48 protein-coding genes and 1 pseudogene (2 of these 49 running past the window's edge) are annotated in these 57,671 nt (G+C 57.8%); 11 read left to right on the top strand and 38 right to left on the bottom strand.

Annotated elements, in window-relative coordinates:
- The 25 genes and pseudogenes from ACA056_RS28330 to tssA form a co-directional block, all read right to left on the bottom strand.
- Positions 1 to 96, bottom strand: partial view of a hypothetical protein gene (locus ACA056_RS28330; RefSeq protein WP_497269391.1) — the 5' end (the start) only. It extends 498 nt beyond the left edge of the window; only the first 96 of its 594 coding nucleotides appear in the window; it begins with the start codon at positions 94 to 96; the stop codon falls past the left edge of the window.
- A 105-nt stretch (positions 97 to 201) separates the two neighbouring features.
- Positions 202 to 1,080 carry a hypothetical protein gene (locus tag ACA056_RS28335; protein WP_497269393.1) on the bottom strand — a complete coding sequence of 293 codons (879 nt, stop codon included), beginning with the start codon at positions 1,078 to 1,080 and terminating at the stop codon, positions 202 to 204.
- Positions 1,081 to 1,182: 102 nt separating this feature from the next.
- Complete coding sequence (locus ACA056_RS28340; protein ID WP_497269395.1) at positions 1,183 to 1,977, bottom strand: PoNe immunity protein domain-containing protein; 795 nt, start codon at positions 1,975 to 1,977, stop codon at positions 1,183 to 1,185.
- Between the two features lie 274 nt (positions 1,978 to 2,251).
- On the bottom strand, positions 2,252 to 3,202 hold the full coding sequence (locus ACA056_RS28345) for a PoNe immunity protein domain-containing protein (protein WP_497269397.1): 951 nt from the start codon (positions 3,200 to 3,202) through the stop codon (positions 2,252 to 2,254).
- 327 nt (positions 3,203 to 3,529) lie between these two features.
- Positions 3,530 to 4,120, bottom strand: coding sequence for a lysozyme inhibitor LprI family protein (locus ACA056_RS28350; RefSeq protein WP_497269399.1), 591 nt, complete (start codon positions 4,118 to 4,120; stop codon positions 3,530 to 3,532).
- The gene (locus ACA056_RS28355; protein ID WP_497269401.1) at positions 4,102 to 6,756 is read right to left on the bottom strand and encodes a pesticin C-terminus-like muramidase; all 2,655 of its coding nucleotides are present in this window, start codon (positions 6,754 to 6,756) and stop codon (positions 4,102 to 4,104) included. The genes ACA056_RS28350 and ACA056_RS28355 overlap by 19 nt, the downstream gene beginning before the upstream one ends.
- A 53-nt stretch (positions 6,757 to 6,809) precedes the next feature.
- Positions 6,810 to 8,852, bottom strand: a complete 2,043-nt coding sequence (locus ACA056_RS28360; protein WP_497269403.1) for a type VI secretion system Vgr family protein — start codon at positions 8,850 to 8,852, stop codon at positions 6,810 to 6,812.
- A gap of 28 nt (positions 8,853 to 8,880) precedes the next feature.
- A complete protein-coding gene (locus ACA056_RS28365; RefSeq protein ID WP_497269405.1) occupies positions 8,881 to 9,897 on the bottom strand; it encodes a serine/threonine-protein kinase in 1,017 nt (338 codons plus the stop codon).
- A complete protein-coding gene (locus ACA056_RS28370; RefSeq protein ID WP_497269407.1) occupies positions 9,894 to 10,622 on the bottom strand; it encodes a PP2C family protein-serine/threonine phosphatase in 729 nt (242 codons plus the stop codon). The genes ACA056_RS28365 and ACA056_RS28370 overlap by 4 nt, the downstream gene beginning before the upstream one ends.
- A complete protein-coding gene (gene tssM, locus ACA056_RS28375; protein WP_497269409.1) occupies positions 10,622 to 14,161 on the bottom strand; it encodes a type VI secretion system membrane subunit TssM in 3,540 nt (1,179 codons plus the stop codon). The genes ACA056_RS28370 and tssM overlap by 1 nt, the downstream gene beginning before the upstream one ends.
- A 13-nt stretch (positions 14,162 to 14,174) precedes the next feature.
- Complete coding sequence (gene icmH / locus ACA056_RS28380) at positions 14,175 to 15,050, bottom strand: type IVB secretion system protein IcmH/DotU (RefSeq protein WP_149631550.1); 876 nt, start codon at positions 15,048 to 15,050, stop codon at positions 14,175 to 14,177.
- Positions 15,051 to 15,055: 5 nt separating this feature from the next.
- Positions 15,056 to 16,387, bottom strand: a complete 1,332-nt coding sequence (tssK, locus tag ACA056_RS28385) for a type VI secretion system baseplate subunit TssK (RefSeq protein WP_046045022.1) — start codon at positions 16,385 to 16,387, stop codon at positions 15,056 to 15,058.
- A 2-nt stretch (positions 16,388 to 16,389) separates the two neighbouring features.
- Entirely contained in the window at positions 16,390 to 16,890 is a 501-nt protein-coding gene (tssJ, locus tag ACA056_RS28390) for a type VI secretion system lipoprotein TssJ (protein ID WP_140893251.1), read from the bottom strand.
- A gap of 5 nt (positions 16,891 to 16,895) precedes the next feature.
- A complete protein-coding gene (gene tagH / locus ACA056_RS28395) occupies positions 16,896 to 18,092 on the bottom strand; it encodes a type VI secretion system-associated FHA domain protein TagH (RefSeq protein ID WP_497269412.1) in 1,197 nt (398 codons plus the stop codon).
- A gap of 17 nt (positions 18,093 to 18,109) precedes the next feature.
- Positions 18,110 to 18,250, bottom strand: coding sequence for a hypothetical protein (locus tag ACA056_RS28400; protein WP_008150087.1), 141 nt, complete (start codon positions 18,248 to 18,250; stop codon positions 18,110 to 18,112).
- 93 nt (positions 18,251 to 18,343) lie between these two features.
- Entirely contained in the window at positions 18,344 to 19,864 is a 1,521-nt protein-coding gene (locus ACA056_RS28405; RefSeq protein WP_497269414.1) for a sigma-54 interaction domain-containing protein, read from the bottom strand.
- 10 nt (positions 19,865 to 19,874) lie between these two features.
- Complete coding sequence (gene tssH, locus ACA056_RS28410) at positions 19,875 to 22,529, bottom strand: type VI secretion system ATPase TssH (protein ID WP_497269416.1); 2,655 nt, start codon at positions 22,527 to 22,529, stop codon at positions 19,875 to 19,877.
- A 13-nt stretch (positions 22,530 to 22,542) separates the two neighbouring features.
- The gene (gene tssG, locus ACA056_RS28415; protein ID WP_033059313.1) at positions 22,543 to 23,550 is read right to left on the bottom strand and encodes a type VI secretion system baseplate subunit TssG; all 1,008 of its coding nucleotides are present in this window, start codon (positions 23,548 to 23,550) and stop codon (positions 22,543 to 22,545) included.
- Positions 23,514 to 25,301, bottom strand: a complete 1,788-nt coding sequence (gene tssF, locus ACA056_RS28420; protein ID WP_497269418.1) for a type VI secretion system baseplate subunit TssF — start codon at positions 25,299 to 25,301, stop codon at positions 23,514 to 23,516. Before tssF ends, tssG begins: the two co-directional genes overlap by 37 nt.
- A 24-nt stretch (positions 25,302 to 25,325) precedes the next feature.
- Complete coding sequence (locus ACA056_RS28425) at positions 25,326 to 25,724, bottom strand: hypothetical protein (protein ID WP_497269420.1); 399 nt, start codon at positions 25,722 to 25,724, stop codon at positions 25,326 to 25,328.
- 165 nt (positions 25,725 to 25,889) lie between these two features.
- A pseudogene (locus ACA056_RS28430) lies at positions 25,890 to 26,159 on the bottom strand (PAAR domain-containing protein); the annotation flags it as partial.
- A gap of 10 nt (positions 26,160 to 26,169) precedes the next feature.
- Positions 26,170 to 26,577, bottom strand: a complete 408-nt coding sequence (gene tssE, locus ACA056_RS28435) for a type VI secretion system baseplate subunit TssE (RefSeq protein WP_008150080.1) — start codon at positions 26,575 to 26,577, stop codon at positions 26,170 to 26,172.
- A 13-nt stretch (positions 26,578 to 26,590) separates the two neighbouring features.
- A complete protein-coding gene (gene tssC, locus ACA056_RS28440) occupies positions 26,591 to 28,066 on the bottom strand; it encodes a type VI secretion system contractile sheath large subunit (protein WP_497269422.1) in 1,476 nt (491 codons plus the stop codon).
- A gap of 28 nt (positions 28,067 to 28,094) precedes the next feature.
- A complete protein-coding gene (tssB, locus tag ACA056_RS28445) occupies positions 28,095 to 28,598 on the bottom strand; it encodes a type VI secretion system contractile sheath small subunit (RefSeq protein WP_008150078.1) in 504 nt (167 codons plus the stop codon).
- A gap of 32 nt (positions 28,599 to 28,630) precedes the next feature.
- Positions 28,631 to 30,187, bottom strand: coding sequence for a type VI secretion system protein TssA (tssA, locus tag ACA056_RS28450; RefSeq protein ID WP_497269424.1), 1,557 nt, complete (start codon positions 30,185 to 30,187; stop codon positions 28,631 to 28,633).
- Positions 30,188 to 30,863: 676 nt separating this feature from the next.
- Between tssA and tssI the strand changes: the two genes are divergently transcribed.
- The 4 genes from tssI (at position 30,864) to ACA056_RS28470 (ending at position 36,899) form a co-directional block, all read left to right on the top strand.
- Positions 30,864 to 34,301, top strand: coding sequence for a type VI secretion system tip protein TssI/VgrG (tssI, locus tag ACA056_RS28455; protein WP_497269426.1), 3,438 nt, complete (start codon positions 30,864 to 30,866; stop codon positions 34,299 to 34,301).
- Entirely contained in the window at positions 34,294 to 34,965 is a 672-nt protein-coding gene (locus ACA056_RS28460) for a DUF2931 family protein (RefSeq protein ID WP_497269428.1), read from the top strand. Before tssI ends, ACA056_RS28460 begins: the two co-directional genes overlap by 8 nt.
- Before the next feature lie 13 nt (positions 34,966 to 34,978).
- Entirely contained in the window at positions 34,979 to 36,088 is a 1,110-nt protein-coding gene (locus ACA056_RS28465) for a hypothetical protein (RefSeq protein ID WP_497269430.1), read from the top strand.
- A 415-nt stretch (positions 36,089 to 36,503) separates the two neighbouring features.
- A complete protein-coding gene (locus ACA056_RS28470; RefSeq protein WP_497269432.1) occupies positions 36,504 to 36,899 on the top strand; it encodes a DUF6124 family protein in 396 nt (131 codons plus the stop codon).
- A gap of 89 nt (positions 36,900 to 36,988) precedes the next feature.
- On the opposite strand, the gene ACA056_RS28475 is transcribed toward ACA056_RS28470, so the two are convergent.
- The 3 genes from ACA056_RS28475 to ACA056_RS28485 all read right to left on the bottom strand — a co-directional run bounded on the left by ACA056_RS28475 (position 36,989) and on the right by ACA056_RS28485 (position 38,793).
- On the bottom strand, positions 36,989 to 37,264 hold the full coding sequence (locus ACA056_RS28475) for an HU family DNA-binding protein (RefSeq protein ID WP_003213368.1): 276 nt from the start codon (positions 37,262 to 37,264) through the stop codon (positions 36,989 to 36,991).
- A 192-nt stretch (positions 37,265 to 37,456) separates the two neighbouring features.
- Positions 37,457 to 38,605 carry an NAD(P)/FAD-dependent oxidoreductase gene (locus ACA056_RS28480; RefSeq protein WP_497269434.1) on the bottom strand — a complete coding sequence of 383 codons (1,149 nt, stop codon included), beginning with the start codon at positions 38,603 to 38,605 and terminating at the stop codon, positions 37,457 to 37,459.
- Between the two features lie 20 nt (positions 38,606 to 38,625).
- Entirely contained in the window at positions 38,626 to 38,793 is a 168-nt protein-coding gene (locus ACA056_RS28485) for a rubredoxin (protein ID WP_007954349.1), read from the bottom strand.
- A gap of 200 nt (positions 38,794 to 38,993) precedes the next feature.
- Between ACA056_RS28485 and ACA056_RS28490 the strand changes: the two genes are divergently transcribed.
- Positions 38,994 to 39,557 carry a chorismate--pyruvate lyase family protein gene (locus tag ACA056_RS28490; protein ID WP_497269436.1) on the top strand — a complete coding sequence of 188 codons (564 nt, stop codon included), beginning with the start codon at positions 38,994 to 38,996 and terminating at the stop codon, positions 39,555 to 39,557.
- The gene (gene ubiA / locus ACA056_RS28495; protein ID WP_497269438.1) at positions 39,557 to 40,447 is read left to right on the top strand and encodes a 4-hydroxybenzoate octaprenyltransferase; all 891 of its coding nucleotides are present in this window, start codon (positions 39,557 to 39,559) and stop codon (positions 40,445 to 40,447) included. Before ACA056_RS28490 ends, ubiA begins: the two co-directional genes overlap by 1 nt.
- An 83-nt stretch (positions 40,448 to 40,530) precedes the next feature.
- Here ubiA and ACA056_RS28500 read toward each other — a convergent pair whose 3' ends face one another.
- Complete coding sequence (locus ACA056_RS28500; RefSeq protein WP_415758590.1) at positions 40,531 to 40,917, bottom strand: COG4315 family predicted lipoprotein; 387 nt, start codon at positions 40,915 to 40,917, stop codon at positions 40,531 to 40,533.
- A gap of 152 nt (positions 40,918 to 41,069) precedes the next feature.
- On the opposite strand from ACA056_RS28500, the gene phoB reads away from it, so the two are divergent.
- The 3 genes from phoB (at position 41,070) to ACA056_RS28515 (ending at position 44,591) form a co-directional block, all read left to right on the top strand.
- Positions 41,070 to 41,759, top strand: coding sequence for a phosphate regulon transcriptional regulator PhoB (gene phoB / locus ACA056_RS28505; RefSeq protein ID WP_046045002.1), 690 nt, complete (start codon positions 41,070 to 41,072; stop codon positions 41,757 to 41,759).
- Between the two features lie 81 nt (positions 41,760 to 41,840).
- Entirely contained in the window at positions 41,841 to 43,127 is a 1,287-nt protein-coding gene (phoR, locus tag ACA056_RS28510) for a phosphate regulon sensor histidine kinase PhoR (RefSeq protein ID WP_497273608.1), read from the top strand.
- A 123-nt stretch (positions 43,128 to 43,250) separates the two neighbouring features.
- Positions 43,251 to 44,591, top strand: a complete 1,341-nt coding sequence (locus ACA056_RS28515) for a hemolysin family protein (RefSeq protein WP_461977928.1) — start codon at positions 43,251 to 43,253, stop codon at positions 44,589 to 44,591.
- 116 nt (positions 44,592 to 44,707) lie between these two features.
- Here the strand turns inward: ACA056_RS28515 and ACA056_RS28520 are convergent, their stop codons facing one another.
- From ACA056_RS28520 to ACA056_RS28555, 8 genes are all read right to left on the bottom strand, one after another.
- The gene (locus tag ACA056_RS28520) at positions 44,708 to 45,604 is read right to left on the bottom strand and encodes a peptidoglycan DD-metalloendopeptidase family protein (protein ID WP_497269441.1); all 897 of its coding nucleotides are present in this window, start codon (positions 45,602 to 45,604) and stop codon (positions 44,708 to 44,710) included.
- Between the two features lie 222 nt (positions 45,605 to 45,826).
- Positions 45,827 to 46,777: a response regulator gene (locus ACA056_RS28525; protein WP_497269443.1), complete on the bottom strand. Its 951-nt coding sequence runs from the start codon at positions 46,775 to 46,777 to the stop codon at positions 45,827 to 45,829.
- Positions 46,778 to 46,944: 167 nt separating this feature from the next.
- Positions 46,945 to 47,706: a phosphate signaling complex protein PhoU gene (gene phoU, locus ACA056_RS28530; protein ID WP_008150055.1), complete on the bottom strand. Its 762-nt coding sequence runs from the start codon at positions 47,704 to 47,706 to the stop codon at positions 46,945 to 46,947.
- A 71-nt stretch (positions 47,707 to 47,777) separates the two neighbouring features.
- Positions 47,778 to 48,611: a phosphate ABC transporter ATP-binding protein PstB gene (gene pstB / locus ACA056_RS28535; RefSeq protein ID WP_461956351.1), complete on the bottom strand. Its 834-nt coding sequence runs from the start codon at positions 48,609 to 48,611 to the stop codon at positions 47,778 to 47,780.
- Positions 48,612 to 48,741: 130 nt separating this feature from the next.
- Positions 48,742 to 50,412 (bottom strand): phosphate ABC transporter permease PstA, encoded by a 1,671-nt coding sequence (gene pstA / locus ACA056_RS28540; protein ID WP_497269446.1) that lies wholly within the window; start codon positions 50,410 to 50,412, stop codon positions 48,742 to 48,744.
- 15 nt (positions 50,413 to 50,427) lie between these two features.
- Complete coding sequence (locus ACA056_RS28545; protein ID WP_497269448.1) at positions 50,428 to 52,710, bottom strand: ABC transporter permease subunit; 2,283 nt, start codon at positions 52,708 to 52,710, stop codon at positions 50,428 to 50,430.
- Positions 52,711 to 52,870: 160 nt separating this feature from the next.
- Positions 52,871 to 53,869 (bottom strand): phosphate ABC transporter substrate-binding protein PstS family protein, encoded by a 999-nt coding sequence (locus ACA056_RS28550; RefSeq protein ID WP_497269450.1) that lies wholly within the window; start codon positions 53,867 to 53,869, stop codon positions 52,871 to 52,873.
- A gap of 243 nt (positions 53,870 to 54,112) precedes the next feature.
- Positions 54,113 to 55,411: an MFS transporter gene (locus ACA056_RS28555; protein ID WP_497269452.1), complete on the bottom strand. Its 1,299-nt coding sequence runs from the start codon at positions 55,409 to 55,411 to the stop codon at positions 54,113 to 54,115.
- 363 nt (positions 55,412 to 55,774) lie between these two features.
- On the opposite strand from ACA056_RS28555, the gene ACA056_RS28560 reads away from it, so the two are divergent.
- Both ACA056_RS28560 and ACA056_RS28565 read left to right on the top strand, forming a co-directional pair.
- Entirely contained in the window at positions 55,775 to 56,179 is a 405-nt protein-coding gene (locus ACA056_RS28560; protein WP_003177184.1) for an acyl-CoA thioesterase, read from the top strand.
- A gap of 57 nt (positions 56,180 to 56,236) precedes the next feature.
- Entirely contained in the window at positions 56,237 to 57,136 is a 900-nt protein-coding gene (locus ACA056_RS28565) for a D-hexose-6-phosphate mutarotase (RefSeq protein ID WP_497269454.1), read from the top strand.
- A 136-nt stretch (positions 57,137 to 57,272) separates the two neighbouring features.
- On the opposite strand, the gene ACA056_RS28570 is transcribed toward ACA056_RS28565, so the two are convergent.
- Positions 57,273 to 57,671: the 3' portion of a DUF3299 domain-containing protein gene (locus ACA056_RS28570; RefSeq protein ID WP_497269456.1), read on the bottom strand. It continues 138 nt past the right edge of the window; 399 of the gene's 537 nt are visible here — the last part of the coding sequence; the start codon falls outside the window, past its right edge; it ends in the stop codon at positions 57,273 to 57,275.

Below are 57,671 nucleotides of genomic sequence, written 5' to 3' on the forward strand. Positions count from 1 at the left end.
GACTGCCGCGACAACGCTTGTGCCGTTGTTATCGCTACCCGTGTCCCCGCAGGCGCCGAGTAGAAGGAAAGTGAAGAACCAAAAAAAATACTTCATAGTGAGTGCTACTTATCCTTAACTTTTATATAGAAAGCCTGTAAGGCCGACTCGATATCAATGCCGCCGGCGATACAGGTAAGTCCGCACTCCACTCGCAAGACTTTAATTGAGTGCTTTTATCGAAGGTTCTTTATAACTTGAATCAACGTCGATTCCTGCATCCCTTGCTTTTGCCTCAAGCTCATCCCGCTGTTTTTTATATTTTAAAAGCAGATCAGGTAACAACTCTGTCCAGCGTGCCTTATCAGACTCCTTACTAAACTCAGACACCCAATACTCACGCTCGGTCATGAATTTCAAAGATATCAAATAAGTGCCTCGCTCCGTCGGATCCGAATCAGAGTTACGACGCCACGCCTTCAGGGTCAAATAATTGCCATCACTATAAAAATTCCAATCATAAAAGTCGTCGACCTTTAACCATTGGTCCATATTCATCTTGAAGTCTGGATCAAGCCATGGATGGCTTTTTACATAAACGCCAAATACATTTCCAGGATTCACTATTTTTTCCGCTTGCGAGCCTGAGATGCGCGGATCGTATGGTGCAAAGTAATGCTTCCAACCCGATGCTTTAATTTCTTTTATCAGGCTATATAAAAGCGCCTGATTTTCTTCATGCCGACTGTTGTCTGGAAGACCTCGAATCATCAATTCAAGATTTTCTATATCACCCCCAACATCTCCATCAATCGACATTTTCACATCTGTGACGTGTTCAATTTTTAACGACTTATTAACAAGCACAGCAGGAAGGTCCGCATCTGCAGCCGACTTACTAATTTTATACCAGCACATATTGACTTGCGACAGGCACTTTTTGCGAAATTCCACAGGGCTCTCGGACAATACTTTTGTCATCGCTTCTGACAATTGAATTCCTATTACAGCAGTCGTGCCGGCCATATTATTACTCCTGGTATCTTTTGCATCGCCGCATGCGCTAAGCAGAAAAAAGAACAAAACAACAATCATCTTCATTTTTGATCTTTCCAGCTGGCGATTGTTTCAATCTCGCCTTTCATATAAGTTAGTTTTCCAGAAAAGGGGACAGATTTATTTATCGATAGATAACGAACAAATCTATCGATAAATAAATCCGTCCCCTTTCGCTGTAGTAACAAAGTTTCGTGCATAGCCAACCAAGTCCTTAGGGTAGACCATATGCCCGATTGCTCTGTCTTCAATGCCATACAGATATGCTATAGCGCCTGCCTCAAGGGCCCAATAGCCTACATAACTCCCTTTGTCTCCCATCAAATGAGTATCGTGCCACGGTGCCTGTTCAAAGAAGGGGTACCAGTTGTTGCAATACTCTTCGAGCAGTGCCGAAGCCTCTTCTCCATCTTCTTCATAAATAGCATGAACCAGAGGAGTATAGGTCTCGTGGTTCCATTCATCCACGTCGTGACGATTCGGAAGGACTTTACTCAGCAAATCCTCATAAAGTGTATCGTCACCGGCATAACCTGCGTTATCAAACATCGCAACGAAGGGAGCCAGTAAATCTGTTCTATGAAGCAATATGCATAGGCTGATGACCTGCACACATTCTTCATATTCGTAAAGCAGGCCTAGATCCAGCGGTGGGATATTGGGTGAATTTTCATAGGTAGCGAGGGCTTTTTGGCTATCTTGATATTGCTCGACAAGCTTTTCCAATAGAGGAGCCAGACTGTCAATCGCGTCCCCAGCTGTGTAACGAACCAATATTTCATCCAGGGCGAGCTCTTGAAAATAACGAGCTCTGAGAGATTTTTCCTGCTCAGGCGAATCAGCTTCAAACAGATTCTCTTTTGCGAACTCAAGGTCAGACTCTTTGACGTTAAAAAAATTTGAAAGCCTTTCATCACTCAAAAATTGTTGCCGTTTACTCATGGTTACTACACTTCATTAACTAGGCTTTCAAAGCGCCGTGCTTAGCATCTCAAAGATGCTTTACGCTTATTAACAGCCGCTTTACTTCAAGAAAAAATGGCAGCAAAAAAGGCGCGGATTTATTTACTGATGAGAGCCCCACAAAACGGCGAAGTCCATTAAATAAATCCGTCCCCTTTTCCCTTTTGAGTGCTTTCCAGGTTGGATACAACGGGGACGGGGTTATTTATGCCTGCCCCGCAAAAAACAAAACCGTCCCCTAGCGCTACAAGTTCTACTCTCCTGACCAGTACCAAATCGTATCGCCCCATCGCGAATCATCTACATTCGGCATAATTTCACCCTGCTTGAAGTATCGCCGAGAGTTCGCCTGTGCAGGAGTAAACCAATAGCCTTGTTTACTACATGGCTGCCCCGAGTCAACGCGACCAACTTGTGAGATGCTCGAACCGGTATAATTTCTAGCATATTCAACCAAGTCCTTCGGATAAACCATATGATCTATTTTGCTATCATCAATCCCATAAAGAAATGCAATAGCACCTGCTTCAAAGGCCCAATACCCAAAATAGCTACCATCATCACAATCAATACTTAAATGCGAGTCATGCCAGCTCGCCTGGAGCTCACCAAAAGATTCATACCACTGACCGCAATATTCATTCAAAAGCTTAGATGCCTCGGCCTTGCTAGAGGCATAAACCGATCTGATCAGCTTCGTATATACTGGATGAAACCATTCATCTATATCAGTCCTTCCTGCTAAGTTTTTACGTAGCAAATCTTCGTACAGCGTATCCTCACTATTAAAACCCGCCGCATCTGTCAAATGTACAAATCTGGCCAAAAGATCATTTCGATGCAACAGGATGCACAGGCTGGCCACCTGAACAAACTCCTCAAAATCGGCTGGAGAGTCTTCAAGATCTAGTGGCGATATATTCGGCACACCCTCATACTCAGCCAAGGCCTTTTGATACACCTCGAAATTTCGCACGACTCTTTCAAGCGGTTCATACAGCTCTGAAATAGATTCACCAGCTGTATATTTGATTATCAAAGCGCCGAGAGAATCCTGTTTAACCTCAAAGGCTTTCAAAGAAGCCTCCTGACCCGGAAAATCCTCTTCCAGATTGTGCGTACTCCAATACGATTCCGAAGAATCATAAAACCCGACAAGGTTTTTATAATAAGCCTCAGTGATAAACGGCTGTCTTCTCTTCATTTTTATTTAAGCCTCAAGCCGCAAAGAGTCTAGTGCACCATGTTTTTTCGCCAGAGCTCTTTTTCGATTATTCACAGCTTTCTTTACCTCATCCTCACCATAGTGAAATGCGGCATGCTTTGCATGGCTCACAGCGAAGGGGACGGATTCATTTGCTAGTAGCGACATCTAAAACAAAGAATATACCACCCCTTTTTTCTCAACTTACTCTCCTGACCAGTACCACCTAGTGTCACCCCAGCGCGAAAGAAAAGGAGACGGATTTATTTATCGAAGTCCAACCCATCTCAGAAATAAATATGTCCCGTTTTTGCTCTTAAATACAACTCAAAAAATTGGCATCTGAAACCGCATCCTTGCCAAGCATCTCTCAGCAGTTTCTCCATATAGTTTCTGAGTCATGGCGCAATTTTTTTCAGCATACTCCTTCCAAGACGGACCAAAGTCTGCATCTCCGCCCACGAACTCAATAGCCTTAGGATAATTCATAGCGGTAGCTTTCTCATTAACCACTGAGACCGCCTTATAAAAACCATCTCCAATAACGCCGGTGCGGAGATACACGAGTTCACTCAAGCGAAAACTCGTAAACTGTTTGATACAAGAAAGCCTATCTATAGGAGATTCTGCAGCACCATCACCGTCCTCCTTGCAATAACCTTCTTTCAACTTAATCCAGCTTTTCTGCGCCGCTAGCAATTCAGGCCTTAGCGATGGATCCAGTTCGGATGATAACGCCTTATATTGTTCATTAAGTACTTTATCAACTTTGGCAAACGCCACCTGCGAGCAAATAATAATGTCTGGATTCGTTAAATTCGCAGAATTACACTTAGTATCCGCCAATGCCAAACCCATTGAGATGGATAAAATGGAGACAGCGAGAAACGTTTTATTAATTACTTCCAGCAATTGCATTTTAATGCCTCCTCAAAGTAGACCGCTTCTTTTTCACGCCTTGTCGCCACCCCAACTGTTTGAGGATCATTTTCCCAAAGCCTTTTCATACTGCGAAGTCGTGAAGGTATCAACTCAGGTTTGTCGCTATCAAAATCTTCTTTTATCTGCTTCATCTCCAGACGCGACAGAGCTTTTGCTGGAGTGCTCCCACTTAACGCATTGCCTCTATTGACTACGAGAGAGAGCAATACGCCCTGACAATCCGGATGCAGAGTTATCGCTTTAGGGTACACATTAACAACCTGTTGAGCATACCGTCTCTTCATGATTACAGCTAACTTCAGCGCATTATCTTTACTTATCGATATGGAACTTACGTTGTGAACAAAGTCTCTGGCATCTTGGCCTTTTTTACCCAATGCACCCTTCAAGCTTTCTATTTCACTTTCTGTGTAGAGATCTTTAAGTTCAACATCTACCATGGCAGAAGTTTGCTGCCCAAGATCATAGCCATAACCGATAGTCACACCACTATTATTATCGGTCAGAGCATACGGATGTTCCCTATACGCCTCAGTCGCCAAAAGAAATTCAAATAGCTTCTTGGAGACCACATAGGATCCGACCGTCGTTTCCAAAGTGTACACCTCCGACTTGCACTTTTCAGGACATCCAGATTGGAAATTCCCCAACAATCCAATGGGATTAATATGGTGGACATTCGCGACGCTGGTGATTCCGCTTACTCCTACTAGTTTATCCCACCAACTCAAACGTTCAATCCGTGCCTTTTCCTCAACCCACCCCTTATGCGGGTCTGAGTCGCTGTGCCCCATCAGTTCATCGAGGGCATCCCACTTATCTTTTTTGAACTGCCACTCGCTCTCATAACGCGTAACCATCTGAGAGATGGGTTGAGAAAACCAAGGCTTACCTAATGCTTCTTTTATTTCCGAAGGATGAAGTTTTTTATCGCCATTGTTATCGAGTATTTTATACAGACGCTGTTTCGCAGGTCCGTCGTTAGCGGTCCCGACATTCGGCAGGTAAGTCGCGCGCTCTTCTTCACTTAAACTTTCTTGTGCATGCAGGAAGGCAGCCAGGTGATCTTCATTACTGACGTTTTCCTCGATAAAACAGAAACCTTCCCACTCAAAAGGCGAGTGACGTGTCAACGTGATATCCGGCTCCGCAAACCAGCCGTTGATTTCGTTGCCCTCAGCATCTCCGAGTAGTCCATCCAGACGCCACCAAAGCGTGTAGGTCGTGGTCCCCCCCATGACAATAGGTACTTTGATTTTCTTCTCGACAGGCAACGCTTCAAGAACTCCGACAGGAACCAAATAGTCAGAGCCGACCTTTTTGTGCGCATCGGTTACTTTTGGTGGGTTAGTCGCGCTCATGCCTTGTACGTGAGTGATCAGCGGACTGTCCTTCGGAATCTTGAGCAGTGTCTTCTCCTTTACCGGCAAGCTAGCAGCCTTGGACTTGCTCAGTTCTGTAAAAGCCTTGACGTCCTCGCAGCTAAAGACCTCCAGGTGCAAAAGATTCTTGGGTGCCGGATCAGAGTGGTTCTGATATTTCCCAACATGACCAATCAGGCTTCCAGCTTTTATGGAAAATGGGCGTTCCAAGACATGGACAGCGTTTTTTGCTGCCGGCTCAGTCTTGGCCTCAAGCAATCCTTCCCAGACATAACCGAGCACGCCGTTGGTTGTGGCAAGAACAGGACGGGGATTTCCACTGACGATTTCCAGTAGCTTCTGATATTTGCCGCTTGCTCCGTCATTGCCGATCTTCACTTGAGTTCCAATCGGCAGAATGGATGTTGTATCACTCGATTGGTTGGCCGCCGCATGCACGGCGAGGCCTTTTTGAGGCGGAGTCATCGCGTCTTTCGCAGCACTACCGATGACGTAGCTATTGGGTGTAGTACCCGCCGTCATTTCTTTTTTGAAGACCCAACCGGTTCCCGACGGAAGGCTTGCATCAGCGGGAGTAACACTCACCACCTTGAGCCACCCATGATCCTCTTCGCCCGTTTCAACAATGGTGCCTCGGGGCAATACGGCCAATACAGTGCCATAGCCAGGTTTACCCTTTTGCTCCTGACGAACCCTCAAGCCAAGGATTTCATCTTTCGCAGTTGATTTAACCTGCCATGTACCACCGCTCCAGAAGGACGGTCGGTCCAAGGCGGGGGTTTCGTTGTATGTATGCCAATCTAGCAAATGCATGTAAAGACTGAAAAAGGTCAGGCTGGGCTGCGGGGCCGCTGCCGCTGGTTGCGTGCCAGGAGCAGGTGCTGGCGCAGGAAGAGCGGGAACCTCGAGACGATGCTTAACCAACACAAAGCCAGTTGAAAATACCGAGTGCGACGAGCCGAAATCAGATTTTGGATAAGTCTCATCAATCCGATAAGCCACAACCTCACCATCAGCGATGCATCTGACTTCAGTCAGATCCCTCACCAATCCCGTGTCCTCATCAAAGTGAACACCACCGTGCCAAAGGCCGTTGGCACCTAACGGGTAGTAACCATCCTTGGCCTTGGCCAACGCCTTATAAAACTGCTGAGGATCTGTCGCTTCTGCCGTTCCTACTTTCAGCGGATACGCCCATTTCTCTACTTTGCTCGTTGTTGTCTCAGTCATTACCAATTACCTGAATTCTGATCCCTGGTGGCTTGGATTACCGTCGGTGTTTATTAGCCGGAAAAATTAAGCATTCGTTTTGGTTTGCGTTTGATCTGTTCCTCGAGCGCATTCCCCAACGCCTGATCCATCAAACTCCCCGCCTTATCCTTATCTGCCGCCCCCGGCAGCACCGGCGGCTTAATCCCAATCCCCGTCCCACTCCCAGCAGACCCACCGGCATTAATCTTCACCACCGGCCCAACCACGGTAATCCCGCCGGCATCGAGTTTGATAAAGCTCCCACCCGCCTTAACGGTGAGCTCCATCCCGGCTTCGATGACAATCTTGTCCCCAGCCTTCAGATGAATCTCTTTCCCAACGCTAGTCAGCTGCGCAGTCCCCAGCTTCACATGCTGGTTCTGCCCAATCGTCAGGTGATCGTCCATCCGCGCTTCAGTTTTGCGATCAGCAATCGTGGTCCGATGTTCTTCAGTTTTGAGCTCGGTGTAGGTGTTCTTCTCGACGGTGTCGTGTCGCTCATTCCCCACCCGAATTTTCTGATCATGCTCAACGTTTTCATCCCAATCCCGCTGGGCATGAATGTAGATCTGCTCCGCACCCTTCTTGTCTTCAATCCGCAGTTCGTTGTACCCGCCGCCCCCCGGTGAACTGAGGGTTTTGAACACGCTGCGAGTCTTGTTCGCCGGCAGGTCGTAAGGAACGAGGTTTTCCTTGTGATACAGGCACCCAGTCACCAACGGCTGATCGGGATCCCCTTCAAGGAAGGTCACCAACACTTCCATACCAATGCGCGGGATGGCGATGGCGCCATACCGATCCCCTGCCCAGCTCGAAGAAACACGCATCCAGCAGCTGGTTTTGTCATCAGCCAACCCTTCGCGGTCCCAGTGGAATTGCACTTTGATGCGGCCGTACTGGTCGCAGTGAATCTCTTCCCCTTTGGGCCCGGTGACCATTGCGGTCTGGCTGCCGAGCACGCGTGGCTTTGGATGTTCCAGCGCCGGACGGTAGAACACGTCCCACGGCGTGGCGAGGAAGCGGTTGCGGTAGCCCTGGTGGAAGTCGTCTTTGTCGTCGGTGGTGTCGCTGGTCACCGACTCTTCGAGGACTTGCGGCTGTTTGCCTTCGTGGACGATTTCGGTGAGCAGCCAGAGGTCGTTCCACTCGGTGCGCGGGTGGTCGGACATTTCCAGGAAGTGGCCGCTGACCAGGGTGGTCTGATCGCTTTTGCCTTCGGCCTGGCGGTAGTCGGCGCGGTGGCGTTCGAGGGCGCGTTGGCTGAGGAATTTGCCGCGTGCGCGGTCGAGGAAGCGGCCTGGGTAGTCGTAGTCTTCGAGGTCCGGCGCGTCGCTTTGCGTCTCGGGTTTATAGGCGGATTCGAGTTGCAGGCGTGGTTTTTCGAAGTCGTAGTCGCGGCGGGTGACGCGGCCGGTGCGGGTTTCCAGGCGCAGTTTGAAGCCTTTGATCACCGGTTCGTCGGCGACCATGCCGCTGCCCTGCACGTATGCGGTTGGTTGCCCGAGCTTCGGGAACACTGTCTGGTCATCGCCGAATACCAAAAGATGACCTTTGGAACTGTGCTGGAAGTGGTAGTGAATGCCTTCTTCTTCGCACAGGCGCTGCACGAAGTGCAGGTCGGTTTCGTCGTACTGCACGCAGTAGTCGCGGTCCGGACACGGCTGGCTGAGCTGGAAGTTGTAGGCGTTGCCCTTGATGCCGTGTTCATCGAGGATCAGCGCGATGATTTTCGGCGCCGACATCTGCTGGTAGATGCGCTGATTGGTGCGGTGATGCAGGTATTGCAGTTGCGGCACCAGGGAGATTTTGTAGCGGGTCAGGCGTTTGCCGGCATCGCCTTGGGCGACGCGGTAGATCTGGCCGTGGATGCCGGAACCCTGCGGATCGAACGCCAAAAAAGCCTGCTTGTGCAGGAGCTTTTCCAGGTCGAGGTCGGGGTTTTCGCTGACCAGTTCCAGGTCGAAGCGATACGGCTGGCTGATGCCTTCGGTGCCGGTGAACGACAGCACTTGCAGGTCGCCGACGTAGTCTTCGACGGTCAGGCTGAAATGCGTTTCGTTGGAAGGGTTAAACATTGTTTGCTCCCTGTTCGGTAGTCATCCGTTACGCCCGAAGTCGCAGACGTTGCAGCCAAGTCGATGTGGCGCCCATAGCGTCACGCAGTTGGGCGGCAGTGATCGTTCGATCTGCCGCATCGAAAGCCAGCGCCGCTCGCAGGGCTGGCCAGCAGTGTTTCGGTAGATTCCTGGGTGCGTGCAACTCGCGTTCGAGGTGGCCGTCGCGGGCCTCGGTCGAGGGCAATCGGCGGAACGGGTGTTTGCCGCCCGCCAATTCGTACAACACACAGGCCACGCCATAGACGTCCGCACTGGCCGACAGCGGCAGGCCTTCGAGCAGTTCGGGGGCGGCGTAGCCGGGGGTCCAGGCGTTGAAGCGGTTGCGGCTCAGGTGTGGCAGGCCGGGCAAGATGCCCTCCTCAGCCTGGCCCAGACCGAAATCGAACAGGCGCACGCCTTCTTCGCTGAGCATCACGTTGCTCGGCTTCATGTCACCGTGCAGCACGCCGCGAGCGTGGGCGAAGGCCAGCGCGTCGAGCAGCGGCAGCGCGATGTCGCGCAGTTCTTTCCACGGCAGGCCCAGCGGCCGCTCGCAGAGTAATTTGTCCAGGGTCAGCCCACGCATGAGTTCCATGGTGATGAAGGCGCGCTGGCAGTCGGTGTCCACTTCAAAGCTGTGCAAACGCAGCACGTTGTCGTGGCGCAGTCGGCGGGTCAGGGCGAACTCGCTGTAGAGCAAGGCACTGGCGTCCGGCGATTCGGCAAATTCTTCGCTGAGGATTTTCAGCGCAATGTAAGGGTCGGGATCGCCGAACTGCTCGCTCAGCAGATCCCGCGCGCGGTAAACCGCGCCCATGCCGCCAGCACCGAGCAGGCGCTCGATGCGGTAACGGCCTGCGAGTACGTCGGGCATTTCGCCGACGCTGGCCTTTGTCGGCGCCAGCGCTGGCTCTGCTTTATGCGGCTTTCCGTTTAGAGGCTTGGCAAACGCAAAGTAAGTCAGGTTATTGGCCTCCTCGTCGGTCACCGGCAGGTCGTCGAGCGGCGGCATGAGTTGAGTCATTTTCGGATCACCACAGCAGTCAAGTTGTCCCGGGCCGAGCCACGCAGAGCGCCGTCGAACAGACGCTCCAGCGCAACGTGCGGCGCGGTCAGGCTCAGGGCGTTGCCCAAGGCATCGCTGCTGAGCCCCTGGTACAAACCATCGCTGCACAACAGAAACGTATCGCCGGGGTAAACCTCGAGTTCGAGCACGTCCAGTGTCAGCACATCGGCTGCCCCGACCGCACGGGTCAGGGCATGGGCGGACGGATGCGCACGGGCGTCTTCGACACTCATGTTTTGCTCGTCGATCAGTTGCTGTTGCAGCGAATGGTCCTTGGACAGCTGATACAAACGCTGGCCACGCCACAGGTAGCAACGGCTGTCGCCGGCCCAGATGCAGGCCGCGCGATTACCTTCCAGCAGCAGCGCCACCACGGTGCTGCCCATGATGCTGTCGTGACGCCCGGCCGTGACGGTCAACTCCTGACCCAAGCGGCGGTTGAGCCAGTGCAGGCACTGGCGTATGCCTTTGAGTCGTTCGTCGAAGTCGTCCTGCACCGGCAATTCCGCCAGGCTGGCGACGATCAACTGGCTGGCGATGTCGCCACCCTGATGACCGCCCATGCCGTCCGCGACCACCCACAGCCCTTGCTGTGGGCAGTCGAGGAAAGCATCTTCGTTGCGCGCCCGAACCTTGCCGGCGTCGGTACGCGCAGCGCTGCGCCAGGGACTGGCAACCAGCATCAGAGCTGCACCGGCATACGGAAGGTACGCAGCACGCCCATGTCGAACGGGTTCGGCGTGCGCTGGCTCGACAGCAAGTAGTTGGCGCGCAGGCCGCCTACGTCAGCCTTGAGCACCAGCACATCGCGACCGCTCAGGTACTCCGTCTGCATCAGGTCGAACAGGCGGAACAGCGACCATGGGCCGGTGTTCTTCTCGATGCCGATCGGGCGGCCGGCCATTTTGTCGAGGACCAGGCTGGTGCGACCGTCTTCAGCATCGGTCGGCCATTTGAACGACACCGGCACGATCGGGCCATGGCGGTATTCGATGGTCTTGTCGCCAAACTTGAACTCGGAACGGCTGACGGCCGGATCGAGGGTGTACGGCTCCAGCTTGAATTGCACTTGCGGTTCGGCTGGGTTGATCGAGAAGAAGCTCTGGCGAATCACTTGGGCCGCGGCCATCTGGTCGAGGTAGACCTTGGAGATCGGCATGCTGTGACCGTCGATGCTGCGCAGACGGTAGTTGCCTGGATCGCCACTCACGAACGGACGCATATAGGTTTCAAAGAAGCGATCGTTGATGCCCTGCGCCTTGAAAAACTCGCGGAAGTCGCTGATCGCAACGTCGCTGGTGCTGTGGGCGCTGAACGGGTAACGCTTGTTGATCGCCTTGCCGTAGAAGCTGTACAGCTCGCTCTGATAACGCTGGTTCAGGTACTGGTAGGAATCGTTCAGCACCAGACGCCAGGTGTCTTCAGCCAGAACGTTGAACCACACGCTGACCGGACGCGGCAGACGGTTGGAAGCATTGCGCAAATTGCTCAGCGCATCACGCTGGCCGCTCATGCGGGTCTTGGCCATTTCGAACGCGGCCTGATCCGGGGAACTGGCACGCGCCAGGCTCGCCAGTTGCAGTTGCAGGTCGTTGAGCGCCGTCAGGGCCGGAGTCAAATCAGCGGCCGGGCCGTTGTTGTCATCCAGCAAACGGTGCAGCGGTTCGAAGCGACGTTGCAGGGATTTCTTCGCGGTGTCCGGCAGGTTTTTGATCGCAGCCATTTCCGAGGCCTGGTCCGCTGCGGCAGACGCCAGTTTACCGATTTTGCCCAACTTGCCTTTCTGATCGGCCAGCGCTCCAGCGGCATCAGCCGCTTGATCAACCGGCTCGGCTTCTGCCGGGAACCGGGTGTTCTCGCGCACTTCCACCAGCAGTTGCAGCACTGGGGAGTTAGCGGAAGTCAGGCCCGCCAGTTGCTCGGCGCCCTCGCCCGCATCGTTGATCGGTGGCAGGGCAACCTGGCCGACCGCCTCACTCCAGAAGTTGGCGTAGTCGCGGAAGTACAGTTGCTCCAGTTCGACCATCAGGCGACGCAAGTCCATGCCGCTGATGCCCGAGCCTTCGCCCAGCACCCAGTTGTCACGCAGGATATCGGTGACCAGCGCACTGCCCTGGACCGAAAAGTACTGCTGATAACCCTGTTGGGTGTAGAAACCCGGGATCACGTACTCGGTGCCGACAAACAGCGAAGCTTGCGGGCCGATGTGTTGGCTCAAACGGTATTCCGGCAGATTGCGAGCCTGCTCGCGCAGCATTCGGTAAACAACGTTGGCCAGCGATTCGCTGCGCAGTACCTGACGCGCCTGAGCCACCAGTTGATCGTTCAGCGGATAGATAAACGGCTGCTTCAGCAAACGCTCGAAGTGCGTGTTCAAACCGTTCTGCACCGCGGTGTTGCCGGCGTAACGCTGGGACCATTCGGTGGCGACCCAATCCTTGAGCCACGGGCCGTCGCGACGGTCTTTCATGTTCAGCATGAGGTACGCACGCAGGCTGTTGAGCAGGCGTTCGCGGTCCTTCATGTTGGCGCGGATCTGCCCTTCCAGCAGCGTCGCGACCTTCGGCAGCAGTTGCGCTTCAAGCTCACGCTCGTAGGCCTCCTTGACCACCGGATTGACCTCTTCGCCTTGGTACAGACCGCCGCGTTCGTGGTAACTCACGTCACCTTTTTTCGGGAAGACCTGAGTCGCCGCGTAGCTGGTGTCGAGGGTCTTGAGCACTGCCATGGAATCATCACGCGCGGTCAGGGCCGAGCGCTGTTGAGTCCAGTTTTGTGCCAGGTTCCGCAGGTTTTCCAGACGTTCGTAGTTGGCCGAAAACCCGCCCGCCCACAGCATGCCGAACAGTGCCAGCGCCGCCAATGCGCCCACGTACAGGGCACGTTGGCCCCAATGGATGCGGCTGCGTTCGCGCTTGTCCAGACCGGCCAGATCGGCCTCGGGGAAAATCACCCGGCTGAGCAAGTGGTGAATGAAGCGCGAACGGCCGCTGCGCAAGGTCGGCAGCACGCCAGCGTTCATGCCCAGATTGGCGCCGATGCCGGCGGTGGTCTGGTCCATTTCTTGAGTCAGGTGCGGTGCGCTGGTCAGGTAGAAACCGCGCAACTGGCTGACACGCTGGTAGCGGTTGCCGGTGAATGCCATGTCGACGAACAGGCACAGACGCTCGCCGATCTGCCCCAGTTGATGCGGGAAGTCGAGGATGCGGCCACGACGCTGGGTGTCGCGCTCCTGGTGCATGCGCATGATCACCTGGCTGTTCAGACGACGCAGCAGCTCTTCGAACTCGCTGCGCAACACAGCCACATCGGTGCCGCTCTGCTCTTTGCGGAAACTGGTGCCAAGCACCTGATCGCTTTCTTCGCGGGTCAGTTGATCGAAGAACTCGTCGAAACCGAGCAGCTTGTCAGCCTTGCTCAGCACCAGATAAACCGGCACATCGACGTGCAGTTTCTGATGCACATCTTGCAGGCGCGCACGCACCTGGCGCGCCAGGGTGTCAATATCCTGCTCGCTGCCGCCCAGCAGTGTTTCTACTGGAATGGTCACCAGCACGCCGTTCAACGGACGGTTGCGGCGACGCTTGCGCAGCAGGTCGAGCAAGGTGCTCCAGGCGCTGCCATCGACTTCGGCATCCGGCTGGGTCAGGTAACGCCCGGCGGTGTCGATCAGTACACCGTGGTCGGCGAAGTACCAGTCGCAATGACGGGTGCCGAGGGTGTCGCGGGTCAGTTTGCGGTCAATCTTGTTGATCGGAAACTCAAGACCCGAGAAGTCCAACAGGCTGGTCTTGCCACTGCCCTGCGGACCGATCAGCAAGTACCACGGCAAGTCACTGCGCCAGCGCTCGCTACGACCGCGATACAGGCTCGAGGTCTTCAGGGTTTTCAACGCATCCTTGAAGCGTACGCGAAGCTCTTTCTGCTCTTCGTCGATCAGCTCTTCACGGCGGATACGATCCTGGCCGTCTTCGGTGTCTTCGATGGCTTTCTTGCGTACGCCAGCACGCCAGCTGACGAACACCATGGTCAGGCCCCAGATCAGGAACAGCACACTGATGGTCAGCAGGCGGGAGGTCGAACCTTCCCAGAACTTGTAGTCATCGACCGCCAGCAGCGGCCCGACGAACCACACCAGCAGCGCGACAAACAGCACCAGCAGCAAGGTCCAGACCCAGGTCTGACGCAAGAATGCGCCGACTTTCTTGAAAAACTTTTTCATCACACGTCCCTGTTTACGGCTGCGACTGCGGCTGGACCGCGGCCGGATCTAGCTGCTGATAAGGTTGCAGAACGGTTTCGCGTTGCTCGCCCAATACCCAGGCGAAGCCCGAATACATCACCACCAGGCAAACCACGGTGAACAGCACCACCATCCACGCCGGCACGATGCGCACCAGGCTGCGGCGCTGATCGTTCAAGCCTTCCCAATGGGGCGACAGTTCGCGAGGTACGTCGCCGCGAAGTTGGCGAATCTGGCGATACAAGGCGTCGCGGATGCCTTCAAGCTCGAGCATGCCGCGGGCTTGTACGCGGTACTTGCCTTCGAAGCCCAGCGACAGGCACAGGTACATCAGCTCCAGCATCGGCAGGTGCTTGACCGGGTTTTTCGACAGGCGATCCAGCAGCTGGAAGAACTTCTCGCCGCCGAAGGTTTCATTGTGGAAGCTGCTGAGCAGGCTCATCTGCGACCACTCGCTTTCGTTGCCCCACGGCGTGGTCACGACGGCTTCGTCGACCACGGTGCAGAGCACGTAACGCGCGGCCATCACCTGGCTGCTTTCGGCGCCGTTGTGCAGTGCCCGCACTTCAAACAGTTTCAGCCCGGCAGTCAGTCGCTCGTTGAGCGCGTACATGTCTTCGCGGGTGTCGCTGTGCTTGAGTCGCACCACTTCCGACAACAAGTCGGAGGCGGCTGCGACCAGCGAATTGAGGCTGATGTTGAAGGCTTCGGCCGGGCGCAGGCGCGCGGCATAAATCATCCGTTCTTCCAGCTGTTCAAAGCGCGGCGGTGCGGCGAAATCGGTCAGCGGACTCTGCGCCGGGCCGTGGCCCTGGCGGTCGAGCAGGACGGTTTTATCGTCCTGGTTATGTTCCATGTCCTTGATCATGTCGGTCAGTTCCTGATGGCCCAGAATTTCAGTTCAAGCTCGGCAAATTCGCCGGACACGTGGAACGCGAAGCCGCCGGAGCGTTCGAGTTGTGCCAGGTCTTCGGAACTGAGTTCGAGAATGAAATAGGTTTTGTTGGAGTGGAACGCGATCTGCCGCGGGGCCACCGGCAACGGTTTGACCTTGATGCCCGGCAGATGCAGGTTGACCAGTTGGCGAATGCGCTCCACCGGGCCGACCTTGAGGTGCGCCGGCAAGCGATGGCGCAGTTCTTCGGAGTCGCAGTTGGCACTGGCGGCGAGCACGAACGAGGCCGAGCCCAGCAGTTTGTGGTCGTGCAACGGCGAGACGATGATCCCGTACTGACGCGCTTGCAGCACCAGTTCGATGGCGTGCTGTTCGAGCACCATCGACAGCACCTGACGAATCGCTTCCATCAGTTTGCGGAAGCTCGCGCCTTGGTCGCTGTGCTGGTAGCGGCTGTCCAGACGCGGGCGTTTGCTGTCGCTGGAGAAGGTCGCCAGATCGCCGAGCATGGTCAGCAACGTGCGGTACAACTCTTCCGGGTGAACCTGCTCCAGGCCGAGGTAGTGACGCAGCAGCAGTTCGGTGCGGTTGATCAGTTGCAGCATCATGAAGTCGCCGACTTCCGCGCCACCGACTTTGCCGTTGGAGCGGATACGCTCGGCGATGGTGTCGCCCCGGTGGCCGAGCATGCTGATCACTTCTTTCAGACACGACAGCAGGTAGCTGGACGAATGCGCCTGGATGTAGGTCGGCACGAAATCCGGGTCGAGGCTGATCACGCCGTCGGGCGTGGTGTCGAGCACTTCGCAGATCTTCAGTTTCACGTAGGCCTGGTCGCTCTGCTGCTCACCGAGCAACAGTTTGAAGTCCGGGCGACCGCAGCTGACCTGGCTGGCGGAGTCGTCGCCGGCGTTGGAGTCGGCGACTTCCGCTTCATACGCGGTGTAGCGCGCCAGCACGTCGGACTGCTCCGGACGGCGCGACTCGATGTGGTTACCGGTGACCAGCGGCAGCGCCAGGTAGATCGGCGTGTTGCCGGTGTTCGGCGGCACGTCGAGCGCCAACGGTTCGGTGTTGCCGCCGAGTTCGAACAGGCTGCCGTCCGGCAGAATCCCCGAGGCCTGGCTGATCACCAGTTTGCCCATGTTGAGGAACTGCAAGTCGATGTCCAGGTTCAGGAAGCCCCAAGTGTAGCTGCCCAGCAACTGCGTGCGGGTCTTCATCTGGTGGTCGTAGTAGCGATCGTTGTGCTGGAAGTGCTGCGGACGCAGCAGCATGCCTTCCTGCCAAATCACTTTATGGGAATTCATGATCAGTCATCCGCCTTGGCGAGCGTTTCATTGCTATTGCGAATACCGGCCTGGTCGAGGGTCAGATCAGCGTTGGTGACTTCCACCGGGGTGACTTGCACCGTGTAGCGCCATTTGGTTTCCGGCAGATCGCGGTAGGCGGCGAGGATGCCGACGTAGCGACTGCCCTCCTCCACGCTAAGTTTCATCTCCACGGTTTCACCGGGACGCAGTTCAATTTCTTCGCTGGCCACCAGGTCCGGGGCCAGGGATTCCTTGGCGCGCTCGTACAGGCTGAAGAAGTCAGCGTTCTCGAACGTCACCGGATGCTTGAGCTCGAACAGACGCACAACGATCGGCGACGGGCGCCCGTTGAGGTCCGGGTTCAGCTGATCACTGGCGGTCAGCTTCAGGTTGAGTTTGGTGACGTGGGAATACGGCGACAGCGACGAGCAGCCAGCCAGCAGCACCAGGGCCGCGAACGCCATCAGCGTCTTGAAAAAAGCGGTCGAGCAGCGAGACATGCGCATCATCCTTGGTGGTCGGTGTGAAGGGTGGAAATCAGGCGGATCTGTTCTTCGTAGGCCTGAGCGAAGTCGCGGGCCAGCAGGCGCTCGCTCCAGTCATCGTCCTGACGCAGGGCCTGGTGATAACGACCGTAAGCCCTCCAGCGACTGCCGGACGTGGCGAGCAACGGCTTGTTGTCGCGCTCGAATCGCAGGGTCAATTGCTGTGGCGAGAAGTGCTCCAGCGTGCCGCGAACGGCAGCGCGACTGGCGGTCAGCAAGGCCACCTGATGCGCCTGCAAATCGCGGAACGCACGGGAGATCGCCTGCTCGGCCGGCAACTGGCCCGGCTTGTTCGGCTGCAACAAAATGCCCAGCGCTTCACCGGCATCGACGGCAAATTTAAGCGGGTTTTTGTTCGTGCCTTGCACGGTGGTCTGGGCCAGACGCAGTTCGTTTTTCAACTCGCTGCGGGTGCGCAGGCTCTGCTGCAAACCGCCGACGCTTTGCTTGAGCAGGCGTGCAGCGTTCAGCGCCAGCGCTTCGCGGGCATCGTGGTCGAGGCCTTTGAGGTCCACGCCCAACGCCGCGCCGAAGTGCTCCCAGAAACCTTCGCTCTGACGCTCGACCGCTTTGGGCGGTGGCGCGGGAGTAGGTTCTGCGGGAGCGTTGATCAGCTCCGGCACCATCAGGCTTTCCATATCGATGCGCGCATAGTCGGCGCGCTGACGGGTGTCCTCGATCGTTGTGCTCGGGGAGATCAGCTCGTCGATTTCCGAGTACACGCGCTCTTGCTGATCGAGGGCATTGAGCGGGTCGAGATCGAGAAACGCATCGTCCGGAATGATGCTGCCTGCCGCTTGCGGACGGCCGACTTCGACGTCGAAGGTCGCCGGGTCGCGTACCAGCCGCGCACGGATCTCGAAGTCACCCAGCACGTAGACACTGCCGTGCTCGATGCGCATCGCTTCGCCCTTGCGCAGGCGCGCACCGCTTTCGCTGTCCTGGATACCGTTGCTGCTGGTATCGGTCAGGAAAAACGTGCCTTCGCGGTAGCTGATCAACGCGTGGTGGTTGGACAGGTGACGCTTGCGGTCCGGGATGATCCAGTCGCAATCCTCACCCCGACCGATCACGCCACCGGCCTGTTTGAAGGTCTTCTGGCACAAATCCGTGGGCACGAACTGCTTGGTGTTCAGCATTTCGAAAACCAGTTCCATGGTGATACTCCTTGCGGTCACTTGCCGCGATTGACCGCCTGCGGATCACCCAATGGGCGATAGGTGTTGTCGTTGTATTTGTAATTGCCGCTACAGCCGCCGAGGCCGCATAGAACGACGAGGGTCAGCAGGACGGCTTGCCAGTGACGAACAGACATCAGAGGGTCTCCAGGGGTAGACAAAGTACAAAGCGCCGACCCGTTTGGGCGGCGCTGTTAGAAACGGATGAGGTGAAATCGACGGTCGTTTGCCTAGCCATCGAAATCACCCAAATTGATATTCAGGCGCCCGAGGCGGTACAGCAGTGTGCGGCGAGGCAGCCCGAGTTCGCGGGCCGCGAGGGTCTGGTTGCCGTCGTTTTTGCGCAGACAATCGAGCAACAAACTGCGCTCGACCTGTTCCAGGCGTTCGCGCAGGTTCAGGCCGCTGCTGTCGTCCGGCATGGCTTCCATGCGCAGAGAGAAATGCTCGGCCAGTAACTCGCCGCCCTCGCACAGCAGCACCGCGCGTTCGACCAGGCCTTTGAGTTCACGCACGTTGCCGGGGAAGGCGTAACCGGACAGGTGATCCAGCGCCGCATCGGACCAACACACCGCATCGCGCTGCAAGAACGAGCACGCCTTGTCGGCGAAGTGCCGGGCCAGGTCGAGGATGTCGCCTTCGCGCTGACGCAAGGCCGGCAACTCGATCGGAAATTGCGCGAGACGGTAGTACAAGTCCTCGCGAAATTTGCCTTCGCTGACCAGCACCGATAAATCCCGGTGCGTCGCGGCGATGATGCGCACGTCGATCTTGTGGGTGTCGTTGGAGCCCAGCGGACGGATCTCGCCTTCCTGCAACACCCGCAACAGCTTGGCTTGCAGGGACAACGGCATGTCGCCGATTTCATCGAGCAGCAAGGTGCCGCCGTTGGCCGCGTCGAACAGCCCGGCACGGTCGCGATCTGCACCGGTGAAGGCACCTTTGCGGTAGCCGAACAGTTCGCTTTCCAGCAGGTTCTCGGGGAACGCCGCGCAGTTCTGCACGATGAACGCCTGAGAACGGCGCGGACCGCAATCGTGAATCGCCCGCGCCACCACTTCCTTGCCGGTGCCGGTTTCGCCGCGCAGCAGCACGGTATACGGGCTGTGCAGGACCTTGCTGATCAGCGAATAGGTCTGGCGCATGGCCGAACTCTTGCCGATCAAACCGTAACCGCTGGCGCTCGGGACGCTAACCTTCGCCGGTCGTGCCTCACCGGTTGGCTGACGCAGACGTTGCAGCAAATGCAGTTGGCCGAGCACGAACGAACCGAGCTGCCCGAGGGAATCGGCAAAGCCTTGCAGGTCGATGTGCCGGCGACTGGCGCACAGCAGCAAGCCTTCGACGGCTTTCTGCTGATTGACCAGCGGCACGCACAACATCGACTGCCAAGGCATGGCCTGAGGCGGCAGGAAACTGGTTTCGTGCAGGCTGCCGCTCAACTCGCTGAGGCACACCACGCGGTTCTGGCACAGGGCAAATTGCAGCAGTTGTTCACCGTTGTAATCCGCCGGCAGGCTCGCCGATTCCCGGGGTTGCAGGATGCCGTTGAGGCACTCGGCGTTCATCCCCAGGCACGTGTGAGTCGCGTCCAGCAGGTACAGCTGAGTCAGCTCGCAACCGCTGAGCTCGGCCAAGCCGCGCACGAAGTCACCCAGTAGCGCAGCACCGTCCGCCGCGCGCGACAGGCTGGCGAATTGCGCCAGCAAGGCTTCGGCATAGACCAGTGGTTGCGGCACTTGAGTGAACATCACACCCACCTCAGGCGAACTCGCACGTCACGCTGGCGTTGCCGTCGAGCGTCGCGTGGACACGCTTGAGGCTTTCGCCCGTGGCCATTGCATCGAGCAAGCGGTCGGCCACCAGCGGCAGCACGTGCAGGTCCAGTAAATGGTCGATCAGGCGCGCGCCACTGTCGCTTTGGGTGCAGCGTTCGGCCAGGTGATCGACGAGGTCTTGCGAGTAAGTGAAATCCAGCTGACGACGGTTCAAGCGCTCGCCCAAACGGCCGAGTTTGATTTCGATCAGCTCGCGCAGCACCGGGCCGCCCACCGGGTAGTAAGGCACCACACGCATGCGCGCCAGCAGCGCCGGTTTGAAGTGTTTGCTCAGCACCGGGCGGATGGTTTCTTCAAGGACTTCGGCTGATGGACGTGCGCCGTTTTCGCAGAGCTCGGCGATGCGGTCGCTGCCCAGGTTCGAGGTCATCAGGATCAGCGTGTTGCGGAAGTCGATCTCGCGCCCTTCGCCGTCGTTGGCCACGCCTTTGTCGAAGATTTGGTAGAACAGGTTGAGCACGTCCGGATCAGCCTTTTCGACTTCGTCGAGCAGGACGACGGAGTACGGTTTCTGACGCACGGCTTCGGTGAGCATGCCGCCCTCGCCGTAACCGACGTAGCCCGGCGGCGCACCGATCAGGCGCGAGACGGTGTGCTTCTCCTGGAACTCGGACATGTTGATGGTGGTGATGAAACGATCACCGCCGTACAGCAAGTCCGCCAGGGCCAGTGCGGTTTCGGTCTTGCCGACGCCGCTTGGCCCCACCAGCAGGAACACGCCGACCGGTGCATCGGGTTTGTTCAGGCCGGCAGCGGTGGCGCGCATCGAGCGGTCCAGTGCGTGAACGGCTTGTTCCTGACCACGGATGCGGGTGCGCAAGTCGGTAGCGAAGCTCGCGACCTTGGCATTGTGCTCACGGGCCAGTTGGGCCAATGGCACACCAGTCCAGGCGCTGATCACTTCGGCGACCAGACGCGGGCAGACTTCGAAGCTCACCAGACGTTCTTTGACTTGCAGTTCAGTCAGGGTTTTGTGCGTTTCGTTGAGCGCGGCTTCCAGGGACGCAACGCTTTGCGCTTCGTCCACAGGGGCTTCGAGGGTTTCAATCACAGTGCCTTCGGCGTCTTCCTCAACCGTGACAGTGGGCTCGACTGCGGCAGCTTCGCGGGCCTTGGCCAGTTGCTGACGCAGGTCCAGCAGGCGCTCGGCCAATTCTTTCTGCTCAGTCCAGAGGGTTTCTAGCGCAACCCTTTCGTCATCGGCGGCAGCCAGGCGATCTTCCAAAGCGTCCAGCGCTTCGTGATCGATCAGCAGACCGGCCTCGGCATCACGGCGCAGGGCCTGACGCTGACGGCCACCTTCAGCCAGTTCGCCACGCAGGCGTTCAAGGCTTTCCGGTGCGGCGGCGAGGCTGATGCGTACGCGAGCGCACGCGGTGTCGAGTACGTCGACGGCTTTGTCCGGCAGCTGACGGCCCGCGAGGTAGCGAGCAGACAACTCAGCCGCCGCAACCACTGCGTCGTCGCGCAGGTAGATGCCGTGGCTCTTCTCGTAGACCTGAGCCAGGCCACGAAGGATGGTCACTGCTTCGCTGACGGTCGGTTCGTGCAGTTGCACCGGCTGGAAACGACGGGCCAGGGCCGGGTCTTTTTCGAAGTACTTCTTGTACTCCGCCCAAGTGGTGGCAGCGATGGTGCGCAACTCGCCACGGGCCAGGGCCGGTTTCAGCAAGTTGGCCGCGTCGGAACCACCGGCATTGCCCCCCGCGCCGATCAGGGTGTGGGCTTCGTCGATGAACAGGATGATCGGTTTCGGCGAGGCTTTGACTTCGTCGATCACGCCTTTGAGGCGCCGTTCGAATTCACCTTTGACGCTGGCGCCGGCCTGCAACAAGCCCATGTCCAGCGACAGCAGCTCAACACCTTTCAAGACTTGCGGCACTTCACCAGCCGCGATGCGCGAGGCCAGGCCTTCGACAATGGCGGTTTTACCGACGCCGGCTTCACCGACCACAATCGGGTTGTTTTTGCGGCGACGGGCGAGGATGTCGACCATCTGACGGATCGCGCCATCGCGGCACAACACCGGGTCGAGTTTGCCGTCGCGAGCCTGTTGGGTCAGGTTGTGGGTGAAGCGCTGCAGCAGCGACTCACCGGGCACGGCCGGTTTGCCCGTGGCCGGTTGTTCTTTCTGCGACAGGGCGAACTCTTTCAGGCGCTCGATGTTCAGCTTGGCCAGCAGCGACTGGTAACGGCTGCCGGCGTAGCGCATCGGGTTGCGCAACAGCGCGAGGATCAACGCGGCTTGCTCGACCTGGCTTTGGCCCAGTTCAAGGTTGGCCACCAGCAACGCGTCTTGCAGCCACTGCACCAGTTCCGGGGCGAACACCGGGTTGCGCGAAGCGCTGTGCTCGACCCGCGATTGCAACGCGGCGCTCAGTTCACCGGCATCGACTTCGGCGTCTTGCAGCGCGCGTGCGAGCAAGCCCTGCGGGCGCTCCAGCAAGCCCAGCAGCAAGTCTTCGACGAGGATTTTGCTGCCGCCACGGGCGACGCAACGCTCGGCCGAACTTTCCAGATCACGACGGGTTTCGGCGTCCAGCGCCTGGATAAGTTGTTGCAGGTCTACGTTGATCATTGGTCATCTGTCCTTAATGAATTTTGCTGCCCAGGGTCACCACGCCGTCCGCTTTTTCGCGGCCGAGCCAACTGGTCCACCCCAGGCGACAGGCGTTCTGCTCACCGATGCGCAGTTCGCGGATTTCTTCCTGGCGCAGCACCAGGCGAATGTCGTAATCGAGCGGGTCGCGCAGGGTGAACCGCACCAGCGCGCAGAGCGGCTGGTAGCCGAAACCGATCGGCAGGAATTCGTGGAAGCGTTGCCAGTCGAGTTCGCGGATGTGAATGCGGAATTTGCCGCTGCGGTCGCGCACGTGTTCGCCCAGCACCAGGTCTTCACCGAGCAGGCTGTTGGCGCGGCCTAGACGATTGCGCTGCTCGTCGAGGATTTCGACGCGGCGCTCGATGCACTGCTCGATGGTCAGTTCGGCGTGCTTGAAGTAGTAACGCAGCACCGCTTCGATCAGCGCCGCCGAGTGCGCCCGCAAGCTGAGCAGGCCGAGGTACGGCAGCAGGCGTTTCCAGTTCAGTTCCTGGGCCCGGCGGATCTCTTCACCACCGAGGCCGATGAGCGCGAACAGTTGCGAAGAAAACGGGTCGAGGGCACCACTCTGGAAGCTTGCGCGGTAGCGGTATTTTTTCCAGATCGGCAGCATCAGCCGTTGCAGGCGATGGTGGAACAGGTCGAGGAAGTTACGGGTCGGGTTGCCGTCTTCGCTATCGCCCAGGGCCTGTTCGCCGTAGAACGCCGGCAGCGGCGAACCGGAACCGACCAGGCCGATCAGATTGAAACGCAGACGCGCGCGCATCTGCCCGTGCTCTTCGAAAAACTCCACGCGATCGACGTCACTGCCGGGGAAACCCAGGCTCGGATTGGCCTGGAATTCCAGCTGGTCGTACAGGTCGTCTTCGCTCAGGTACGGGTGCGCCTCGCGCAGCCGGTCAACCACCAGCAGCACGGCCTGAAACAGCGAGTACTCGCGTATTACCCGGGTCAGCCCGCTTAAAGCAGGGGTTGCAGACCCATACGTGGTGTCCATTGGTACACCTCTCCCTGTGTGCTTTTTACTCGCAGCTCGTGGTACGAATTGAGACTGGCGTAAAGCGCGAAAAACTCGTTAAGAACCGAAGCGAAAACGAACAGGTCGCCCTCACCGATATACCCTTCCGGGTCGATGGTCAGCTCGGTGCGCAACCCCCGTACCGGCAACCCTCGGTGCAAGCGGTCGACGTGTTGGTGCTTGATCGACTTGAGCCCGCCCAGCAGGCGCTTGCTGACTTTTTCAGCGTGTTGGTCGTAATAGCGCGGCAGGTCGTAGGTTTCGAGAATCACCTTCAACGCATTGACGTCGGCCAGCGACAGATAGTTAAGCGACATGTTGCTGATCAGCTTCCAGAGGAAGTCACGGTTCAGCGGCGGCGCATAACTGGGCGTGGCCGGGGTGATGTTGCGGAAACTGAGGAACTCCGGCGTCTCTTCGCAGGCCATGCAGATGTCGCCGAGTTTGAGCTTGCGCGGCAGGTTCTGGTTGGTGCACATCAGCTCGATCGACAGGGTTTCGTGGGCTTCGGTATGACGGATGCCGAAGCTCAGGTACGTGTCGAGGCCGTCGTGCAACGAGGATGAACGCTGGCGGATGCTGTAGTGCGGACGGCTGTTGGGCACGTCGAAACTCGGGTCGTGCTCGAACGATTCGAACGGCACGTACTCCTGATAACCAAGGCCGCCGGGCTTCCACCCGGTCACAGTTTCCACCGAAAACACACCGCAGTTTTCCAGATCGTATTCGGCCGGCAGCAACAGGTATTCGTCCTGCTTGCCGTCGAGGCGGATCGGCAACGCATCGTGCTTGAACAGGTTCACGATCGGCGTGCAATAGAGCTTCACGTTGTCCAGCGTCGGACGCAGGCGCTGGATGCCGCTCTTGCGAATATCGAAGCGTAATTCCAGGCCGCGCATCTGCTTGAGCGTGTCTTCCGGCAGGGCCTTTAGCAGGTCCAGACCGTTGATGTCGACGAACAGGAATTTGTCCTGGAAGGCGAAGTATTCCTGCAGGTAGCGGTAGCCACGGAAGGTGTTCAGCGGATACGGGATCAACGCCTCTTCTTCGGCAAAACCCACCGGTTGCACGCGGTCGCCGGGCATCTTGAACGCCATCGGCGTGCCGTTGACGCCATTAATTGGCTTGCCGGCACCGTCCAGCGGGATCAGCTCGATGCCTTCCAGGTTGCGCAACAGGCTCAGGTACAGCATCTGGCTGATGTAGCGCTCACCGGCGAAGTGCAGACGCAGACGACTCAGCTCCAGCTCACCGAGGTGACCGTCAGCGCTCATCTCCAGACGCAGACTCAACAGCGAACCGTCGCCTTTCACCGAGTAATTCAGCGCGGCCAGGTCCAGCGGCAAGACTTCGGTCGGGTAGCAGGTACGGAAACGGCAACGCACGTCATCGATCAGCACACTCTCAACCGGAGTGTCGCGCTCGACCATCAACGCAGGTCCCGATCGCTTCAACGGGTCGAACTGCAGAATGCTGAACGCCGGCAGCGGGCGCATGTAGTTGGGCCACAACAAATGCATCAGCGAATGGCTGAGCTCGGGCAGTTCGTCGTCGAGCTTCTGACGCAGGCGACCGGTCAGGAATGCAAAACCTTCCAGCAACCGCTCCACGTCCGGATCCCTCCCGGCCTGACCCAGGAAAGGCGCCAACGCCGGGCTACGCTCGGCGAATCGACGACCTAACTGGCGAAGTGCGGTGAGTTCGCTTTGGTAGTAGTGGTTAAACGACACGGGTTACCTGCCTGGTATTGAATCTCATGAATAAAACGTCCTGTAGAGCGCAACCGTCAGACCGGCACAGACGTAGCCGGCGATCAGCAGGTAAGGCAAAACAAAGATCCAGCCGAACGTCATGAAGAAACCATCAGACTGCTCGGCGAACGCACGGCTCAAGCCATAAATCACCCACGGCACGGCGTAAAAAGGGATGAACTTCAAAGGCGCCAGCCAAACCATCCGCAGCGCTTGTTGCTCATCTCGACCCTTGACGGCCCGGGTCATCCACAGCGAAAACGCACCGTACCCGGGGATGCCCCACCACAGCAGGTACAGCCACTCGGAATGGGTGGAATCCAGCTTTGAATACACGCCACCCCACAGGCCGCTGAAGAAAATCGCCAGCAACGTTGGGAATGGCCACCACAAGGCAACCATGAGGAAACTCCGTCGCCCTCTGCTAAGCATGATTGGCCACCGATTGAGGGGCGCTGTTGAGCTCTTCATAAAACTCGAAGTAATCGAGCCACGCCTGCGGGATCACTTCGATACCTCCCTGCACGACGGTTTCATGGCCAGGACTACGCCGCCAAATGCCAATTACCCGATGATCACGGTCCCGGACCCGGCCGTAACCTTGTTGCCATGAGTCCCCACCGAGTCCACGGTGGCGGCAGGTTTGCCGTTAATCAAAACGGTCGCCGACAACCCACCGACCATCGCACCACCACACGCCGAGGCATCGCCTTGGCGGGCGGCCGCGAGGCCGTCGAAGAACACGTCGCCGGAACCGGCGACAATCGGGTTGGTGCCGTGGCCGGGGAGCGGGCAAGCGGTAGGGTCGGTGACACGTGCTGCGGGTTTGCCGGACATAGGAGACTCCTTAGTTGACCTTCACTTGACCGCTGCCATCCAGGCGCGCGGCGAAACTGACCTGACGCTTGAAACCATCAACTTCCAGCAGGCCTTCGATGCTGAAGGACAGGCGAAGCTGATCGTGGTCACGCGGCAGGGAAATGACACGCACATTGCTCAGGCGTGGCTCGTAGGCTTCGATGAAATTTTCGATGGCCAGACGGGCCTGACTCAGGGAGTCGTGCAGGCTCAGACGCATGTCATTGAGATCGGGTAGCCCGTAATCGGACAGCGTTTGCACGCTGCCCGCACGGGTGCTGAGCATCTTGGCCAGATGGGCAGCCACGGACGCCATGGCGGAGACCTCGCGGCTCCAGCCGACGCGTTTGTCCGCGTCGCCACCCAGGCGTTCGAAAAGGCTGCCGTATCCAGTCATGAGTTAGCTCCGCTTACTCTTTGTCCAGCTTGCCAACCAGCGACAGGGTGAAATCGGCACCCATGTATTTGAAGTGCGGGCGCACGTTCAGGCTGACGCGGTACCAGCCAGGCTCGCCTTCAACATCGCTGACGATGATCTGGGCAGCGCGCAGTGGACGACGGCCACGGACTTCGGCACTTGGGTTTTCCTGGTCGGCCACGTACTGGCGGATCCACTTGTTCAGTTCCAGCTCGAGGTCGGTACGTTCTTTCCACGAACCGAGTTGCTCGCGCTGCAGCACTTTCAAGTAGTGAGCCAGGCGGTTGACGATCATCATGTACGGCAGTTGAGTGCCGAGCTTGTAGTTCAGCTCTGCGGCCTTGCCTTCTGCGCTGATGCCGAAGAACTTCGGCTTCTGCACCGAGCTCGCGGAGAAGAACGCCGCGTTGTCGGAGCCTTTGCGCATGGTCAGGGAGATGAAGCCTTCCTCGGCCAGTTCGTATTCACGACGGTCGCTAACCAGAACCTCGGTAGGAATCTTGGTTTCGATTTCGCCCATGCTTTCGAAATGGTGCAACGGCAGGTCTTCAACCGCGCCACCGCTCTGCGGGCCGATGATGTTCGGGCACCAGCGGAATTTGGCGAAGCTGTCGGTCAGCTTGGTGCCGAACGCGTAGGCGGTGTTGCCCCACAGGTAGTGCTCGTGGCTGTTGGCGACGGTTTCTTTGTACACGAACGATTTGACCGGGTTTTCTTCCGGGTCGTACGGGTTACGCAGCAGGAAACGCGGCACGGTCAGGCCAACGTAACGGGAGTCTTCCGACTCGCGGAAGCTCTGCCATTTGGCGAATTGCGGGCCTTCGAAGTGATCTTTCAGATCCTTCAGGTCCGGCAGACCGGTGAAGCTTTCCAGGCCGAAGAATTTCGGGCCGGCCGCTGCAATGAACGGCGCGTGGGACATGCAGGCAACGCTGGACACGTACTGCATCAGTTTCACGTCCGGCGAGCTTGGGGACATGAAGTAGTTGGCGATGATCGCGCCAACCGGCTGACCACCGAACTGACCGTATTCAGCGGTGTAGATGTGCTTGTACAGGCCAGCCTGCATCACTTCCGGCGAATCTTCGAAATCGTCCAGCAGGTCTTCTTTGGAGACGTTGAGGATTTCGATCTTGATGTTTTCGCGGAAGTTGGTGCGGTCGACCAGCAACTGCAGACCACGCCACGACGACTCCAGGGACTGGAAAGACGGGTGGTGCAGGATTTCGTCCATCTGGCGGCTGAGCTTGGCATCGATCTCGGCGATCATGCGGTCAACCATGGCCTTCTTGACTGGCTCACCGTTGTTCTGCGGCTTGAGCAGCTCTTCGATGAAGGCCGAAACACCGCGCTTGGCGATGTCATAGGCTTCGTCGTCCGGCGTCAGGCGGGTTTCGGCGATGATGCTGTCGAGAATGCTGTATTCGCCGTTCTCTTTGCTCTTTTGCTGTGCTGCGCTAGTGCTCATTGTGTTGGCTTCCTTGGCTGATAGAGACTCAGGCGTCCTGGGCTGCGGCGTTCAAGCCCAGCTCACCCAGTACGCGACCGCGGGATTCGTCGTCGGCGAGAACGCCTTCGATGGCTTTGCGGAACGCAGGCGCGTTACCCAGCGGACCTTTGAGGGCCACCAGCGCGTCGCGCAGTTCCATCAGTTTTTTCAGCTCAGGCACTTGCTCGACCAGGCTGGCCGGGTTGAAGTCCTTCATCGAGTTGACGCGCAGTTGCACGCCCAGCTCTTCAGTGCTGCCCTCTTCCTGAAGGCGGTTCGGCACGTTCAACGTCAGGGTCAGCTCTTGCTTGGCCAGCACTTCGTCGAAGGTCATCTTGTCGATGCTGATCGGCTTGCGATCTTCGACTTTACGTTCGTCCTTGCGGTGGGTGTAGTCACCGATTGCCAGTAGTTTCAACGGCAGTTCAATCTCTTCCTGAGCACCACCGGTGGCAGGTTTGAAAGTGACGTTGATGCGTTCCTTGGGGGCTACCGAGCCTTCTTTGGCCATGGCTATTCTCCTTGCGGTTGTGGCCCTGGGGCCTATTCGAGTACCACTTCGAGATCGAGGTGGCACAGCCTGCGATAAATCTCTTCCTTGCGTTCACGTACGGCATGGTTCTGCGGCAACAACTCGCAGCAGCTATGCAGTAAATGCAGCACTTCCAGCGCAAGATCGGGCTCCCAGGCGTTCAGGCCTGAGTCCTGTAATGTTTGGTCTAGGGTTTCGAGTTGGGTCCTGGCCAGTTCGTATTTCTTGGCCATGAAGCACAGCCGCGCGAGGGCGAACTGCCAGAAGAACCGGACACGCCCACCTTGGGCGCTTTGCAGGCCTTGCTTGAGGATCTGCACGGCGGCCTTGAGGCCGTCCTTGCGCAGGATCGGCAAGACTTCTTCCAGGGCCACTTCCCAGGCTGGCTGGGTGTCAGCGACTTCGACCTTGCGCGGCGCACTGGCGCTTTGCAGATGTGGCATGACGTGGGCGCTGACCCAGGCGCGGGTCGCCGGATCGGCAAACGGGGCGCCGTCATGGAATCGCAATTCGATGATGCCGGGCAGGCGCTGAATCAAAAGCGCGAAGTGGATTTCCACTTCGCGCATTGCCATCTCGGCGTTGAGCCCCTGGAGGCACTCCCAGACCATTCGCTGGCCATCGAACCAGAACGGCGCCTTCGCCAGGCTCGCCTCCAGTTCCACCAGCAGATCCGCGTACTTGGCCTGGTCGTAACGGTCCTGGTAGGCCTTGAGTTTGTCGGCCGGCAAGCCGCGCAGCATGGTGATCTGCTCGGCATTTCGCTCGGGCACCGCGTCGATGGGCAACCACAACAGTGTGCGATTGAGGCGCAAGGCGCGCAGGTCGGTGGCTTTCTGCTTGAGCCACCAGGCACACAACGGCCGCGCGCTTTCCTGCTGGGCACGCAGGGCTTTGTGGGCTTCTTTTTCGTTATCAATCGGCGCGCCGGGGGTGAACAGCTGCGTGGCGGCCTGCTTGACCTGGGCCACCGCTGCGCCGACGACGCCAGGTTCAGGCTGATTGTCGGCGGCACGCTGGACCATGTTCTTCAGGCGGCGGGAGATCGGCAGCAGCAACGGCGCATCGTTGCCCAAGTGTTCGGTGCAGGCAGCATCGAGGCCTTCCAGATGTTCCACCAGACGGCGGAACAGCGGCAGCTGCTCTTTGATCGCGACGTTTTCGTTGAGCACCTGCTCAAGACGCGGTACCAACCAACTGATGGCAGCGGAGCGGGTGCGGGCCTTATTGGGATGAACCTCGGCCCAGTGGTTCTCGCACAGGTGGTGCAGAAGTCCGAGGCCGGCCAGCAGCCCCTGAAAGGATTCGCGCTGGTACAGGGCCCAGGTCAGCCAGGCTCCAACCCGCAAATCCTTGGACTGAGTGCGCAGAAGGGTTTCACTGTTTTCGCGGATTTTCAGCCAGTCGATCTGACCGCTTTCGTGCATGGATTGGGCTTTGCCCAGCTCGCTTTCCAGTGCCTCATATTCGCTCGAAAAGCGAACGTCCTCGCCCGCGAAATTCTCTTTGGAAACAGAGGCTTTTGCGAGTTCAAGGTAATGAGCGGAAAGTTTGCTTGAGTAGGACATCCATGGCCTTTAATTAGGATTACAGTCATACGCCCATTGGAGTTCCAATGACGCGGGGACAGAATCAAAGAGCTGCGATGAGTCTCATCCAATTGAGTTCGTGCTCTTTCAAGTGCGCGCATCGTACTCACGATGATGGCCACTAGCAAGCATCTGATTAAACAACAAGACGAAGTGTCTTTTTATCTCGTAGGAGATGTCCCTATATGTAGCAGGGGGATCCCTGATATCCGTTTAACAATTCATCGCTCGACCTAATGGCCTGAAACCACTGAGATAGAGCCATCAGCCCCTCCACCTTAATAAATGCCGTATTCATTGTCGATTCGCCCCCGAGACAGGCGCGAAGCATGCCAAAAATACAAAATGATGAATGTAGGATCATTCCGAAATGTTACCGATATCCATGAGTTAAACGACGAGCGACAACAACCAATAAGAAAAGTGCCATCATTGTGATGGCATTTTTATATTTCAAACAAAGTTCCAAAATGGAACTTTCGGTATCGCGGAAATTTCATACCGGGCTTCAAGATCTCTCCTACATAAATACTTTGGATGCCTTGGTAGCGTGCACGGCATTTTGGCGACCTGCTCGGGCCAGGCATGGTTTGAACGGCGCGATTTCTCTCTCTTAGCTTAAGGACGAGCTACTCGGAAGCAAAAGGATAAGCGCATGCTTGCATCGGCTAACGCTGCTCACTTCACCCTTGTGATCCCTACGGTTCGCAACGATTTTAAAGTACTGGCTTTTAAAGGCACTGAAAGCATCAGCGCCTTGTACTCGATTCGAGTCGATCTGGTCAGCGAGTACCCGGATATCGATCTGGAAAGCCTGCTTGACCAACCTGCATATTTGCAATTCGGACTTAACGGCGAAGGTATTCACGGTCACATCGTAAGCGTGTCCGCGGGTGATGCTGGTAAACGCCTGACCCGCTATCGCGTAAACCTTGTGCCGGCGCTGCATTACCTGCAGTTCAGCCAGGATCAGCGAATTTTCCAGGGTCAGACGGTGCCGCAAATCATCGCTCAGGTCTTCAAGGGGCACGGCATTCAGGCCGATGCATTTACCTTCCACGTCAAAGCAAGTCCCCCCCGCGAATACTGCACTCAATACCGGGAAAATGATTTGGAGTTCGTCCAGCGGCTCTGCGCCGAGGACGGCATTACGTGGCATCACCAGCATTCCTCGCAAGGCCATGTGCTGGTGTTCACCGATGACCAGACATTCTTCCCAAAACTGGGCGAAACGCCGTATCAGCAAGACTCCGGCATGGTGGCGGAGCATCCGGTCATCAGCCAGTTTTCCATGGGTTTCAAAACCCGCCCCAGCATCGTTACCCGCCGTGACTACGACCTGAAACGTCCGAACGCGTTGCTGGAAAGTCGCTTTACTGCTGAGTTCGACCCCAAGCTCGAAGACTATAGCTACCCGCTGCCATTGGAGAGCGAAAAGCGCGGCAAACAACTTGCCCGGCAGGCACTGGAAAGGCACCGGGTCGATTATCAGTTGGCGGAAGGCAAAAGCGACCAGCCCACGCTGCGCAGCGGCCACTTTTTCAGCCTGACGAAATGCCCACACGAAACGCACAACGATCTATGGCTGCTGCTAAGCGTGACCCACTCTGGAAAGCAACCTTCGGTGCTCGAAGAGTCAGTCACCAACGCGACCGAACCTGAGGACGGCTTTGTTCAGGGCTACCGCAACAGCTTCAGTGCAATTCCCTGGGATGTGTTTTATCGGCCACCGATGCCTGCACCTAGACCCATGCTGAATTGCCAGACCGCCCGCGTCACCGGACCTGTCGGTGAGGAGATTTACTGCGACGAATACGGTCGCGTCAAAGTCAAATTTCACTGGGACCGGTCTGAACGCAACAACGAAAACAGCAGTTGCTGGCTTCGGGTAGCGTCCAGCTCGGCGGGGGACAACTTTGGCACAGTGATCATTCCGCGTATCGGGATGGAAGTCCTCGTCACCTACCTCGAGGGCAATCCAGATAATCCATTGATAACCGGCTGCCTGATCAACAAGGTCACGCCGCCGGCCTACCCATTGCCCGAAAATAAAACCAAAACCGTACTTCGAACCCACAGCTCCCCGGCTACGGGTGGCTACAACGAATTCTCGATGGACGATCGCGCTGGCGATGAGTTGGTCCACCTGCATGCTCAGCGGGATATGGAGCAGAAGGTCGGAAATGATTGCCGGCTGGAAGTGGGTAATGAGAGTCGAGTCACCATCAAGGGCGACCGTATTACGGTGCTGGGATCTGAAGAGCACCTCACTATCACGTCGGATCGAAAAATCCAGGTAAGCGGCAACGACTACCTGCATGTCTCTGGCGACAGCCACACAAGATCTGATGAAACGCTGGTTATAGAAGCCGGTGAGCACGTGCATATCAAGGCAGGCGCGCACCTCGTAATTGATGCGGGTGAGAGTATTTCTGTGAAGGTCGGCGGTCAGCACATCGTGATGAACGCCGACGGTATTTTCAGTAGTAGCGCGATTGAGATCGGTGGCTCTCCAAAGTCGGGTGCGGCCGCACATACATTGCTTCAGGGGGCTGCGGCGGGCTTGTTAATGTCCGTCGCGCCTGAGCCATCAGAAGAAAATGAATCGGATGAGCTGGAGGAAGAGGAGGAAGAAGTCGAAGAGGAAGGGATTACTTTGCGTATCGGAGTGTTCTTCGATGGCACGGGTAACAACAAAGCCAACAGCGAAACCGTAGCGGCGTGCTATGCACCGGATGCCAACCTCGCAGAAGCCGCCGAGGAAATACAAAAGTATTGCGCTGCTTACGGGTACGACGGCAATGGGAGCTCGCCGGACAATAGTTATGGGAATGATGTGAGCAACATCGCCAGGCTTTTCGACCTGTATGCAGATCACTCATCCAAACCTATTCCCGCGAACGAGAAAAAAGCTTTTTTGCGCATCTACGTGGAAGGTATCGGCACTAAAAGCAACGGCGAAGACTCCTACCACGGCCTAATCACAGGTAGGGGCGAGACAGGTGTAGTAGCTCGCGTTGAACAGACTCCGGCAAAAATCCTGAAGCAGATACGGTTGTTCCAAGAGGAAAATCCAAGCGTAGTTGTCGAAAAAATCGAGTTCGACATCTTTGGTTTCAGTCGGGGTGCGGCAGCGGCCCGGCATTTCGCGAACGAAGTGCTTAACGGTGAGCAAGGCGTTTTAGCGTTAGCACTACCCGCCGCATCACCAATCTTTTCTCGAAGCTTTAACTGGCGCATAAAAGCCGATGTTGCCATCAACTTTATTGGCCTCTTCGATACCGTTGCAGCTATTGCCAAGCCTGGTTTTTTCGACTTTACGGTCGCCAACGGTAGAAACCCGGGAGTTAATCTCAGACTCCCCGAGGGCTGTGCTGAAAAGGTAGTGCACTTAGTCGCGCGAGACGAAGTCCGTGAAAATTTCGCCCTCAACAGCCTCGGTAATACAGACCTGATTCTGCCCGGCGTGCACTCAGACCTTGGCGGTGGTTATTTGCCAATAGCCAATGAAAAACTCCTGCTGGGCAAACCCTTAACAAGCACCGTGAGCGAGAGCATGGATGCAACCCGCAGTACCGCTTACCTTTCTGCCGAAAAAGAGGTATCTGCCTGGTATGAAAAAGGTGTAATCGACTACGACGGTCCGGATAACAAAATCAAAGTGGCGTCCTGGGAAAGGCCGCTGCCTTATTCTAAGGAGTCAGGTGGAACCAAGACCGAACCACAGAAGAAAGTTTTTGCAGCTGCCTCTATCGAACGCCCGGTTCGTGGCGAACTGTCGTTGGTGTATTTGCGGATCATGCGTGAATTGGCAGTACGGCACGATGTTCCATTCAAACTTGTCCCCGATATCCCAGCGCTACGAATGCCCGAGGAATTAGTACCTATCCACAAAAAGCTCCAGGCATATGCTCTTGGTGAAACAAGGGTAGAGGGATTAACACTCCAAGAAAGAGCATTACTAAGAAGTCGCTACATCCACCTTTCCGCGAACTGGAACGCAGCCAACGGCTTTAAAAGCAGCGACATGGACATTATGTTTATCAACCGACCTGCCGATGACGGAAAACGTGTGGTGCATCCTCATGAGTAACTTCCTCCGTCGCACGACAATAGACGCCGGCCTACTTTTAGGTTTGCTGTTGATCGCGAACACACAAAGTTTTGCGCAATCAAACTACCACGAGCCCTGGTCGCTAGGCTTCGGAGCCCCTGATTACATGGAAGTCTGGATTGAAACAGCGGACGTTGTGGATATCCGGGAACGTGTCTTTCGTCGAGCTGGCTCCGGGACCGCATCGGTACTAATCCCCAGAGACAACAAGGGGAAGCCCGCCGGTTGGCCAATAAGTCCCGGCCGTGGCGCCGGTCGTGACGTCATTGGGGCTGATTTGCCCCGTCTGATTTATGTGCGTTGGCAATCTCTGGCAGAACCACAAACCTATGAAGCCTACATCGTCATCCCCGAATCAGCGCGGGAGATCATGCGCAAACCTGAAAAAGCCTTCTGCAGAGCTGACGGTAAATGGATCACCGACTACCGCGACGACATTGGCATTGGTCTGGCGCCGGGCGGTATTGCCAAGGTCTGGTTGGGTGGTCCCTGTCTGAAGGCGGTCGAGATTGTTCGGGTAGTGGGCACTGTTAATAAACAAGGTCCCTCTCAGGGAAAAAATGAAGGTCGTTATGCTCTGCCTTTGTCGCCGGAGTCCAAAACTTATATCGAAAAATTCGGCATTCCATTTGGAAGCTGGTAAGGAGAGTCACTATATGGATTTAAGAGCATTATTTTTCGCAGCACTTTTGTGGCAACCCTTTGCTTACGCCGCAGCAGATTCCAAGTCGCTGGAAGGACATTATTTTTTGCACGGAGCAATGGAAATGGGGGCGGAGTTGATATTGCGTAAGGAAGGCACTTTTTCTGGAAGGATGGCTTATGGAAACGTTGGCGGTATGGCGGAGGGAACGTGGCAGGTTGAGAACAATACTCTGTCGCTAACAAGTGAGGTCGACTATCTACCGACAAAAAAACTGCTCTTCAAAATGCCCAGGACAAGAAGCTTGGCTGAGCTAGAGGAGAGTTACCGCATCCAGCACGGCAATTACGACAACATTGATAATGCTACCGCACACCAGGCCCAGACTAACTATATTCTGCAGATGCATTACGATCGGCGCCCCAAACCTCCGGCCATCAAGCCTGTGTACCTTTATTTTGAATTTTCCGATGGTCCTAGGAGCCAGCAGCTGTTGACTTCAAATAAGCCAACAGACCTGTGGTTGCCATACGATCCTCAAAGAACGCTAAAGAAAATAGGCTTCGGAACCTCCCGTGATTCTGGCCCCACTCAATGGTTCGACGTTTTGCCAGACAGCCGCTCGTTCAGTATTGGCTGGAAAAAGAAGAAGAGCCAAGCTTTCTCGTTTGACCCGCCTAGAGAAAAGGGACTGGTCGAAATCCAACGAGTGCTAAACGATGATGAACAAACGCGGATCCTGAACAATTACATCATCACGCTTTATCACTTCGATCCAATCAGCCCGCCAGCCATAACGCCAGTCGATGTGTACTGGAAGTTTGAGGACGGCTCAACAGAGCAACAGGTCTGGAGGGATTCGAAGCAAGAGACGTTATCCCTGCCCTACTCTCCCACGAGAACCTTGGAGAAAATCGGCATGCACACTCAAAGCTCAAAGGACGAAATTGAGTGGCTTTATACTTTTCCTGAGATGAGGTGGATGCGTGTTGATTGGAAAGAATACGCCGTACCTGCAAATGGAGAATTGTCCCTTCTGTTTGAGGATCTGCAATTAACCATTGAACCTGACTGCCTCGCGGTCGATTTTGGTAATGGCAAAGCATGCTTTCGCCGTCGTTAACACTTTCGTGACTACGAAGAATTTGCTGATGTGCAGGCGCTGTTTCTCTGCGAATTAAACACCACTCGACAGCGCTTGTTTAAAACGCATCAAGGTTACTTCCTGCAAGCTACAACACCTTGCGCCGTTGCCTACGGCTACGCCAGAATCCGCCGGCTTGTGCGCCTTGGGGGCGGTCGGTAACTTGGTTCCTGTCACTGCCCATCAGTGATCGGGTTTAGCAGCCCGTGGTTGTTAGTGAGGTGCATAGCGTTTCCTTCAGTCAGGTATTCATATCCCTGCACTTGATGGTGGCTGTGCGTGGGGCGCCCTTGGGCGCGCCGGTTTGCTAACTCCCCGGTCTGCTAACCCGCGCACAGCCGCCACCCTTCGTTTAGCAGCGACGTGTGAACGGCTCCATTACAGGAGTTAGTAAATGTTCAAGGTCACACCCAACCCACCCGACACCGATCCGGTCTCCCCCTACGAAAGCCCCGATTCAAACAAACTCAACGAAGCCGCCGAGCGCGCCCTCGACCATCACTTCCCGCCAGCCGACCCCAACCCACCAAAACGCAACGGTCAGCTCTTCAGCGTCTGCCCGGGTATCAACCCTGAAACCCTTCTCGCCAATGCCTCGGAAGATTTGCTGTCCATCAGCGCTATTGCCGCCAACCTCGCCGACGATGTGGACGGTTCTCGCCGCTCCGTAGCCTTGGCGCTCAGCCGCATGGCTGACGGGGTGCATTTGTTGGTGGAGAGAATGCTGGATTATCTGGATGACCCGGAGATGGCGGCGATTTTCGCCAAGCAACAAAGCCGCGTCATCTGATCCGCCTCCCATAAAAAAATGGGCACCCAACCTCGTTGGCGTGCCCATTTTTTATTCCGCTCACCCGCTACGCGGGAAGTCGGTGCGTGTTACGGATTAACGCTGTCTTTCAACGATTTGCCTGGCTTGAACGCAACAGTGTTGCTGGCCTTGATTTTGACGGGCTCACCAGTCTGCGGGTTTTTGCCGGTGCGGGCACCGCGGTGGCGTTGCAGGAAGGTACCGAAGCCCACCAGCGTGACGCTGTCCTTGCGGTGCAGAGCGCCGGTGATTTCTTCGAGAACGGCGTTGAGAACGCGGTTGGCCTGCTCTTTGGTGAGGTCTGCTTTTTCAGCAATTGCAGCGGCGAGTTCTGGTTTACGCATTAGTGAAGCCCCTTTGACGGTTTTTTGTTGTTATGTCCGTGCTGTTCTCGTTGGAACAGCGCCCAAAGCGCCGCAGATGCTCTACTCTGCGGCAGACGGGAGTGAGGATGGCACGCAGCGAAGAGCCGCGCCAGTCTCGGCGCGACCTTTGTAAGGGCAAAAGAGGGGTGATTCCGACAGAACGACCGGTATTTACGCCAGCAGTGCCGGAAGCTCTTTGTTCAGGGCCAGTTTTTCCATCACCGCCGCGCCTGTCAGGGCATAACCCAGCAGTTTGCCGCTGGCATCGCGGCACAATACTTTGATGTCCGCGCCCTGCCCTTCGACCGTCCAGACGCCCTCAAAACCCCGTGGTGGCGGTGAAACCACCAATGGGCAGACCGGCGTTTTAACGGTAATGGGCATCGGGCCATAACTCACCGCCGTCGGGTTTCCGGCGAGGGTCTGAGCCAGCGCTCTCGCACAGCTCATGAGGGGCATGACGTACAACAGATTCAGCCCATCGACTTCGGCGCAGTCGCCCAAGGCATAGATATTGGCGTGGGAGGTTTTCAACTGACGATCGACCACCACGCCGCGATTGACCTGCACACCGGCCGCAGCCGCCAGGTCGATGCGCGGACGCAGGCCAATGGCCGACACCACCACATCGCAAGGGATCACCTGGCCATCGGACAGATGCGCTTCCAGTCCGTCAGCAACACGCTGCAAACGATTGAGCACCGGCCCGAGGTGGAAGCGTGCGCCCAGGCTTTCCAGCCCGGCCTGGACCGCAGCGGCCGCCGCCGGGTGCAACAGAGTCGGCATAACCTGCTCGCACGGTGCAACCAGTTGCACCTCGTATCCGCCAAGGATCAAGTCGTTGGCGAACTCGCAACCAATCAGGCCGGCGCCGAGCAGCAACACCCGACGTTTGCCGGCCGCCGCTGCGCGAAAACGTGCGTAATCTTCCAGATCGTTGATCGGGAAGACTGCGTCAGCCGCATCGCCTTCGATCGGCACTCGCACGGTTTCCGCGCCCCAGGCGAGGATCAGGTCACGGTAGAACACCGCTTCCTCACCGATCCACAAGCGCTTGTGGCCAGGATCGATGCCGCTGATGCGCGTGTGCGTGCGCACTTCGGCCTTCAACTGCTCGGCCATGGTGCCGGGTTCAGCCATGCTCAGGCCGTCGGCGTCTTTGTTTTTGCCGAAGCCGGTGGAGAGCATCGGCTTGGAGTAAGAGCGTCCGTCATCTGCAGTAATCAGCAGCAGCGGGGTTTCGCCATCGAGTTTGCGAAACTCCCGGGCCAGGTTGTAGCCAGCCAGCCCGGTGCCGACGATCACGACAGGTGCGTTCATTCCTTACTCCTCTAAATGTCTTAGTTGATTTCGATCATTTCAAAATCCATCTTGCCCACGCCGCAGTCCGGGCACAGCCAGTCTTCCGGCACGTCTTGCCACAGCGTGCCGGGCGCAATGCCGTCATCCGGCCAGCCGTCGGCTTCGTTATAGATCAGGCCGCAGACCACACATTGCCACTTTTTCATTCACGTACATCCTCAAGATTCAGGCTTTTGCCGGCGCGAACGGTCGATGATTGGAGCGCTGCCGTCCGGCTCAGCGCGTTTTGTACTGATCGGGCACGGCAGATGCAAGCCTGTTCGACGCAATGGCCGGCCGGATCAATCAAAATCGCAGGCTGACATGGTAAGCTCGCCGCCTCATTTGCTGCCAATAATGACTCACTGTGCCGCACTCAAAATCCCCCGCCGCGACCCCGCTTTGGCTCCCTCGAAGCCAACTGACGCCCCTCCCCGACACGTCTACTCTCGACTGGCTGTTCGACGAAGGATCTTTGACCCGACGGCTGATCCGTTTGTCGAATGACGGCTTCAGCGTCACGCCACTCTTCGAAGGCTGGCAGCTCCTGCGCGCCGACGAATGCGCCGCACTGGACCTGGCCGAAGGCAGCGAGGGCTGGGTGCGCGAGGTGTATCTGCGCGGCCACGGCGAAGCCTGGGTATTTGCACGCAGCGTGGCGGCACGCAGTGCGTTGCAGGGCGACGGCCTGCACATGGACGAGTTGGGCAGCCGCTCCCTGGGCGAATTGCTGTTTTGCGATCAAGCGTTCCAGCGCCGCGCTATCGAGGTTTGTCACTATCCTCAGGAGTGGCTGCCGGTGGAGTCCCGGTCACCTGAACTGTGGGGCCGCCGTTCGCGTTTCGACCGCGGCGCTTTGAGTGTGCTGGTGGCCGAAATTTTCTTGCCGACCTTGTGGAACGCCACCCGCGCCCATCCGGAGAATTGCTGATGTACCAGAGCCTGCTCAAGTCCCTGAATCGCTTGAATCCACGGGCCTGGGATTTCATTCAGCTGACCCGCATGGACAAACCGATCGGCATTTATCTGCTGCTGTGGCCGACGCTGTGGGCACTGTGGATTGCCGGCAAAGGGTCGCCCTCGTTGGCCAACGTCGTGATTTTCGTCCTGGGCGTGGTGCTGACCCGCGCCGGCGGCTGCGTGATCAACGATTGGGCGGACCGCAAGGTCGACGGCCACGTAAAACGCACCGAACAGCGGCCATTGGTGAGCGGCAAGATCACTTCCAGAGAAGCGCTGGTGTTCTTCGCGCTGCTGATGGGCGTGAGTTTCTTGCTGGTGCTGTGCACCAACGCGGCAACGGTCTGGCTGTCGTTCGGTGGTTTGGCACTGGCCTTCACTTACCCGTTCATGAAGCGCTACACCTATTACCCGCAAGTGGTGCTGGGCGCGGCGTTCTCCTGGGGCATGCCAATGGCGTTCACTGCCGAAACCGGTGAACTCCCGGCGGCGGCGTGGTTGCTGTGGATCGCCAACCTGCTGTGGACCGTCGGCTATGACACCTACTACGCCATGACCGACCGCGACGACGACTTGAAGATCGGCGTGAAATCCACGGCAATTCTGTTTGGCGAGGCGGACCGGGTGATCATTCTGATTCTGCAGGGGCTAGCGCTGGGTTGCCTGCTGCTGGCCGGGTCGAAATTTGAGCTCGGCGGCTGGTTCCACCTCGGATTGCTGGCGGCGGCGGGCTGTTTTGCGTGGGAGTTCTGGTACACCCGCGGCAAGGACCGGATGCGTTGCTTCAAGGCGTTTCTGCACAACCATTGGGCTGGGTTAGCGATTTTTGTCGGGATTGTGCTGGATTACGCATTGCGCTGATTTCCACGCTTTATGTAGCACTCTGCGTTTTTGTAGCAGCTGCCGAACAGGTGTTTCGGCAGCAGCTCCAGGCTTTGGGTCGCTTACTTCTGCGACTCGTGGACGACGTGCCAGACATCCTTCATGCCGTCACCCTTCATTTCTCCAGGTTTTTCGTCCTTCACAAACGTGTAGAGCGGCTTACCGTCATAGGCATATTGCATCATGCCGTCATCACGCTTGATGACACTCCATTTGCCTTCGGCCTTGGCACCCGCCGGCGCCATCATCGGTGGCCAGTTCTTGGCACATTCATCGTTACACATGGACTTGCCACCGGCGTCCTTGTCGAATGTGTAAACGGTCATTCCCTTGTGATCGACCATCATGCCGCCCTTCATCATGGCCGGGTCGGCAGCGAAGGCCATTGTCGGCAAAGCCAGAGCAGCGGCCAACATCAGAGCCTTAAAGGAGAACGTATATTGAGTCATGGAAACCTTCTCTTGTGGTTGTCAGGATTCGGACTTAGAGCTTAGTTCAGGATCATGACAATCGCCGGGCGACTAAAATACTGTCACACGACTGCAATAATTCCGTTATCTAATGCGGCGCAAGACAGTTAAATGACAAGAGGATTAATGGCATGGTTGGCAGGAGCATTCTGATCGTCGACGACGAAGCGCCCATTCGCGAAATGATCGCCGTGGCGTTGGAAATGGCCGGCTATGACTGCATGGAGGCTGAGAACTCGCAGCAGGCCCACGCCATCATTGTCGACCGCAAGCCGGACCTGATCCTGCTCGACTGGATGCTACCCGGCACGTCCGGCATCGAGCTGGCCCGACGCCTCAAACGCGATGAGCTGACCGGGGACATCCCGATCATCATGCTCACCGCCAAGGGCGAAGAGGACAACAAGATCCAGGGCCTGGAAGTCGGAGCCGATGACTACATCACCAAGCCTTTTTCCCCACGTGAGCTGGTTGCGCGCCTTAAGGCCGTGCTGCGCCGTGCCGGTCCTACTGATGGCGAGACGCCGATCGAAGTCGGCGGCCTGCTGCTGGACCCGATCAGCCACCGTGTGACCATCGACGGCAAGCCCGCCGAGATGGGCCCGACCGAATACCGCCTGCTGCAATTCTTCATGACTCACCAGGAACGTGCCTACACCCGTGGCCAGTTGCTGGATCAGGTCTGGGGCGGCAACGTTTATGTTGAAGAGCGCACCGTCGACGTGCACATCCGCCGTCTGCGCAAAGCCCTCGGCGATGCCTACGAAAATCTGGTACAAACCGTGCGCGGTACCGGCTACCGGTTTTCTACCAAGGCCTGACCCGGAGTTTTCCCGCCCGACAAGCTGACAAGGACGCGCGTTCAAGTGAACCAAAACTGGCATGGCACCCTGATTCGCCACATGCTGCTGCTGGTCACCGCCTGCCTGGTGATCGGCCTGATTACCGGCTTCTACGGCTGGAGCCTCGCCGCGGGCCTGGGCCTTTACCTGGCCTGGACCCTCAAGCAACTGCTGCGTCTGCACGAGTGGCTGCGCCTGCAAAAACCCGATGAAGCACCGCCCGATGGCTACGGCCTGTGGGGCGAAGTGTTCGACAGCATCTACCACCTGCAACGTCGCGACCAACGTGTGCGCGGACGCCTGCAAGCGGTGATCGACCGGGTTCAGGAGTCGACTGCCGCGCTGAAAGACGCGGTGATCATGCTCGACAGCGACGGCAACCTCGAATGGTGGAACCGCGCCGCCGAAACCCTGCTCGGCCTCAAAACACCGCAAGACAGCGGCCAGCCGGTGACCAACCTGGTGCGCCATCCGCGCTTCAAGGAATACTTCGAGCAGGACAGCTACGCCGAGCCGCTGGAAATCCCTTCACCGATCAACGATCGCCTGCGCATTCAGCTGTACATCACCCGCTACGGCAACAATGAACACCTGATGCTGGTGCGCGACGTAACGCGTATCCATCAACTGGAACAGATGCGCAAAGACTTCATCGCCAACGTCTCCCACGAATTGCGCACGCCGTTGACGGTGATCTGCGGTTATCTGGAAACCCTGCTCGACAACGTCGAGGAGGTGAACCCACGCTGGACCCGTGCCTTGCAGCAAATGCAGCAACAAGGTGGGCGCATGCAGACGCTGCTCAACGACTTGCTGTTGCTGGCCAAACTGGAAGCCACCGACTACCCGTCGGACAACCAACCAGTGGCCATCGACGGTTTGCTGCAATCGATCAAGAGCGACGCTCAGCAACTGTCCGCCCAGCGCAATCAGAAGATCACCCTGGAAGCCGATCCGACGATTCTGCTCAAGGGCAGCGAAGCCGAGTTGCGCAGCGCGTTTTCCAATCTGGTGTTCAATGCGGTGAAATACACCCCGGCCGAAGGCAATATCCGCATTCGCTGGTGGGGTGATGAGCAAGGCGCGCACTTGAGCGTGCAGGACTCGGGCATCGGCATCGACAGCAAACACCTGCCGCGCCTGACCGAACGCTTCTATCGCGTCGATTCCAGCCGCAACTCCAACACCGGCGGCACGGGGCTCGGGCTGGCGATCGTCAAACACGTGCTGCTGCGCCACCGCGCGCGGATGGAAATCAGCAGTGTGCCGGGCCACGGCAGTACGTTCACCTGCCATTTTGCGCCGGCCCAGGTCACCAAATCCCGGGTCATCAGCGCCACCGACTGATACCGGCCAGCACTCGCCACTAGTCAATCACCTGGTCAGCCGCTACATTGGCTGACTTGTGCCTGCCCTTCAGGCGCACTTTTTTCTTTCCTTTTGAATACACGGAACCCGCAAAACTCCATCATGGACCCATCCCCTGGCTTGACCCTCGCGACACTCTTCGCCGATTTCGGCATGATTCTTTTTGCTCTGATCCTGGTTTTGCTCAACGGTTTTTTCGTTGCAGCCGAATTCGCCATGGTCAAATTGCGCTCGACCCGGGTCGAAGCCATCGCTGAAAAAAACGGCTGGCGCGGACACATCCTGCGCACCGTTCACAGTCAGCTCGATGCTTACCTGTCGGCGTGCCAATTGGGCATCACCCTCGCCTCCCTGGGCCTCGGCTGGGTTGGTGAGCCGGCGTTCGCGCACATCCTCGAACCGATCCTTGAAGCCGTCGGCGTGCAATCGCCCGAAGTGATCAAAGGCGTGTCGTTCTTCGCCGCGTTCTTCGTCATCTCGTACCTGCACATCGTGGTCGGTGAACTGGCCCCGAAATCCTGGGCCATCCGCAAACCCGAACTGCTGTCGCTGTGGACCGCCGTGCCGCTGTACCTGTTCTACTGGGCGATGTATCCGGCGATTTACCTGCTCAACGCCAGCGCCAACACGATCCTGCGGATCGCCGGCCAAGGCGAACCCGGCCCTCATCACGAGCACCATTACAGCCGTGAAGAACTGAAACTGATCCTGCACTCCAGCCGTGGCCAGGACCCGAGCGACCAAGGCATGCGTGTTTTGGCTTCCGCCGTGGAAATGGGCGAGCTGGAAGTGGTCGACTGGGCCAATTCCCGGGAAGACCTGGTGACGCTGGAGTTCAACGCGCCTCTCAAGGAAATCCTGGCGATGTTCCGTCGCCACAAGTTCAGCCGTTATCCGGTGTACGACAGCGAGAGCCAGGAGTTCGTCGGCCTGCTGCACATCAAGGACTTGCTGCTGGAACTGGCGGCCCTGGACCACATTCCCGAGTCGTTCAACCTCGCCGAACTGACCCGGCCGCTGGAGCGCGTATCGCGGCACATGCCGCTGTCGCAGTTGCTGGAACAGTTCCGCAAGGGCGGTTCGCACTTTGCCCTGGTCGAAGAAGCCGATGGCAACATCATCGGCTACCTGACCATGGAAGACGTGCTGGAAGTGTTGGTCGGCGACATTCAGGACGAACACCGCAAGGCTGAGCGCGGGATCCTCGCGTACCAGCCGGGCAAGCTGCTGGTGCGCGGCGACACGCCGCTGTTCAAGGTCGAGCGCCTGCTGGGCATCGACCTGGACCACATCGAAGCCGAAACCCTCGCCGGGCTGGTCTACGAAACCCTGAAACGGGTGCCGGAAGAGGAAGAAGTGCTGGAAGTCGAAGGCTTGCGGATCATCATCAAGAAAATGAAAGGGCCGAAGATCATTCTGGCCAAGGTGCTGATGCTCGATTGAGTCGTACCGGGCTGAAACCGCGTCGATCCCTTCGCGAGCAGGCTCGCTCCCACATTGGAATGCATTTCAACTGTGGGAGCGAGCCTGCTCGCGAAGGCGTCTGAACAGGCAACACATTACTGCTTGCCCAACGCAAAGTTGGGCAATGCGCCCACCGGTTGATTGAACTGGTACGGAATCGACACCAGCCCCAACCCGGTATTGCGCTGCACCACGAAATGCAGGTGCGGCCCGCTGCTGTTGCCGGTATTACCCGACAGCGCCAACGCACTCCCCACCGACACCCGTTGCCCCTCGCGAACGCTCACCGAACCTTGCTTGAGGTGCAGGTACACGCCCATCGTTCCGTCATCGTGCAGCACCCGCACGAAATTACCCGACGGATCGGTGCCGCGCCCAGTCTGGGCATTCTCGGTTTTCACCACCACACCGCCACGCGCCGCGATGATCGGCGTGCCTTCGGGCATGGCGATGTCCATGGCGTAGCGGTTCTTGGGACCAAAGTGGCTGTATTGACCGTTGGCGCCCTGACTCAGCCGAAACGGTCCGCCACGCCACGGCAGCGGGTATCGATAGGCCATGGCGGCCCCTGAGGGGTCGCCCAGGGAGTATTCAAATTTTGGAGTGTAGGCGAGCGGCCTTTCGGGCTGCGTGGCCGTGAGCAGCGCCAGACGAATACTGCTGCGTGCCGGCATCACCCGGCGAATAGGTCGGCTCGGCGCACCACTGACGTTCTTCAGCCCGCCGAAGCTCAACTCGATTTCTACCGGCGCATACAAGTCATTGCGCACGTAAACGCTGTCCACACCCTTCTTCTTCGTGATGACGACATACACCTGACGCTCAAGATTCTCGACCATGCGATCACGAAAAACGAACACCTTGGAGCCCGTCGTGGGGCGGTCGCTGTAGGAGACCACGCCATTGGCGTCCGTGGACTTGTAGATCGTCATGGCCATCGCCGAGGTGGACGCCATGAAAAGACCGCAGAAAAACAGCAGGCGCGCGAGCATGGGCAAGATTCTGTCGAGTAAGGCCTGGGTAGGAGCCTAGCAGCTGCAATGGACCCGGGTAGTCGGCAGATGTTTCAAAATGGGCAGTTCAGCGGATGTGTGGTGAATTCGAAGGCCTCATCGCGAGCAAGCTCGCTCCCACATTGGAATGCATTTCAAATGTGGGAGCGACGGTGCGACGATTCGACCTGCTCGCGAAGGCGGCCTGTCAGGCGACGAAGATTACGCGCCGGGTATGAAATGCTTCTGCGCGGTGCCACGGGCAATCAGGCGCGAGATGTAGTCGAGCTTCTGCGCATCCTGGTCGACAAAGCGGAAGGTCAATTGCAACCAGTCGCTGTCGGGTTTCTGCTCGTGGGCGACGATGGCGTGCAGGTAGCCGTTCAGACGGGCGGTTTCGGCGTTATCGCCCTGCTCCAGGTCGAGTACGGCGCTGTCGAGCACTTGCGGCAGAGTGTCGGTGCGTTTTACCACCAGCAGTGCTTCCTTGAGGCTCAAGGCCTTGATCACACATTGCGCAATGCCGTTCGGCAGGCGCAACTGGCCCTGGCCACGACCACCCGTTGGCGCTGCGGAGGACGCTGGAGGCTTGATCGGCGGGCTGTTGAGCAGACCGCGAGACGGAGCTGCAGCCGGGGCTGGCGCGGCGGCGACAGGTTTGGCGAACGGGTTGACCGGCGCCGCGGCGGGTGCGACCACGGCAGCCTTGCCGCCGGTCAATGCGCTCAGGGAATCGTTGCCGAACGCCGAGTTCATTTTGGTCGGCGCGCTGTTCATCAAGGTGTCGAGCTTGCCGACCTTGTTCAGGGCCTGCTTGACCTTGGTCAGCAGCTGCTCGTTGGTGAACGGCTTGCTGACGTAGCCGGAAACACCGGCCTGGATCGCCTGGACGACGTTCTCTTTATCGCCCCGGCTGGTCACCATCACGAACGGCATGGTCTTGAGGTTGTCCTGCTCGCGGCACCAGGTCAGCAGCTCCAGGCCGGACATTTCCGGCATTTCCCAGTCGCACAGGACCAGGTCGAACGCTTCCCGTGCCAGCACGGCCTGAGCCTTTTTGCCGTTGACCGCGTCTTCGATCCGGATCCCCGGGAAGTAGTTGCGCAAGCACTTCTTCACCAGGTCACGAATGAACGACGCGTCGTCCACGACCAACACACTGACCTTACTCATCCATCACCCCTTTAAAAAATCCCGGCAAGCATACCGCTTTGCTGATGGCACATTGCCAAAAACCTTCAGTCACGCCGGGACTTTTCGTTCGCGGGTGCTGCTTTCGAATTCATAATCCACAAACAAAAACGCCCAGCCAAAAGGCCGGGCGCTTTTCTCAGGCAATCTTACTTATCGTCAGCTTTGCCCGGAACATTAGCGGTTTCGCCACTTGTGCCTTCAACTTCTTCTTTCATGCGCTTGAGGCCCAGATGCCGCACGTCGGTGCCGCGCACCAAGTAAATCACCAGCTCCGAGATGTTGCGCGCGTGGTCGCCGATCCGTTCCAGCGAACGCAGCACCCAGATAATGCTCAAGACCCGCGAGATAGAGCGCGGGTCTTCCATCATGTAGGTTGCGAGTTCGCGCAACGCGGTTTTGTATTCGCGGTCGATGATCTTGTCGTACTGGGCCACCGACAACGCCAGGTCGGCGTCGAAGCGGGCAAAGGCGTCCAGCGCATCGCGAACCATGTTGCGCACCTGGTCGCCGATGTGGCGAACCTCGACGTAACCCCGTGGGGCTTCGCCTTCTTCGCACAACTGGATGGCGCGACGGGCGATCTTGGTCGCTTCGTCACCGATGCGCTCAAGGTCGATGACCGACTTGGAGATGCTGATGATCAAACGCAAGTCCGACGCCGCCGGCTGACGACGGGCCAGAATGCGCAGGCATTCTTCGTCGATGTTGCGTTCCATCTGGTTGATCTGGTCGTCGATCTCGCGAACCTGCTGGGCCAGGCCAGAATCGGCCTCAATCAGCGCGGTCACCGCGTCGTTGACCTGCTTTTCCACCAGCCCGCCCATGGCCAGGAGGTGGCTGCGCACTTCCTCGAGCTCAGCGTTGAACTGCGCGGAGATGTGATGGGTAAGGCCTTCTTTACTAATCATGTTGGCGTCCTTGGAGCGTCCGGTAAGGTGCGGTGGACCGCAGCGTCAGTTCAGTGAGCAACAACAGCTTCCTAGCCGTAGCGACCAGTGATGTAGTCTTCGGTCTGCTTCTTCGCCGGATTGGTGAACAGGGTATCGGTGTCGCCGAACTCCACCAGTTTGCCCATGTACATGAACGCCGTGTAATCGGAAACCCGCGCGGCCTGTTGCATGTTGTGGGTCACGATGACGATGGTGAACTTCGATTTCAGTTCGTAGATCAGCTCTTCGACTTTCAGCGTGGAGATCGGGTCGAGTGCCGAGCACGGTTCGTCGAGCAGCAGCACTTCCGGCTCCACGGCGATGGTGCGAGCGATTACCAGACGTTGCTGCTGACCACCGGACAGGCCCAGTGCCGATTCATGCAGACGGTCTTTGACTTCGTCCCACAGCGCCGCACCTTTCAACGCCCACTCGACGGCTTCGTCGAGGATGCGCTTCTTGTTGATGCCCTGGATGCGCAGGCCGTAGACCACGTTCTCGTAGATGGTTTTCGGGAACGGGTTGGGCTTCTGGAACACCATGCCAACGCGACGACGCAACTCGGCCACGTCCTCGCCCTTACGGTAAATGTTGTTGCCGTAAAGGTTGATTTCACCTTCTACGCGGCAACCGTCGACCAGGTCGTTCATGCGGTTGAACGTACGCAGCAGCGTGGACTTGCCGCAGCCGGACGGACCGATGAAGGCCGTCACGCGCTGTTTCGGGATGTTCAGGTTGACGTCGTACAGCGCTTGTTTATCGCCGTAGAAAAGGTTCAAGCCCGGCACTTCAATGGCCACGGTTTCCTGTTCAAGACTCAGGCTCTGCTTGTCGCGACCCAGCGCAGACATGTTGATGCCGTGGGTATGTGCTTCGTGCTGCATGGGAGGCTCCCTGTGCTAACAAATTCGGTTCGGTTTTTGTGGGAGCCAGCCTGCTGGCGATTCAGGCAACGCGGTCAATCTGTAAACCGCGGTGATGCCATCGCCAGCAGGCTGGCTCCCACATAAGAAATCAGCTATCCAGCGCTTTGTATTTTTCGCGCAGGTGGTTACGGATATAGACGGCCGACAGGTTGAGCGTGGCGATCACCAGCACCAGCAGCAGCGCCGTGGCGTACACCAGCGGCCGTGCGGCCTCGACGTTCGGGCTCTGGAAGCCGACGTCATAGATGTGGAAGCCCAAGTGCATGATCTTCTGATCCAGGTGAAGGTACGGGTAGTTACCATCCAGTGGCAGCGACGGCGCCAGTTTCACCACACCTACCAGCATCAGCGGCGCCACTTCACCAGCGGCGCGAGCCACGGCGAGGATCATGCCGGTCATCATCGCCGGGCTGGCCATCGGCAGTACGATCTTCCACAAGGTTTCAGCCTTGGTTGCGCCGAGGGCCAACGAGCCTTCGCGCACGGTGCGAGGAATCCGCGCCAGGCCTTCTTCGGTGGCCACGATCACCACCGGCACCGCCAGCAGTGCCAGGGTCAGGGACGCCCAGAGTAGACCCGGCGTGCCGAAGGTCGGCGCCGGCAATGCTTCAGGGAAGAACAACCGGTCGACCGAACCGCCCAGCACATAGACGAAGAAGCCCAGACCGAACACGCCGTAAACGATCGCCGGAACACCCGCGAGGTTGTTCACCGCGATGCGGATCAAGCGCGTCATTGCGTTCTGTTTCGCATATTCACGCAGGTAAACCGCTGCCAGTACGCCGAACGGGGTCACGATCATCGCCATGATCAACGTCATCATCACGGTGCCGAAAATCGCCGGGAAGATCCCGCCTTCGGTGTTCGCTTCACGCGGGTCGTCGCTCAAGAACTCCCAGACCTTGCTGAAGTAGAAGCCGATCTTGGTGAAGGTGCCCATGGCGTTCGGCTGAAAGGCGTGAACCACTTTGCCAATGCCGATTTCGATTTCTTTGCCATTGGCATCGCGGGCCGTCAGGCTGTCGCGGTTGAACTGGGCGTGCAGGTCGTTCAGGCGTGCTTCGATGTCCTGATAACGAGCGTTCAGTTCGGCGCGCTCGGACTCCAGGTCCGCTTGCGCGGCGGCGTCGAGCTGGCCGGCCAGTTCCAGTTTGCGACCGTGCAGACGCACACGTTCCAGACCGGCGTTGATCGCGCCGATGTCGACTTTTTCCAGGGTCTTGAGCTGGGCCGCGAGCTGGTTGACGCGAGCGACGCGGGCCTGCAGCTCGGGCCATGCGGCTTCGCCTTCAGCGATGACCTTGCCGTCCTGCTTGACGTTGACCAGGTAGCCGTAGAAGTTGCCCCACTCGCGACGCTCGATGGCCATCAGCTCGGGCGGGGTCTTCTGGTTTGTCAGCCACTCGCCGACGATCCAGGTGAAGTCGTTGCCGTTCAGGTCACGGTTGCCGACCTTGATCAGCTCGCGAGTCATGAACTCCGGGCCCTGATCGGGCACCGGCAGGCCAGCGCTTTTCAGGCGCTCGCGCGGCACTTCTTCTTTCTGCACCACTTCGCCGATGACGAGGTGGTTGGCCTGGCCCGGCACGTCGTAACTGGCGTGCACCAGGTCCGCCGGCCAGAAGTGGCCCAGACCGCGCACGGCAATCACCGCCAGCAAGCCAATGGTCATGATGACCGCGATGGACACCGCGCCACCGCTGATCCAGACGCCTGGGGCGCCGCTCTTGAACCATCCTTTCAGGGAGTTCTGTTTCACAGACTTCTACCTTTCTTAAAGCGACGAGTATTTCTTGCGCAGACGCTGACGAATCAGTTCTGCGAGGGTGTTCATGACGAAGGTGAACAACAGCAGCACCAGTGCCGAGAGGAACAGCACGCGGTAGTGGCTGCCGCCGACTTCCGATTCGGGCATTTCCACCGCGACGTTGGCGGCCAGGGTGCGCAGGCCTTCGAACAGGTTCATTTCCATGACCGGCGTGTTACCGGTGGCCATCAGCACGATCATGGTTTCACCGACCGCACGGCCCATGCCGATCATCAACGCCGAGAAGATGCCCGGGCTGGCGGTGAGGATCACCACCCGCGTCATGGTCTGCCACGGCGTGGCACCGAGCGCCAGAGAGCCGAGGGTCAGGCCGCGAGGCACACTGAACACGGCGTCTTCGGCGATGGAGTAAATGTTCGGGATCACCGCGAAGCCCATGGCCAGACCGACTACCAGAGCGTTGCGCTGGTCGTAGGTGATGCCCAGGTCGTGGGAGATCCACATGCGCATGTCGCCGCCGAAGAACCAGGTTTCCATGTACGGGCTCATGTACAGCGACAACCAGCCCACAAACAGAATCACCGGGATCAGGATCGCGCTTTCCCAGCCGTCCGGCACTTTCAGGCGGATGGACTCAGGCAGGCGGCTGAAGACGAAACCGGCGACCAGGATGCCAATCGGCAAGAGCATCAGCAGGCTGAAGATGCCCGGCAAATGCCCTTCCACATAAGGCGCGAGGAACAGGCCGGCGAAGAAACCGAGGATCACCGTCGGCATCGCTTCCATCAGCTCGATCACCGGTTTGACCTTGCGGCGCAAGCTTGGGGCCATGAAGTACGCGGTGTAGATCGCAGCAGCGACGGCCAGCGGTGCGGCCAACAGCATGGCGTAGAACGCGGCTTTCAGGGTACCGAAGGTCAGCGGCGACAAGCTCATCTTCGGTTCGAAGTCAGTGTTTGCAGCGGTCGATTGCCAGACGTATTTAGGTTCGTCGTAGTTCTCGTACCAGACCTTGCTCCACAACGCGCTCCACGAAACTTCCGGGTGCGGATTGTCCAGCAGCAGCGGCTGCACCTTACCGTTAGCCTCGACGATGATACGGTTGGCACGCGGCGACATGCCGAAAACGCCCTGGCCTTCCACCACCTGATCGACCAGCAACGTGCGGTGAGCGGTACTGTGGAAGACGCCAAGCTTGCCGGATGCGTCGAGGGCTACGAAGCCTTTGCGACGCTCTTCAGCACTGATTTCAACAATCGGCGTAGTGCCCATCTGGAAGGTACGAATCTGCTTCAGACGCAGTTCGCCGTCCGGGTCACGAGCCATGAACCACTGGGCCAGACCACCTTTGGAGTCACCGAGGATCAGCGAGATACCGCCCACCAGTTGGGTGGCAGCGGTGATTTCGGCCTCACCGTTCTCCAGCAATTTGTAGCGACCGTTGAGGCTCTTGTCGCGCAGGCTGAACACGTCGGCCTGAGCACGACCGTTAATCACGTACAGCCACTGCTGACGTGGGTCGACGAAGATGTTTTTCACCGGCTCGGTCATTTGCGGCAGATCGATGCGCTTCTGCTCGTTGGTGATTTCGCCGGTCATCATGTTTTCTTCGCTGGTCAGCGACAGGACATTGAGTTGCGAACCGGTGGAGCCGACCAGCATCAGGGTCGTATCGGTGGCGTTGAGACTGACATGCTCCAGCGCACCGCCCGCCTCGTTCAGCGCAATCGGGGTTTCGCCATACGGGTACTCGATGGCTGGCGAGATGGTCTTCTTGCCGTCCGGGTAGCTGACCTTGTACGTGTGACGGAACACCAGCGCCTGACCGTTGGACAAGCCAACCGCTACCAGCGGATGGCCGGGTTGGTCTTCAGCAATGGACGTGACCGTGGTGCCCGCCGGGATCGGCAGATCGACGCGCTTGAGTTCGGCGCCACTGTCGATATCGAAGAACAACGCCTGGCCCTTGTCGGAAACCCGCATGGCGACCTGGTTCTGTTCTTCCAGGGAGATCATCAACGGCTTGCCGGCGTCTTGCATCCAGGCAGGTGTGATGGCGTCCTTTGCCGTCAGGTCGGCACCCTGGAACAGCGGCGCGACGACGTAGGCGAGGAAGAAAAAGATCAGCGTGATCGCGCCAAGAACGGCGAGGCCGCCAACGAGGACGTACCAACGGGTCAGGCGATCTTTGAGCGCTCGGATGCGGCGCTTGCGTTGCAGCTCAGGCGTATTGAAGTCAATTCGCTTGGGGGGATTTGTAGTCATGGTGGAATTGGCCAGATCAGTCATGCGCACACCCTAGCGATCCTGTATGACAGAAAGATGACAATGCAGTGACGCAACAAATCCGCCGCCAGCGTTAACTGGCAGTGGATAGAAAATTAGCGGTGTGTGGGGGCGGGCGTACCCGCCCCCACTGGAGTCCGGAAATCATCCCGGACTCAGGGTGTTACTTCTTTGCGACGTTGCCGCCTTCTTGCAGACCCAGGTCAGCCAGTGCTTTTGCAGCAACCTTGGCCGGCAGTGGGATGTAGCCGTCTTTCACTACAACTTCCTGACCCTGCTTGGACAGAATCAGTTTCACGAACTCGGCTTCCAGCGGGGCCAGAGGCTTGTTCGGTGCTTTGTTGACGTAAACGTAGAGGAAGCGCGACAGCGGGTACTTGCCGTTCAGGGCGTTTTCTTCGGTGTCTTCGATGAATTCAGTGCTGCCTTTCTTGGCCAGTGCAACTGTCTTCACGCTAGCGGTCTTGTAGCCGATGCCCGAGTAACCAACGCCATTCAGCGAGGAGCTGATCGACTGCACGACCGAAGCCGAGCCTGGTTGTTCGTTGACGTTTGGCTTGTAGTCGCCCTTGCACAGGGCTTCTTCTTTGAAGTAGCCGTAGGTGCCGGATACCGAGTTTCGACCGAACAGTTGAACCGGCTTGTTGGCCAGGTCGCCGGTCACGCCCAGATCACCCCAGGTTTTCACGTCGGTTTTAGCACCGCACAGACGAGTCGAGGAGAAGATCGCGTCGACTTGCTCCATGGTCATGTGCTGGATCGGGTTGTCTTTGTGTACGAAGACAGCCAGGGCGTCCACGGCAACCGGAATAGCGGTTGGCTTGTAGCCGTATTTGGTTTCGAAGGCTTGCAGCTCGTTGTCCTTCATCTTGCGGCTCATCGGGCCCAGGTTAGCGGTGCCTTCAGTCAGCGCAGGTGGCGCGGTAGAAGAACCGGCAGCCTGAATCTGGATGTTTACGTTCGGGTATTCTTTTTTGTAGTTCTCAGCCCACAGGGTCATGAGGTTGGCCAGGGTATCGGAGCCGACGCTGGACAGGTTGCCCGACACACCAGTGGTCTTGGTGTAGCTCGGGATAGCAGGGTCAACAGCGGCAACCGCGTTGGCAGTCGCAACGCCAGCAGCGACAAAAGTCATTGCCGCCATCAAACGCTTCAGTTTCATGCCTTACTCCTAGCAGATAGGTGTGTTAAGTCGGGGCCAAGTATCAGCAGGCCGTGTGAACACTCTATGGCTGAAATATGACAATTGGATGAAAGGCCAGCATTCGGCTTTTTTGCAGGATATTTCGAGTCGCCTTCATCGCGGGCAAGCTCGCTCCCACAGGGATTCTGCGGCGAACACAGAACCAATGTGGGAGCGAGATTGCTCGCGATGGGGCCCGTACAGGCGATGAAAAAGGTCGGCTTAGCGGCCCTTCTTCCAGAGATAAGCACCCACCAGAATCCCGACACCGCAGATGATCGCCACGTAATAGGCCGGCCCCATCGGGCTTTCCTTGAGCAGCAGGGTGACAACCATCGGGGTCAGGCCGCCGAAGATGGCGTAGGCCAGGTTGTAGGAGAACGACAGCCCGCTAAAGCGCACCACCGCCGGGAAGGCTTTGACCATCACGTATGGCACCGCACCAATAGTCCCGACCAGCAGACCGGTCAGGGCGTACATCGGGAACAACCAGTCGGGGTGATTGAACAGGCTGTGATAGAAGGTCCACGAACTGAGCAACAACGCGGCACTGCCAAATACGAACACCCGGCCAGCGCCGAAACGGTCAGCCAACGCGCCGGAAGCCACGCAACCCACGCTCAGAAACACGATGGCCAGGCTGTTGGCCTGCAACGCGGTGGTTGGCGAGAAGTGGTAGACGGTCTGCAGCACGGTCGGGGTCATCAGGATGACCACGATGATGCCGGCGGACAGCAGCCAGGTCAGCAGCATGGAAATCAGGATCGCCCCGCGATGGTCGCGCAACACGGCGCGCAGCGGCACTTCTTCTGCCAGGGCCTTGCGCAGTTGCAGCTCGGCGAATACCGGGGTCTCGTGCAGCCAGCGGCGCAGGTAAACCGAGAACAGGCCGAATACGCCACCCAACAGGAACGGAATCCGCCAGGCGTAATCCGAGACTTCGACCGGGGTGTAAATGCTGTTGATCGCGGTTGCGACCAGCGAGCCCAGCAGGATGCCAGCCGTCAGACCACTGGTCAGGGTGCCGCAGGCGTAGCCGATGTGCCGCTGCGGCACGTGTTCGGAAACGAATACCCACGCGCCCGGCACTTCACCGCCAATCGCAGCGCCCTGAATCACCCGCATCAGCAGCAACAGGATCGGCGCCCACATGCCGATCTGCGCGTAAGTCGGTAGCAGGCCCATGATCAAGGTCGGCACCGCCATCATGAAAATGCTCAGGGTGAACATCTTCTTGCGTCCCAGCAGGTCGCCGAAGTGCGCCATGACGATGCCGCCCAGTGGCCGCGCCAGGTAGCCGGCGGCAAAGATCCCGAAGGTCTGCATCAAGCGCAGCCACTCGGGCATGTCGGCCGGGAAGAACAGCTTGCCGACCACCGTGGCGAAGAACACGAAGATGATGAAGTCGTAAAACTCCAGCGCACCGCCCAGGGCAGACAACGACAAAGTCTTGTAATCGCTGCGGGTCAGCGGACGTGCGGATTGAGTGGACTGCGCAATGCTCGAGGGCGCTGTGGTCATGGCAAGGCTTCTCTTATAGTCGGATCTGCAACCCCAACAACGCTGGCTGAGGCTTGGGCAGGTCCGGCACGATAGCAAATTGTTCGAAAAAGCACATAGAGGTGCGTAATTGACGGTCGAAATGAGAACCGGACGGTCGTCTCGGAGTCTACCGATCGATATACTCGCAATCCTGCACCTGCTTGTAAGGGGTTGCTGTGCGAAAACGTCGTTGGCACCCGTCAGCCGATTTCGCAGAGTTTCCCTTTAGGCGCCTTACGAAAAACGTGACGAACGTAGTATGTTCGGGGCTGAATCGTTTTTCCAAGACGGCTATTCACCCGCTACACCTATGAAGAGTCACGGGTCAGAGGCACCCCCGGCATGATAGAGCTCGAACAAGAAGATCCAATCCCGCAAGGCGACCTTGCCCTGCAAATTACCGCGCTCCCTCGCGAAACCAACGGCTTTGGCGATATTTTCGGCGGTTGGCTGGTGTCGCAGATGGATTTGGCCGGCACCGCAATGGCCAGCAAAGTCGCGGGTGGCCGCGTGGCTACGGTTGCGATCGACCGCATGGCGTTTCTGGTTCCGGTAGCGGTGGGTGCTCAGCTCTCCTTCTATACCCAGGCGCTGGAAATCGGCCGCAGCTCGATTCAGATGATGGTCGAAGTCTGGAGTGACGATCCGCTGTCCAGCGAGTGGCGTAAAGTGACTGAAGCCGTGTTTGTGTTCGTCGCCATCGACGGCAGCGGTCGCACCCGTTCGGTTCCGCCTAGAGCTCGTTAAACACTGCGCCCTTTCTGCGGTCCATTGCAGTCATTGTTCCTGATCGAGAGTTGCCCCATGAGCACGCCCAACGTTGAAGCCGTGAAACTGGATGAACTGAACTGCTGGCGTATCCGCCACGGTCAGGCCGAACTGCTGGTTGCCCAGCAGGGCGCGCACATCCTCAGTTATCAAGTGGCCGGTCAACCGCCGCTGATCTGGCTCAACGACGAAGCGGTGTTCAAGACTGGCAAGAGCATCCGCGCCGGGGTTCCGGTGTGCTGGCCATGGTTCGGCAATCTGCCGCGCAACCCGCAGAGCGTTCAGGCCATGCGCGTCAGCAACGAAGCGCCGACCGCCCACGGGCTGGTAAGGGCGATGGACTGGGAACTGGGCGGCATTGAAACCGAGGGCGAAAGCCTCAAGGTGGAGTTTGTTCTGCCTTACCCTGAAGGCGGCTTGCCAGGCTGGCCGCATCAAGTGGATTTGAAGCTGAGCATTCGCCTGGATGAGCAACTCCATATCAGTCTGACCAGCCATAACCAGGGCGCTTACAACGTCACCATCAGCCAGGCGCTGCACAGTTACTTCGCGGTCAGCGATGTACGCGAAGTGCATGTCGAAGGGCTGGATGGCTTGAGTTACATCGAAACCCTGGACGACTGGAAAACCGTCATTCAGACCGGCGATCTGCGTTTTGTCGGCGAGACCGATCGTATCTATCTCAATACCCCGGCGAAGCTGAGCATTGTCGATCCGGCCTGGGAACGGCGCATCGAGCTGACCAGCAGCGGTTCGCGCACGGCGGTGATCTGGAACCCGTGGATCGAACGCGCCGCAGCGTTCAGTGACATGGCCGACGATGGCTGGCAGCGCATGCTGTGCATTGAAACGGCGAACGTGATGGATGATGTGGTGTCGCTGGCGCCAGGTGCGAGCCATACCCTCGGCGTCAGCATAGGCAGCAAACCTCTCTAAGCAACACCACAAAACCAATGTGGGAGCGAGCCTGCTCGCGATGGCGGTATAACAGTCAACATAGATGCTGAATGTTATGGCCTCATCGCGAGCAAGCTCGCTCCCACAGTTTTTTGTATCGAGCCAACTGGCGCTGTTACAGATCCGACTCTTTCACCACCCGCACCTTCGCCGCATCCAGCGCATACGCTGCGTCAGCCAGGTCGTTGTTGACCTTCTCGATCTTCAGCGTGCCGGTCACCCACAGCGGTGTATAGATGTCATTCAGCTTCAAACCTTTCGGATAACGCACCAGCACCAATTGATTAGGTGGCGGCGGCGGCACGTGGATGCAGGCGCCCGGATACGGCACGAGGAAGAACAGTGTGCTGTGGCCCTTGGCGTCGGACTCCAGCGGCACCGGATAACCACCGATGCGGATGTTCTTGTCGTTCATCGACGGCACGGTTTTGGTCGAATACATCACCGCCGGCAAGCCCCTGCTCTGCTTCATGCCACCTTTTTCGGTAAAGGTGCCATTGGCTTCGGGGGAGTT

This window comes from Pseudomonas sp. LBUM1666 (genome assembly GCF_059695775.1).

Excerpts from the sequence above, each read along its gene's own strand:
- ACA056_RS28335 (WP_497269393.1), bottom strand. The coding sequence starts at position 1,080 with ATGAAGATGATTGTTGTTTTGTTCTTTTTTCTGCTTAGCGCATGCGGC.
- ACA056_RS28340 (WP_497269395.1), bottom strand. The coding sequence starts at position 1,977 with ATGAGTAAACGGCAACAATTTTTGAGTGATGAAAGGCTTTCAAATTTT.
- ACA056_RS28345 (WP_497269397.1), bottom strand. The coding sequence starts at position 3,202 with ATGAAGAGAAGACAGCCGTTTATCACTGAGGCTTATTATAAAAACCTT.
- ACA056_RS28350 (WP_497269399.1), bottom strand. The coding sequence starts at position 4,120 with ATGCAATTGCTGGAAGTAATTAATAAAACGTTTCTCGCTGTCTCCATT.
- ACA056_RS28355 (WP_497269401.1), bottom strand. The coding sequence starts at position 6,756 with ATGACTGAGACAACAACGAGCAAAGTAGAGAAATGGGCGTATCCGCTG.
- ACA056_RS28360 (WP_497269403.1), bottom strand. The coding sequence starts at position 8,852 with ATGTTTAACCCTTCCAACGAAACGCATTTCAGCCTGACCGTCGAAGAC.
- ACA056_RS28365 (WP_497269405.1), bottom strand. The coding sequence starts at position 9,897 with ATGACTCAACTCATGCCGCCGCTCGACGACCTGCCGGTGACCGACGAG.
- ACA056_RS28370 (WP_497269407.1), bottom strand. The coding sequence starts at position 10,622 with ATGCTGGTTGCCAGTCCCTGGCGCAGCGCTGCGCGTACCGACGCCGGC.
- tssM (WP_497269409.1), bottom strand. The coding sequence starts at position 14,161 with ATGAAAAAGTTTTTCAAGAAAGTCGGCGCATTCTTGCGTCAGACCTGG.
- icmH (WP_149631550.1), bottom strand. The coding sequence starts at position 15,050 with ATGATCAAGGACATGGAACATAACCAGGACGATAAAACCGTCCTGCTC.
- tssK (WP_046045022.1), bottom strand. The coding sequence starts at position 16,387 with ATGAATTCCCATAAAGTGATTTGGCAGGAAGGCATGCTGCTGCGTCCG.
- tssJ (WP_140893251.1), bottom strand. The coding sequence starts at position 16,890 with ATGTCTCGCTGCTCGACCGCTTTTTTCAAGACGCTGATGGCGTTCGCG.
- tagH (WP_497269412.1), bottom strand. The coding sequence starts at position 18,092 with ATGGAACTGGTTTTCGAAATGCTGAACACCAAGCAGTTCGTGCCCACG.
- ACA056_RS28400 (WP_008150087.1), bottom strand. The coding sequence starts at position 18,250 with ATGTCTGTTCGTCACTGGCAAGCCGTCCTGCTGACCCTCGTCGTTCTA.
- ACA056_RS28405 (WP_497269414.1), bottom strand. The coding sequence starts at position 19,864 with ATGTTCACTCAAGTGCCGCAACCACTGGTCTATGCCGAAGCCTTGCTG.
- tssH (WP_497269416.1), bottom strand. The coding sequence starts at position 22,529 with ATGATCAACGTAGACCTGCAACAACTTATCCAGGCGCTGGACGCCGAA.
- tssG (WP_033059313.1), bottom strand. The coding sequence starts at position 23,550 with ATGGACACCACGTATGGGTCTGCAACCCCTGCTTTAAGCGGGCTGACC.
- ACA056_RS28425 (WP_497269420.1), bottom strand. The coding sequence starts at position 25,724 with ATGGTTGCCTTGTGGTGGCCATTCCCAACGTTGCTGGCGATTTTCTTC.
- tssE (WP_008150080.1), bottom strand. The coding sequence starts at position 26,577 with ATGACTGGATACGGCAGCCTTTTCGAACGCCTGGGTGGCGACGCGGAC.
- tssC (WP_497269422.1), bottom strand. The coding sequence starts at position 28,066 with ATGAGCACTAGCGCAGCACAGCAAAAGAGCAAAGAGAACGGCGAATAC.
- tssB (WP_008150078.1), bottom strand. The coding sequence starts at position 28,598 with ATGGCCAAAGAAGGCTCGGTAGCCCCCAAGGAACGCATCAACGTCACT.
- tssA (WP_497269424.1), bottom strand. The coding sequence starts at position 30,187 with ATGTCCTACTCAAGCAAACTTTCCGCTCATTACCTTGAACTCGCAAAA.
- tssI (WP_497269426.1), top strand. The coding sequence starts at position 30,864 with ATGCTTGCATCGGCTAACGCTGCTCACTTCACCCTTGTGATCCCTACG.
- ACA056_RS28460 (WP_497269428.1), top strand. The coding sequence starts at position 34,294 with ATGAGTAACTTCCTCCGTCGCACGACAATAGACGCCGGCCTACTTTTA.
- ACA056_RS28465 (WP_497269430.1), top strand. The coding sequence starts at position 34,979 with ATGGATTTAAGAGCATTATTTTTCGCAGCACTTTTGTGGCAACCCTTT.
- ACA056_RS28470 (WP_497269432.1), top strand. The coding sequence starts at position 36,504 with ATGTTCAAGGTCACACCCAACCCACCCGACACCGATCCGGTCTCCCCC.
- ACA056_RS28475 (WP_003213368.1), bottom strand. The coding sequence starts at position 37,264 with ATGCGTAAACCAGAACTCGCCGCTGCAATTGCTGAAAAAGCAGACCTC.
- ACA056_RS28480 (WP_497269434.1), bottom strand. The coding sequence starts at position 38,605 with ATGAACGCACCTGTCGTGATCGTCGGCACCGGGCTGGCTGGCTACAAC.
- ACA056_RS28485 (WP_007954349.1), bottom strand. The coding sequence starts at position 38,793 with ATGAAAAAGTGGCAATGTGTGGTCTGCGGCCTGATCTATAACGAAGCC.
- ubiA (WP_497269438.1), top strand. The coding sequence starts at position 39,557 with ATGTACCAGAGCCTGCTCAAGTCCCTGAATCGCTTGAATCCACGGGCC.
- ACA056_RS28500 (WP_415758590.1), bottom strand. The coding sequence starts at position 40,917 with ATGACTCAATATACGTTCTCCTTTAAGGCTCTGATGTTGGCCGCTGCT.
- phoB (WP_046045002.1), top strand. The coding sequence starts at position 41,070 with ATGGTTGGCAGGAGCATTCTGATCGTCGACGACGAAGCGCCCATTCGC.
- phoR (WP_497273608.1), top strand. The coding sequence starts at position 41,841 with ATGCTGCTGCTGGTCACCGCCTGCCTGGTGATCGGCCTGATTACCGGC.
- ACA056_RS28515 (WP_461977928.1), top strand. The coding sequence starts at position 43,251 with ATGGACCCATCCCCTGGCTTGACCCTCGCGACACTCTTCGCCGATTTC.
- ACA056_RS28520 (WP_497269441.1), bottom strand. The coding sequence starts at position 45,604 with ATGCTCGCGCGCCTGCTGTTTTTCTGCGGTCTTTTCATGGCGTCCACC.
- ACA056_RS28525 (WP_497269443.1), bottom strand. The coding sequence starts at position 46,777 with ATGAGTAAGGTCAGTGTGTTGGTCGTGGACGACGCGTCGTTCATTCGT.
- phoU (WP_008150055.1), bottom strand. The coding sequence starts at position 47,706 with ATGATTAGTAAAGAAGGCCTTACCCATCACATCTCCGCGCAGTTCAAC.
- pstB (WP_461956351.1), bottom strand. The coding sequence starts at position 48,611 with ATGCAGCACGAAGCACATACCCACGGCATCAACATGTCTGCGCTGGGT.
- ACA056_RS28545 (WP_497269448.1), bottom strand. The coding sequence starts at position 52,710 with ATGACTGATCTGGCCAATTCCACCATGACTACAAATCCCCCCAAGCGA.
- ACA056_RS28550 (WP_497269450.1), bottom strand. The coding sequence starts at position 53,869 with ATGAAACTGAAGCGTTTGATGGCGGCAATGACTTTTGTCGCTGCTGGC.
- ACA056_RS28555 (WP_497269452.1), bottom strand. The coding sequence starts at position 55,411 with ATGACCACAGCGCCCTCGAGCATTGCGCAGTCCACTCAATCCGCACGT.
- ACA056_RS28560 (WP_003177184.1), top strand. The coding sequence starts at position 55,775 with ATGATAGAGCTCGAACAAGAAGATCCAATCCCGCAAGGCGACCTTGCC.
- ACA056_RS28565 (WP_497269454.1), top strand. The coding sequence starts at position 56,237 with ATGAGCACGCCCAACGTTGAAGCCGTGAAACTGGATGAACTGAACTGC.